Origin of the sequence: Clostridium sp. YIM B02500 (genome assembly GCF_022324665.1) — a bacterium.
Lineage (GTDB): Bacteria > Bacillota > Clostridia > Clostridiales > Clostridiaceae > Clostridium > Clostridium beijerinckii.
On sequence record NZ_JAKGTE010000010.1, the window covers coordinates 57,672 to 115,342 of the forward strand.

63 protein-coding genes, 1 pseudogene and 1 other annotated feature (1 of these 65 only partly in view) are annotated in these 57,671 nt (G+C 29.7%); of the genes and pseudogenes, 47 read left to right on the top strand and 17 right to left on the bottom strand.

Annotated elements, in window-relative coordinates:
* The 6 genes from L1S46_RS10580 to L1S46_RS10605 all read left to right on the top strand — a co-directional run.
* A protein-coding gene (locus L1S46_RS10580) for an acetyl-CoA C-acetyltransferase (protein ID WP_238892769.1) crosses the window boundary here: on the top strand, positions 1-12 show its end. 1,167 nt of this gene lie to the left of the window's left edge; 12 of the gene's 1,179 nt are visible here — the last part of the coding sequence; the start codon falls outside the window, past its left edge; the stop codon is at positions 10-12.
* 186 nt (positions 13-198) lie between these two features.
* Positions 199-1,230, top strand: coding sequence for a 4Fe-4S double cluster binding domain-containing protein (locus tag L1S46_RS10585; RefSeq protein WP_238899946.1), 1,032 nt, complete (start codon positions 199-201; stop codon positions 1,228-1,230).
* A gap of 469 nt (positions 1,231-1,699) precedes the next feature.
* The gene (locus L1S46_RS10590; protein WP_171787844.1) at positions 1,700-2,188 is read left to right on the top strand and encodes a helix-turn-helix domain-containing protein; all 489 of its coding nucleotides are present in this window, start codon (positions 1,700-1,702) and stop codon (positions 2,186-2,188) included.
* Positions 2,189-2,203: 15 nt separating this feature from the next.
* On the top strand, positions 2,204-2,566 hold the full coding sequence (locus L1S46_RS10595) for a DUF4180 domain-containing protein (RefSeq protein ID WP_238948695.1): 363 nt from the start codon (positions 2,204-2,206) through the stop codon (positions 2,564-2,566).
* A 17-nt stretch (positions 2,567-2,583) separates the two neighbouring features.
* On the top strand, positions 2,584-3,435 hold the full coding sequence (locus L1S46_RS10600; protein ID WP_238899948.1) for an alpha/beta hydrolase: 852 nt from the start codon (positions 2,584-2,586) through the stop codon (positions 3,433-3,435).
* A gap of 508 nt (positions 3,436-3,943) precedes the next feature.
* Complete coding sequence (locus tag L1S46_RS10605; protein WP_238899949.1) at positions 3,944-5,938, top strand: methyl-accepting chemotaxis protein; 1,995 nt, start codon at positions 3,944-3,946, stop codon at positions 5,936-5,938.
* Positions 5,939-6,033: 95 nt separating this feature from the next.
* On the opposite strand, the gene L1S46_RS10610 is transcribed toward L1S46_RS10605, so the two are convergent.
* Both L1S46_RS10610 and L1S46_RS10615 read right to left on the bottom strand, forming a co-directional pair.
* Complete coding sequence (locus tag L1S46_RS10610) at positions 6,034-7,278, bottom strand: DUF4179 domain-containing protein (protein WP_077830584.1); 1,245 nt, start codon at positions 7,276-7,278, stop codon at positions 6,034-6,036.
* Positions 7,279-7,344: 66 nt separating this feature from the next.
* Positions 7,345-8,634 (bottom strand): hypothetical protein, encoded by a 1,290-nt coding sequence (locus L1S46_RS10615; protein ID WP_238899950.1) that lies wholly within the window; start codon positions 8,632-8,634, stop codon positions 7,345-7,347.
* 312 nt (positions 8,635-8,946) lie between these two features.
* Here L1S46_RS10615 and L1S46_RS10620 point away from each other — a divergent pair, with 312 nt between their 5' ends.
* Both L1S46_RS10620 and L1S46_RS10625 read left to right on the top strand, forming a co-directional pair.
* Complete coding sequence (locus tag L1S46_RS10620) at positions 8,947-9,528, top strand: RNA polymerase sigma factor (RefSeq protein ID WP_077830586.1); 582 nt, start codon at positions 8,947-8,949, stop codon at positions 9,526-9,528.
* Positions 9,521-10,339, top strand: a complete 819-nt coding sequence (locus L1S46_RS10625; RefSeq protein WP_238899951.1) for a hypothetical protein — start codon at positions 9,521-9,523, stop codon at positions 10,337-10,339. Before L1S46_RS10620 ends, L1S46_RS10625 begins: the two co-directional genes overlap by 8 nt.
* 107 nt (positions 10,340-10,446) lie before the next feature.
* Here the strand turns inward: L1S46_RS10625 and L1S46_RS10630 are convergent, their stop codons facing one another.
* Positions 10,447-10,824: a helix-turn-helix domain-containing protein gene (locus tag L1S46_RS10630; RefSeq protein ID WP_238899952.1), complete on the bottom strand. Its 378-nt coding sequence runs from the start codon at positions 10,822-10,824 to the stop codon at positions 10,447-10,449.
* A gap of 196 nt (positions 10,825-11,020) precedes the next feature.
* Here L1S46_RS10630 and L1S46_RS10635 point away from each other — a divergent pair, with 196 nt between their 5' ends.
* Entirely contained in the window at positions 11,021-11,584 is a 564-nt protein-coding gene (locus tag L1S46_RS10635; RefSeq protein WP_238899953.1) for a flavodoxin family protein, read from the top strand.
* A 98-nt stretch (positions 11,585-11,682) separates the two neighbouring features.
* Here the strand turns inward: L1S46_RS10635 and L1S46_RS10640 are convergent, their stop codons facing one another.
* Positions 11,683-12,204: a TetR/AcrR family transcriptional regulator gene (locus L1S46_RS10640; protein WP_012059788.1), complete on the bottom strand. Its 522-nt coding sequence runs from the start codon at positions 12,202-12,204 to the stop codon at positions 11,683-11,685.
* 116 nt (positions 12,205-12,320) lie between these two features.
* Between L1S46_RS10640 and L1S46_RS10645 the strand changes: the two genes are divergently transcribed.
* The 5 genes and pseudogenes from L1S46_RS10645 to L1S46_RS10665 form a co-directional block, all read left to right on the top strand.
* Complete coding sequence (locus L1S46_RS10645; protein ID WP_238899954.1) at positions 12,321-13,346, top strand: aldehyde reductase; 1,026 nt, start codon at positions 12,321-12,323, stop codon at positions 13,344-13,346.
* A gap of 553 nt (positions 13,347-13,899) precedes the next feature.
* Complete coding sequence (locus tag L1S46_RS10650) at positions 13,900-14,580, top strand: DUF5680 domain-containing protein (protein WP_238899955.1); 681 nt, start codon at positions 13,900-13,902, stop codon at positions 14,578-14,580.
* Positions 14,581-14,600: 20 nt separating this feature from the next.
* Positions 14,601-15,470 carry a methionyl aminopeptidase gene (locus tag L1S46_RS10655; RefSeq protein ID WP_238899956.1) on the top strand — a complete coding sequence of 290 codons (870 nt, stop codon included), beginning with the start codon at positions 14,601-14,603 and terminating at the stop codon, positions 15,468-15,470.
* 534 nt (positions 15,471-16,004) lie between these two features.
* On the top strand, positions 16,005-16,892 hold the full coding sequence (locus L1S46_RS10660) for a Virginiamycin B lyase (protein ID WP_238899957.1): 888 nt from the start codon (positions 16,005-16,007) through the stop codon (positions 16,890-16,892).
* A gap of 12 nt (positions 16,893-16,904) precedes the next feature.
* Positions 16,905-17,152: pseudogene (locus L1S46_RS10665) on the top strand (DUF2200 family protein); the annotation flags it as partial.
* A 92-nt stretch (positions 17,153-17,244) separates the two neighbouring features.
* Here the strand turns inward: L1S46_RS10665 and L1S46_RS10670 are convergent.
* A complete protein-coding gene (locus tag L1S46_RS10670; RefSeq protein WP_238900019.1) occupies positions 17,245-17,634 on the bottom strand; it encodes a DUF1622 domain-containing protein in 390 nt (129 codons plus the stop codon).
* Positions 17,635-17,685: 51 nt separating this feature from the next.
* A complete protein-coding gene (locus L1S46_RS10675; RefSeq protein WP_238899958.1) occupies positions 17,686-18,138 on the bottom strand; it encodes a VOC family protein in 453 nt (150 codons plus the stop codon).
* Between the two features lie 127 nt (positions 18,139-18,265).
* Here L1S46_RS10675 and L1S46_RS10680 point away from each other — a divergent pair, with 127 nt between their 5' ends.
* The 3 genes from L1S46_RS10680 (at position 18,266) to L1S46_RS10690 (ending at position 20,989) form a co-directional block, all read left to right on the top strand.
* On the top strand, positions 18,266-19,204 hold the full coding sequence (locus tag L1S46_RS10680) for a YafY family protein (RefSeq protein WP_238899959.1): 939 nt from the start codon (positions 18,266-18,268) through the stop codon (positions 19,202-19,204).
* 265 nt (positions 19,205-19,469) lie between these two features.
* A complete protein-coding gene (locus L1S46_RS10685; RefSeq protein WP_077830594.1) occupies positions 19,470-19,997 on the top strand; it encodes a GNAT family N-acetyltransferase in 528 nt (175 codons plus the stop codon).
* Positions 19,998-20,638: 641 nt separating this feature from the next.
* Complete coding sequence (locus L1S46_RS10690) at positions 20,639-20,989, top strand: DUF2200 domain-containing protein (protein WP_023974146.1); 351 nt, start codon at positions 20,639-20,641, stop codon at positions 20,987-20,989.
* 175 nt (positions 20,990-21,164) lie between these two features.
* On the opposite strand, the gene L1S46_RS10695 is transcribed toward L1S46_RS10690, so the two are convergent.
* A complete protein-coding gene (locus L1S46_RS10695) occupies positions 21,165-21,851 on the bottom strand; it encodes a DUF421 domain-containing protein (protein WP_023974145.1) in 687 nt (228 codons plus the stop codon).
* 310 nt (positions 21,852-22,161) lie between these two features.
* On the opposite strand from L1S46_RS10695, the gene L1S46_RS10700 reads away from it, so the two are divergent.
* Both L1S46_RS10700 and L1S46_RS10705 read left to right on the top strand, forming a co-directional pair.
* On the top strand, positions 22,162-22,701 hold the full coding sequence (locus L1S46_RS10700; RefSeq protein WP_077830596.1) for a GNAT family protein: 540 nt from the start codon (positions 22,162-22,164) through the stop codon (positions 22,699-22,701).
* A gap of 71 nt (positions 22,702-22,772) precedes the next feature.
* Positions 22,773-23,363, top strand: coding sequence for a TetR family transcriptional regulator (locus tag L1S46_RS10705; protein WP_236887838.1), 591 nt, complete (start codon positions 22,773-22,775; stop codon positions 23,361-23,363).
* A gap of 110 nt (positions 23,364-23,473) precedes the next feature.
* On the opposite strand, the gene L1S46_RS10710 is transcribed toward L1S46_RS10705, so the two are convergent.
* Positions 23,474-24,316, bottom strand: a complete 843-nt coding sequence (locus tag L1S46_RS10710; RefSeq protein ID WP_077830597.1) for a nitroreductase family protein — start codon at positions 24,314-24,316, stop codon at positions 23,474-23,476.
* Between the two features lie 411 nt (positions 24,317-24,727).
* Here L1S46_RS10710 and murI point away from each other — a divergent pair, with 411 nt between their 5' ends.
* Complete coding sequence (gene murI / locus L1S46_RS10715) at positions 24,728-25,531, top strand: glutamate racemase (RefSeq protein WP_238899960.1); 804 nt, start codon at positions 24,728-24,730, stop codon at positions 25,529-25,531.
* A 117-nt stretch (positions 25,532-25,648) separates the two neighbouring features.
* Here the strand turns inward: murI and L1S46_RS10720 are convergent, their stop codons facing one another.
* The gene (locus tag L1S46_RS10720; protein ID WP_077830599.1) at positions 25,649-26,041 is read right to left on the bottom strand and encodes a MerR family transcriptional regulator; all 393 of its coding nucleotides are present in this window, start codon (positions 26,039-26,041) and stop codon (positions 25,649-25,651) included.
* A gap of 237 nt (positions 26,042-26,278) precedes the next feature.
* Between L1S46_RS10720 and L1S46_RS10725 the strand changes: the two genes are divergently transcribed.
* From L1S46_RS10725 to L1S46_RS10735, 3 genes are all read left to right on the top strand, one after another.
* The gene (locus L1S46_RS10725) at positions 26,279-26,851 is read left to right on the top strand and encodes a flavin reductase family protein (RefSeq protein ID WP_012059767.1); all 573 of its coding nucleotides are present in this window, start codon (positions 26,279-26,281) and stop codon (positions 26,849-26,851) included.
* Between the two features lie 438 nt (positions 26,852-27,289).
* On the top strand, positions 27,290-28,138 hold the full coding sequence (locus tag L1S46_RS10730) for a sialate O-acetylesterase (RefSeq protein ID WP_238899961.1): 849 nt from the start codon (positions 27,290-27,292) through the stop codon (positions 28,136-28,138).
* A gap of 63 nt (positions 28,139-28,201) precedes the next feature.
* On the top strand, positions 28,202-28,723 hold the full coding sequence (locus tag L1S46_RS10735) for a helix-turn-helix transcriptional regulator (protein ID WP_238899962.1): 522 nt from the start codon (positions 28,202-28,204) through the stop codon (positions 28,721-28,723).
* Between the two features lie 67 nt (positions 28,724-28,790).
* Here L1S46_RS10735 and L1S46_RS10740 read toward each other — a convergent pair whose 3' ends face one another.
* Positions 28,791-29,375, bottom strand: coding sequence for a TetR/AcrR family transcriptional regulator (locus L1S46_RS10740; protein WP_238899963.1), 585 nt, complete (start codon positions 29,373-29,375; stop codon positions 28,791-28,793).
* 160 nt (positions 29,376-29,535) lie between these two features.
* On the opposite strand from L1S46_RS10740, the gene L1S46_RS10745 reads away from it, so the two are divergent.
* Entirely contained in the window at positions 29,536-30,489 is a 954-nt protein-coding gene (locus L1S46_RS10745) for a 2-dehydropantoate 2-reductase N-terminal domain-containing protein (protein ID WP_077830601.1), read from the top strand.
* 71 nt (positions 30,490-30,560) lie between these two features.
* The gene (locus L1S46_RS10750) at positions 30,561-30,716 is read left to right on the top strand and encodes a hypothetical protein (RefSeq protein ID WP_155715541.1); all 156 of its coding nucleotides are present in this window, start codon (positions 30,561-30,563) and stop codon (positions 30,714-30,716) included.
* Positions 30,717-30,735: 19 nt separating this feature from the next.
* Here the strand turns inward: L1S46_RS10750 and L1S46_RS10755 are convergent, their stop codons facing one another.
* Positions 30,736-31,275 carry a TetR/AcrR family transcriptional regulator gene (locus L1S46_RS10755; RefSeq protein WP_077308208.1) on the bottom strand — a complete coding sequence of 180 codons (540 nt, stop codon included), beginning with the start codon at positions 31,273-31,275 and terminating at the stop codon, positions 30,736-30,738.
* A 119-nt stretch (positions 31,276-31,394) separates the two neighbouring features.
* On the opposite strand from L1S46_RS10755, the gene L1S46_RS10760 reads away from it, so the two are divergent.
* From L1S46_RS10760 to lysS, 3 genes are all read left to right on the top strand, one after another.
* The gene (locus L1S46_RS10760) at positions 31,395-32,141 is read left to right on the top strand and encodes an EFR1 family ferrodoxin (RefSeq protein ID WP_238899964.1); all 747 of its coding nucleotides are present in this window, start codon (positions 31,395-31,397) and stop codon (positions 32,139-32,141) included.
* A gap of 142 nt (positions 32,142-32,283) precedes the next feature.
* Entirely contained in the window at positions 32,284-32,823 is a 540-nt protein-coding gene (locus tag L1S46_RS10765; RefSeq protein WP_238899965.1) for a dihydrofolate reductase family protein, read from the top strand.
* A gap of 73 nt (positions 32,824-32,896) precedes the next feature.
* Positions 32,897-33,150: a binding site (T-box leader), on the top strand.
* A 170-nt stretch (positions 33,151-33,320) separates the two neighbouring features.
* Complete coding sequence (lysS, locus tag L1S46_RS10770; protein WP_238899966.1) at positions 33,321-34,847, top strand: lysine--tRNA ligase; 1,527 nt, start codon at positions 33,321-33,323, stop codon at positions 34,845-34,847.
* Between the two features lie 859 nt (positions 34,848-35,706).
* On the opposite strand, the gene L1S46_RS10775 is transcribed toward lysS, so the two are convergent.
* The gene (locus L1S46_RS10775) at positions 35,707-36,267 is read right to left on the bottom strand and encodes a nitroreductase (protein WP_171787867.1); all 561 of its coding nucleotides are present in this window, start codon (positions 36,265-36,267) and stop codon (positions 35,707-35,709) included.
* A 294-nt stretch (positions 36,268-36,561) separates the two neighbouring features.
* On the opposite strand from L1S46_RS10775, the gene L1S46_RS10780 reads away from it, so the two are divergent.
* From L1S46_RS10780 to L1S46_RS10795, 4 genes are all read left to right on the top strand, one after another.
* Complete coding sequence (locus tag L1S46_RS10780) at positions 36,562-37,455, top strand: LysR family transcriptional regulator (RefSeq protein WP_077308198.1); 894 nt, start codon at positions 36,562-36,564, stop codon at positions 37,453-37,455.
* A 451-nt stretch (positions 37,456-37,906) separates the two neighbouring features.
* Positions 37,907-38,254, top strand: a complete 348-nt coding sequence (locus tag L1S46_RS10785) for a hypothetical protein (protein WP_139357809.1) — start codon at positions 37,907-37,909, stop codon at positions 38,252-38,254.
* A 234-nt stretch (positions 38,255-38,488) separates the two neighbouring features.
* Positions 38,489-38,803, top strand: coding sequence for a hypothetical protein (locus L1S46_RS10790; RefSeq protein WP_077831563.1), 315 nt, complete (start codon positions 38,489-38,491; stop codon positions 38,801-38,803).
* Positions 38,804-39,497: 694 nt separating this feature from the next.
* Entirely contained in the window at positions 39,498-40,271 is a 774-nt protein-coding gene (locus L1S46_RS10795) for an EFR1 family ferrodoxin (protein WP_238899967.1), read from the top strand.
* A 193-nt stretch (positions 40,272-40,464) separates the two neighbouring features.
* Here the strand turns inward: L1S46_RS10795 and L1S46_RS10800 are convergent, their stop codons facing one another.
* Positions 40,465-40,626: a hypothetical protein gene (locus L1S46_RS10800; RefSeq protein WP_173707011.1), complete on the bottom strand. Its 162-nt coding sequence runs from the start codon at positions 40,624-40,626 to the stop codon at positions 40,465-40,467.
* On the opposite strand from L1S46_RS10800, the gene L1S46_RS10805 reads away from it, so the two are divergent.
* The 7 genes from L1S46_RS10805 (at position 40,619) to L1S46_RS10835 (ending at position 45,533) form a co-directional block, all read left to right on the top strand.
* The gene (locus L1S46_RS10805) at positions 40,619-40,840 is read left to right on the top strand and encodes an AraC family transcriptional regulator (RefSeq protein ID WP_238899968.1); all 222 of its coding nucleotides are present in this window, start codon (positions 40,619-40,621) and stop codon (positions 40,838-40,840) included. The two genes, L1S46_RS10800 and L1S46_RS10805, sit on opposite strands and share 8 nt — an antisense overlap.
* The gene (locus tag L1S46_RS10810) at positions 40,824-40,955 is read left to right on the top strand and encodes a hypothetical protein (RefSeq protein WP_238899969.1); all 132 of its coding nucleotides are present in this window, start codon (positions 40,824-40,826) and stop codon (positions 40,953-40,955) included. Before L1S46_RS10805 ends, L1S46_RS10810 begins: the two co-directional genes overlap by 17 nt.
* A 132-nt stretch (positions 40,956-41,087) precedes the next feature.
* Complete coding sequence (locus tag L1S46_RS10815; RefSeq protein ID WP_238899970.1) at positions 41,088-41,576, top strand: hypothetical protein; 489 nt, start codon at positions 41,088-41,090, stop codon at positions 41,574-41,576.
* Positions 41,577-41,655: 79 nt separating this feature from the next.
* Complete coding sequence (locus L1S46_RS10820) at positions 41,656-42,693, top strand: alpha/beta hydrolase (RefSeq protein ID WP_238899971.1); 1,038 nt, start codon at positions 41,656-41,658, stop codon at positions 42,691-42,693.
* A 120-nt stretch (positions 42,694-42,813) separates the two neighbouring features.
* Positions 42,814-43,710 carry an alpha/beta hydrolase gene (locus tag L1S46_RS10825; RefSeq protein ID WP_238899972.1) on the top strand — a complete coding sequence of 299 codons (897 nt, stop codon included), beginning with the start codon at positions 42,814-42,816 and terminating at the stop codon, positions 43,708-43,710.
* A 194-nt stretch (positions 43,711-43,904) separates the two neighbouring features.
* A complete protein-coding gene (locus tag L1S46_RS10830; RefSeq protein ID WP_238899973.1) occupies positions 43,905-44,993 on the top strand; it encodes a cell wall-binding protein in 1,089 nt (362 codons plus the stop codon).
* A 153-nt stretch (positions 44,994-45,146) separates the two neighbouring features.
* On the top strand, positions 45,147-45,533 hold the full coding sequence (locus L1S46_RS10835) for a hypothetical protein (protein ID WP_238899974.1): 387 nt from the start codon (positions 45,147-45,149) through the stop codon (positions 45,531-45,533).
* 375 nt (positions 45,534-45,908) lie between these two features.
* Here the strand turns inward: L1S46_RS10835 and L1S46_RS10840 are convergent, their stop codons facing one another.
* The 3 genes from L1S46_RS10840 to L1S46_RS10850 form a co-directional block, all read right to left on the bottom strand.
* Positions 45,909-46,469 (bottom strand): flavodoxin family protein, encoded by a 561-nt coding sequence (locus L1S46_RS10840; RefSeq protein ID WP_275298989.1) that lies wholly within the window; start codon positions 46,467-46,469, stop codon positions 45,909-45,911.
* A gap of 357 nt (positions 46,470-46,826) precedes the next feature.
* Positions 46,827-47,771, bottom strand: coding sequence for an AraC family transcriptional regulator (locus tag L1S46_RS10845; protein ID WP_238899976.1), 945 nt, complete (start codon positions 47,769-47,771; stop codon positions 46,827-46,829).
* 329 nt (positions 47,772-48,100) lie between these two features.
* Entirely contained in the window at positions 48,101-48,610 is a 510-nt protein-coding gene (locus L1S46_RS10850) for an HXXEE domain-containing protein (protein WP_275298990.1), read from the bottom strand.
* A 138-nt stretch (positions 48,611-48,748) separates the two neighbouring features.
* Between L1S46_RS10850 and L1S46_RS10855 the strand changes: the two genes are divergently transcribed.
* The 4 genes from L1S46_RS10855 to L1S46_RS10870 all read left to right on the top strand — a co-directional run bounded on the left by L1S46_RS10855 (position 48,749) and on the right by L1S46_RS10870 (position 53,295).
* Entirely contained in the window at positions 48,749-49,333 is a 585-nt protein-coding gene (locus L1S46_RS10855; protein ID WP_238899978.1) for a TetR family transcriptional regulator, read from the top strand.
* 277 nt (positions 49,334-49,610) lie between these two features.
* Positions 49,611-50,567 carry an FAD:protein FMN transferase gene (locus L1S46_RS10860; protein ID WP_238899979.1) on the top strand — a complete coding sequence of 319 codons (957 nt, stop codon included), beginning with the start codon at positions 49,611-49,613 and terminating at the stop codon, positions 50,565-50,567.
* A 409-nt stretch (positions 50,568-50,976) separates the two neighbouring features.
* The gene (locus L1S46_RS10865; protein WP_238899980.1) at positions 50,977-52,179 is read left to right on the top strand and encodes an FMN-binding protein; all 1,203 of its coding nucleotides are present in this window, start codon (positions 50,977-50,979) and stop codon (positions 52,177-52,179) included.
* Positions 52,180-52,200: 21 nt separating this feature from the next.
* Complete coding sequence (locus tag L1S46_RS10870) at positions 52,201-53,295, top strand: FMN-binding protein (RefSeq protein ID WP_238899981.1); 1,095 nt, start codon at positions 52,201-52,203, stop codon at positions 53,293-53,295.
* A 228-nt stretch (positions 53,296-53,523) separates the two neighbouring features.
* Here L1S46_RS10870 and L1S46_RS10875 read toward each other — a convergent pair whose 3' ends face one another.
* The gene (locus tag L1S46_RS10875; protein WP_077855135.1) at positions 53,524-54,165 is read right to left on the bottom strand and encodes a TetR/AcrR family transcriptional regulator; all 642 of its coding nucleotides are present in this window, start codon (positions 54,163-54,165) and stop codon (positions 53,524-53,526) included.
* Between the two features lie 184 nt (positions 54,166-54,349).
* On the opposite strand from L1S46_RS10875, the gene L1S46_RS10880 reads away from it, so the two are divergent.
* The 4 genes from L1S46_RS10880 to L1S46_RS10895 all read left to right on the top strand — a co-directional run bounded on the left by L1S46_RS10880 (position 54,350) and on the right by L1S46_RS10895 (position 57,552).
* Entirely contained in the window at positions 54,350-55,216 is an 867-nt protein-coding gene (locus tag L1S46_RS10880) for an EFR1 family ferrodoxin (RefSeq protein WP_238899982.1), read from the top strand.
* Positions 55,217-55,507: 291 nt separating this feature from the next.
* Positions 55,508-56,071, top strand: coding sequence for a hypothetical protein (locus L1S46_RS10885; RefSeq protein WP_238899983.1), 564 nt, complete (start codon positions 55,508-55,510; stop codon positions 56,069-56,071).
* A 172-nt stretch (positions 56,072-56,243) separates the two neighbouring features.
* The gene (locus L1S46_RS10890; protein ID WP_238899984.1) at positions 56,244-56,945 is read left to right on the top strand and encodes an MBL fold metallo-hydrolase; all 702 of its coding nucleotides are present in this window, start codon (positions 56,244-56,246) and stop codon (positions 56,943-56,945) included.
* 184 nt (positions 56,946-57,129) lie between these two features.
* The gene (locus tag L1S46_RS10895; RefSeq protein ID WP_238899985.1) at positions 57,130-57,552 is read left to right on the top strand and encodes a VOC family protein; all 423 of its coding nucleotides are present in this window, start codon (positions 57,130-57,132) and stop codon (positions 57,550-57,552) included.
* Positions 57,553-57,671: the final 119 nt, after the last annotated feature.

The following is a 57,671-nucleotide window of genomic DNA, read 5'->3' on the forward strand; positions in this document are numbered from 1 at the left end:
GAAAGAGAATAATTATAATCATTAATTAGGTTATGTGAAAGAAATAACAAGCAAGCATACTATATATGTTGCAATAATAAACTTACATTTATTATTCTAGTAAACAAAGAGCTCAATAAAGAGTTAAATATAGAAATTCAATTGCAACATATATAATTTATTATTCTTTTATCTAACCTAAGAAAGGGTGTAGAGAAAATGACTTTATTAGCAGATAAAATAAAAAGCGCAGCATTAAATTTAGGATATGAAAAGTGCGGAATCATTAAAATATCTGATATAGATGGCTATAAAGAAAGACTTGATGAACGTGTTGAACGTGTTCCAGAGTCTAAAGGTTTTTATCAAGGTCAATATCGTTTTACACAATTGCAAGATACTTATCCTTGGGCAAAATCAATTGTAATATGTGTGAGAAGATATGGCAAATATCATATTCCAGAACATTTAAAAGGCATGATTGCAAAATACTATTTGGTTGATGCAAGAAAAGATAAGAATTCTAAAGATTTTCAAGATAGCGTAAAATTTGAAGAATATATGCAAGAGTTAGGGCTTAGAGCAGAAACTGAAAGAGGTTTTGGTCTTGTACCATTACGTTTTGCAGCTATGAAAGCTGGACTTGGAATAGTTCGAAAGAATAATTTCTTTTATACTGAAAATGGCTCATCAGTGTATTTGGATGCATGGCTTATTGATAAGGAATTAGAAGCAGTAGAAATACCAGATGTAAGACCTTGTTCTGATAAATGCAATCTATGCATGAAGGCGTGCCCTTCAGCTTCATTATCAAAACCATATACAATGAATCCTATAGCATGTGTATCTTGTATAACTACATTTATGGGAAGAGATATGACTAATGAAAAATATAGAGAAGAAATAGGAAATTGGGTTTATGGTTGTGATGCCTGCCAAGATGCATGTCCTATGAATAAAAATCGTTGGCAGGAAACAGAAGAATTTCCTAATTTGCAGGAGCTAAGCGAACAGATATCTCTAGAAAAAATAATCAAAATGGATTATAAATTTTTAGAAGAAGTTATGCAGCCTAAGTTTTGGTATATAGATAAATCAAGTGTTTGGAAATGGAAAGTTAATGCTATTAATGTAATGGTAAATGACTATAAAGAGCAATATAAAGAACATATACTGTATGCTTGTAATGATAGTAATTCAAAGGTAAGAGAAATGGCAGAGTGGGCAATTGAAAAATTGAACTTAAAATAATTTTTTAAAACCAAAGAAGTTATTAAATGATGGCGGCTTATGCTGTTGCTACTGAACGAGTGTATACAAGTTGAGTTTACTTTATAAATTGTAATATATTTAAGTAATGGAGGAGAACCAAGTCCGGATTATGGATGAGGTTCTCCTTCTTATTATTTTGTTTATGCAAGAAAGTTTATGATAAATGTTGTGAATATAAAGATTTATATATTGCAAAACTAATTCTTCATCATAATTCTAAGAATATTACAAGAATTTTAGCCGTAATTGTGAAATGTGCATCGTGAATTGTGGTATATATAAATTTTACTAAATTGTAGTTGAGAAAAGGCAATAATGTAGTGAGATTTTTATATTATGGTTCAATAAAGTGCAACAAAGTATAATAAAATACAATAAAATGCTTGACGTAAGTAAAAAGAATTATTATAATTTGACCATAGATCAATTTTGAAAGGGTAGATTTTTTATGGAGAATCAATTTTATACAATAGATAAAGTAGCAGAAATATTAGGTATGCATCACAAAACTATTAGAAAGTTTATAACAGAAGGAAAACTTGCTGCAAGTAAAGTGGGAAAGCAATGGAGAATTTCTGGTCATGATTTAAGTCTTTTTATGGAAAAGAATAATGTTAATATAAATAATAAAAAAGCTAGTGATGAATCAAGTATTGATTTTCTTACTAATGGAGAAGTTAAAGAACACGAAAAACAAAAAATAAATGTATCTACTGTTGTTGATATAAATGATGTGGATAAAGAACAATACTTTAGAATATCAAATACGCTTATAGCAGTAATGAATTGTAAAGACCCCAAAATGGGGAAATCAACAATTAATATGAAATATGATGAAAAAGAAAACAGGCTAAGGGTTTTATTATGGGGGAATGTAAGCTTCATTGAAGAAATGCTAAAATCTATTTCTATGCTTGTGGAACAAACTAATATATAGAGGAGAGTGAATGTTTTGAATTATAAAGTGGTAAATAAAAATAATGTTAAATATATAGAATTTGCTTCTGAAGTATGGAAACTTTCTTCAGAGCAAGATGTGGTGGATTGTATATCTATTTGTATGGAAAATGACGTTTATACAATTATGTTTCATTCAAATGTATTATCTGAAGATTTTTTCAATCTTAAGACTGGGATTGCGGGTATGGCGTTGCAAAAATTTATAAATTATCACGTGAAAGTCGCAGCCATTATAGAAAATGAAGAAAAACTTAATGATAGATTTAAAGAAATGATCATGGAATCTAACAAAGGAAACAATTTTAGAACTTTTAAGGACACTGCAGAAGCTGAAAGTTGGATTTCGAAATTATGATACTAAGGAGAAAATAGATGGAGATGGGCAAAGTATTTAAAACAAATGAAGGAAAAAATGATGTTATAAAATTTTATGATAAATTCCTTCAAAAATTGGCACTATCATATGAAAAGTTTTATGTAAATACGAGATATGGAAAGACGTTTATTATAGCTAGCGGTGAAAAAAGTAATCCACCTCTTATATTACTGCATGGCAGTGGCATGAATTCTGTAATGTGGTTAAGAGATATAAAGGAGTATTCTAAAACTTACAGAGTGTATGCTATAGATATGTTGGGTGAGCCTGGGAAAAGTGATGAAAATCGTCCTTCATTAATTGGGTCTTCTTATGCAGAATGGCTTAAGGAGGTTTTTGAAAATTTATCAGTTGAAAGAGCAAATATTATTGGGATTTCATTAGGGGCATGGCTGGCAATAAAGTTTTCAGTAAGTTATCCAGAAATGGCATCTAAACTTGTATTGCTTTGCCCATCTGGCGTAGGCCCACAAAAGAAATCTTTCATTTTTAAAGCTATTGCTTATGGGATTTTGGGAGAAAAAGGCATAGATAAATTATATTATAAAGTTAATGGAAATCAGCCGATACCAGAAGAAATGTTAAAATATCAAAAGCTTATAGGAAAGAGCTTCAATTATAGAAAAGAGACAATTCCTGTATTTTCTGATAATGAATTAAAGCTATTAACCATGCCAACAGTGTTATTTGTGGGAGCAAAGGATATAATGTTACATTCAGATAAGACTGCAAGGCGTTTAGGTAATTTACTTCCACATGCGCAAATAAATATTTCACCTAAGGCTGGACATTCAAATGTTAATGATGTAAATAAGATAATAGAATGGTTTAATTTTAGTGATCAATAAATATTTTATTACATTAAAAATGAAGCAGGTGTATTTATATATATAATAATAATGAATATAAGAATACAAGTATTATATATAAAAAACTTAAATTAGATTGAAAAAGTAAATATAAGCAAAAAGGCTCAGGGATTTAAACCTAGAGTCTTTTTATTTTAACCCTATAGATAGGCAAACTGCAACTTAGAATTAAATGAAAACAGTAATGATGAATTTTATTAAAAAATAATAAGAAATCTTAGGTTTGCTACGGAATATTTAAAGAAATATGACTTGTGGGAGCAAATTTGACCATGTATAGAGATGTTTTTCCAATAATATAAAGAATGGTTTTAAAATAACAAAATATTTCATGAAAACCAATGATGATAATAATACGAATTTTGATGAAAAGATGGTATAATAATATTATTAGGTCAAAAATTGTATAAAATATGAATTTAGGATCGATATTAAAGAGGATTAATCATCTTAAGTTCAAGTATTAATTATATTAAAGGGGGATATTATGAGAAGTATAAAAACAAAATTAACAGTATTCTTTGGGCTGATAATAGGAATTGCATGTATTGGATTAGGCATAGTTTCTGTTATAAGCTCATTAAATGGATTAAAGTCAAATTTAAATAAGACTTTACCTAGAATTGCAGAGCAAACTGCAAGTAATATTCAAGGAAGAATTGAGGGAGAATTAAATTCACTAGAGGCTATTGCTGCAAGACCAGATATAAATAATCCTAATAGTTTATTACAAGACAAACTTTCGATTCTTTCAGGCGAAGTTAAGAGGACTGGCTGCAATAGACTAAGTTATATAGATAAAGATGGAAATCTTATAAATACATTGGGATTAACATCTAATGTAAAAGATAGAGACTATTTTAAGAAAGCTATGAGTGGTACAAAGAGCGTATCAGATCCGTTAATAAATAAAACTGATGGAACTCTTCTAGTTATATATGCGGTTCCCATTAAATACAATAATGAGATTGTAGGAGTATTAGCGGAATCACAAGATGGTAATGACTTAAGTGATTTAACAGATCAAGTTAAGTTTGGGCAAACAGGCGCTTCATTTATGATAAATAACAGTGGAGTAGTAATAGCCCATAAAAATAGGGACTTAGTTACTCAAATGTATAATGGAATTGAGGCAGCAGAAAAGGATGCTAATTTACAGGGGTTAGCAAATATTGAAAGGAAAATGATCTCTGGAGAAACAGGATTGGGCGAATATCAATATGAAGGTGTAGATAAGTTTGTAAGCTATGCTCCAGTAAAAGAAACTAATTGGTCTGTAGGGGTAACAATAACAAAAAATGAAATACTATCAGAATTAAGCACTTTGGAAATTTCAGTTGCGATATCATCCATAGTATTCATATTAATTGGACTTGGTATAATATACATAATTTCAAATAGTATATCTAAAGGAATAAAGTCTACATCAAAGCACTTGGAATTACTAGCAGAAGGTAATCTATGTGAAGAAGTTTCTACTAGGTATTTAAATTCAAAAGATGAAATCGGTGTTATGACTAATGCAATGAAATCAATGCAAGAATCTTTAGGAACAATGATTAAAAAAATGAAAGAAAATTCTTCAAATATTAATTCACAATCAGAAAATCTAGCATCGATATCAGAAGAGATAGCAAGCGTATCACAAAATGTTGCAGAAGCAATATCTGAAGTTGCGAAAGGGACAAGTAATCAATCTGAAGAGTTAATAAATATAACAGATATTCTTGATGAATTTAGTAATAAGTTATCCAGAATGGTTAAAGAGATACAAGTTGTAGATTCGAATTCTAGAGAAATAAGTTTAATGGCAAATGATAGCAGTAGTGAAATGAAAGGATTGAATCAATCAGTAATAAATGTGAGCAATTCATTTAAAGAGTTTTATAGTAAAGTTATATCACTTGGAAAAGACATAAACGAAATAAATGAGATTACAAGTCTTATAAATAGTATTGCAGAGCAAACAGATTTATTGGCACTAAATGCGGCTATTGAAGCAGCTAGGGCAGGAGAAGCAGGAAGAGGATTTTCAGTAGTTGCTGATGAAATAAGAAAGCTTGCTGAACAATCAAAAGAATCATCTGAAAATATTAGTAAATTAATAAGTTTAATATCTAACAATGCTGATATTATAGTTCAGGAATCGACTACTATGGATGATGAAATGAGAAATCAAGGTAAAATTATAGATAATTCAATAGCATCTTTCAAGAAAATAATACAAGCAGTGGATGAAGTGATTCCTAAAATTGAAACAGTTAAAAGTTCTGCTGATAACATAGAAAATGATAAGAATGCCATTTTGAATAGAATAAATGGATTATCTTCAATTTCAGTAGAAGTCTCGGCATCAGCAGAAGAAATTTCAGCATCATCAGAGGAAGTGAATGCTTCAACAGAAGAAGTAGCATCTTCTGCACAAATGCTTAGTGATATGACTAACGAAATGATAGAGGAAGCAAATAAGTTTAAAGTTTAAAATAAAGCATCACTATAAATTTAATATCTATAGTGATGCTTTATCTGTTTTAATAATTGTAATGTCTCTAAGTTTAGACTATAACTTTGATATATTTACTTAGATAATTGGATCTCATCTCCAACGGTAAATGCATTAATTAAACTTATAGTTGGGTCGTAGTTTATTTGAGTATTTACGTCCTTTTTTACATTATTAAATTCTACAATATAACCTAAAGAATCATTTGGGTCTTTATAGAAAGTAGTGCGTTCGTTACCGTCGTAATAATCATGATCATAATAATCTTTTTTACTATTCTCATCTTTATAATCCATAAACAAACTACCTGCTAGTAATAAGCCTTCTTTTTGATTTGCTCCTTTTAGGTAAACTTTTACGCTATTATCGTCTCTTTGAATATTATAGATTTCGCCTTTACTTCCATCAGAAAAATCAAAAGTCTTGGCATAACTTACATTATTGATAGTTTGCATGTCTTTATCATTATGTTCTTCTTTATATAAGTTTTTTTGATCCTTTGAGTTAATAGTAAAACTTATAGGGATTAAGCTTATGGATGTTTGATCTTTTATTTTTTCATAAGTTGCTCCTTCTGCTTCATAAGTAGTTACTATTGACCTGTCATCTTTATCACTGCTAGATGAATAGCTGTTAGAATGTCTCAACGAATACATTTTATCTCCAGCTTTTAAGATAAAGGAATGTTCGGTTAATACATCATTATTTCGCATTAAAGAAGTTTCTTCCGGTTCAGTGAAAGAAAGATGAGTGCCCAAAATATCGGATTCTAACTTATTAAATGTAGAATCAAATTGAGGAATATTAATTGAATAATCCTTTTCCATTGAATTTTTTAATGAGTCTGAAAAATCAACGTTTGCATCTAATCCAACATTAACCTTGTATTTTTGCATTACTACATCAATTCTTAAAGGGCCTTTTTCAGGTAATACAGATTTATTCAATCTATATTCAATGGTTATAACTAATGTCTTGTCATCTGTATGCCTAAATGACGTACTTCCACCATTAAATTTATTGTCACCATAATTTAATAAAACATTTGCTTCTTCTCTGTCATCTTTATCAAAAGGCGTTGGGGTTTGGATCGTGATTGTAGCTTTGAGGTCATTTTTTGTTCCAATAACACTATTTAGAGTTATTTTAACTCCATTTTGCTCAACAGAATTGTTATTTCCAATTAATCCAGAGTTAACTGCATAGGATGATTGAGCTTGTACATTATCAACAGCAAAGGCAGGCATTTGAATAAGTCCGATAATTAAAGCAGCTCCTAGCATGGAACTTAATAACCTATTTGTTTTTTTGTTTATCATAAAATCTCCTCACTTTAATAATTTTTTATATGGATATAATTTTCCATAAATTTAATATAGAGTTCATTAATTTGATAGTTTTATTTCATCACTCATTTTGTAAGTAGTAATTTCTTTTATCATAGGACTAATATTTAAAGTAGCAGCTTTATTTTTATCAACATTATCAAATTCTACAATGTAGCCAAGGGAATCTTTTGGATCCTTATAAAAGCTTGCAAACTTATTGTAATTATAAATAGTAGGATCATTTTGTCCTTTAAGATGATTGTAGTTCAAAGAAATATTGCTTGCTATAATTAAACTTTCTAATTCAGACTGTCCTTTGCAATATACCTTTACACTATTATCATTTCTTTCAACATTATATATTGTACCCTTCAATCCTCTAGAAGAGCTGAACTCTTTTTCATAAGTTAAGTTGTTTGCAGAGTCGGTGGTAGTGTTTTTATTACTATTATTAGATATCATAAGAGAATCATCCATTGAGACTTTATAAAGTATTGGAATTACACTTATATCCTTTCCATTTTTAACAGTATCATAATCTGGCAATTTAGATGCATAATACCCAATAAATGTTCCGTCGTCTCTAAGGCTACTTATTCTAGAATTTAATTTATAAAAATTGTTATCAACTTTTAATAATATTTGTGAATCCCAAAAATCATTATTGCCATCAATTTCATCTTCATTGTGTTTAGGACGAGTATAGCTTATGGTTGTCCCCATAGAATCTGAATCTAATTGTTTCAAAGTATAATTAATCTCAGGTATTGTTCCTGAAATATTTTTAGTAAATACTTTATTAATAGAATTAGTGAAATCTACAGGTACATCCATGCCAATATTAACTTTATAATTTGAAAGGACTACATCAACTCTTAAGTTTCCACTTTCAGGATATTCACCTTCGTAATTATTTTTTTCTAAGGTTAAAAACATAGTTTTATCATCTGCATATTGCCTAGAAGAGGTAGAGCTAAAGCCATAATCTTTGTTCCCATATGATACTTGAAAAAGCGAATTATTATGTTCAATTGCTTTAGGATCAGTGATTCCTTCAATTTTAAGAGTTACCCTTAAATTATGTTTTGTAGCTAGTGCACTACTAACAGTCACCTTAATCCCATTTTCTTCTGAACTTTTATTTATAGCTATAGAATAATCTTTAATTGGTGTAGCCGTATTATCTGTATAAGTAGCACTGGCACTAGTTGTTGTAGCAGTAGTGGCGGCTGTTGCTGCTATAGTATCATCAGCAAAAGCTGACGTATAAGTTATACCGGAAGCTAACATAAATGTCATGATTCCAAATATAGGACCAAGGGTTTTGATCAATTTTTTATTTATCATAAATATCTATCTCCTTTACTATAGTTTGTATGTAAAACTTTGTAAGAAATTTTATCTCCAATGGTATTGTATACCATTTCTTCAAAATTTTCATCTTAAATTTATCATAATTCTCATAGTGAGCAACTAGAAAATAATAGATCAGTATGCTACTCTATTTATTATTTATAGACAGATGTTAATTCAGATAAAATTACGGATATTACTGGTATAAATTGAAGGAATAAAAATTTTTTCTAAAAATGAACCAATTAATAACTTAATGTCTCTAATATATAGATGCATCGATAAGAATCGAAGGGAGAGAGCAAAGTGTCTGAAGAAGAACTTGTCATAAAAATCCAGTCTGGTGATATGAACGCATTAGGTGAATTGTTTGAAATATATAAAAATGAATCATTCAAATACTCATATCTTATTACAGGTAGCAAGTATACAAGTGAAGATATTGTACAAGAAGCATTCATAAGCTGTTATAAAAATATAAAAAGTCTTAAAAATCCTGAATTTTTTAAATCATGGTTTTTTAAAATGCTTACGAGAATTGCGTGGAGATATGCAAAAAAAGATAAAAAATCACTGCCAGTTGATAACATTTTTGAAAAATTAGATGAAAAAAATATTGATACTTCTATAGAGCAATATTTAAGAAAAGAGCAAAATAATAATCTTTATGCAGAAATTGAAAAGCTTGATTTAAAACAGAAAACAGTAATAGTTCTATATTATTTTAATGGTCTTACAGTTAGCGAAATTGCAAAAGTAATGGGATGCTTTGAAGGAACGGTCAAATCGAGACTTCATAGTGCAAGAAAAAAATTAAAAAGCAGTTTAATTAAATGTGACGATGAATATAATCATAGAAATTTGAAGAGGGTGGGACTTGATGGATAAAAATTTTGATGAAAATATAGATCAAAAAATTAAAGAGGCCTTAATTCATAAAGCAGATGATGCTTCATTACCTGAAAATATGTTTTTCAAAATTAGAAATGAAATATTAAGAGAAAAAGATAATAAAGGAGTTTTTACTATGAAACATAAATTATTAAATCCAAAGACATTCATAATTGCAGGAATGGTCATTATTGCAACAACCGTAACATGTGTTGCAGCAACTAATCTTTCTGGAATATTTGGTTCAACATCTCATTTAACTGAAATTAAAACTTTTCCAAGTAAAGATAAAGTAAAAGAGACTGTTGGCTTTACACCTAAATATGTTGAATTCTTTAATAATGGATTTAAATTTGATACATTTAATTATTCAAACAATGAAGTACGTAATGAAAAAGGAGACGCTACTGAAAAATACAAGAGCGCAGATTTTGATTATAAAAAAGATGGTTCTAAAAAAGGCCAGATTTTAGCTATGTCTGCTGAAAAAACAGATGAGAAATCTTTTTATGGAAACATGCCCAAAAATGCTTCTGAAGTAGAATATAATGGAGTTAAAATCATATACACTAACAGTCAATACAAATCAGTTCCAGAAGGATATAAACCAACAGACGAAGAAAAAGACTTAGAAGATAAAGGGCTTCTTGAAATTGGATATGGAAGTGAAAAAGATGAAATAAAGGTTAGTCAAAATCAATCAGTTATGTGGTATGAAGATGAACTATCTTATTGCATTATTAATATGGATTATACTGAACTAAGCAAGGATGACATGATCAATATGGCAAAGGAAGTTATAGGATAAAAATAAGCTCTGAGGAATTACACGACGGGCTTTGTTTAGTGAATGTGTAAAGATGGGCTACATTGTGGATATAAATTCCAAAATGTAGCCTGGTTTATTTCAATATATTATTTTGAAATTTCTTTATTCTTTATATAATCCTCCCACCAAATAGTTAATTCATAAAGTAATGGTAACAGATTTCTTCCTTTATAAGTTAAGGTGTATTCTACTCTTACAGGCATTTCATTATATTGATTTCTAATAACTAACTCATCATTCTCGAGTTCACGTAATGAATTTGCTAGCATTGTATTTGTTATTCCGGATACGTCTCTTTTTAATTGATTAAAGCGACATACGTCCTTTCTTAGTAACTGCCCTAATATATTCAGTTTCCATTTGCCTCCGATTACTTCCAATGCATATTTTATACAGCATTTTTCATTAAAATCTGATTCCTTTATTGTATTTAAATATTTCTCTAATTCTTGTTTGCTTGCCATATCGATTCCTCCCTAGGTAAGAAAAATAATACCTAATCATTAAATTCTGCGTTCTTGTTAATATATATTTATTTAAGTACAATAATTATACCAAGTACTTTTATTTGAGTAAATATCAAATGAAGGAGAATAAATATGGTAAGTAGACAGTTAATCTAATTTAAGAAATATTTGTATTTAAAAGGAGAGATATTAAATGTCAAAAGTAGTTATTTTTAATGCTAGTCCAAGAAAGAATGGGTATAATTCAAAATTATTAGAACAAGTGGCAAAAGGTGCTGAGTCTAAAGGTGCTGAGATTATAGAATTTAATTTAAACGATGCTGGGATCCGTGGATGCCAAAGCTGCTTCTATTGCCGTACCCATGATGGTTGTGCTATTAATGATTATCTTAAACCAATGTATGAGGCTATTAATGAAGCAGATGCTATTGTATTTGGATCTCCAATCTACTACTATCAAATTACAGGTCAAGCAAAAGTTTGGTTAGACCGTACATTTCCATTGATTGACCATGATGGAAACACCATTACACCTAGACATCCAGGTAAAAAGGTAGTAACAATATTTACTCAAGCTAATTCAAATCCTGAAGTAGGTGCAGAAGGTATTAAATATGTTACTAATGTCTTCAACGCATATGGTTGGAAATTAGAGGACAATATTCATGTTTGTGGAGCTGAGTTTGTTCCAGATTCAAAAGCGTTAGAGGAGTTATCTTTAAGAGCATTTAAGGATGGGGAAAATCTAGTTGGATAAAATCCTAGAAAGATATAAAACTTATAAAAATTAAAGTGTAATGAAGATAGAACATTTAAAGCTAATTGTTCTATCTTTTTAATATTTAAACATAAATATTAAAAAGTCTTTTTTAATGTATCAAATTGCTTAAAGAATTCCATTATTTCTTGGAGGGGTTTTTGCTGTCCACTTAGAAACCATTTTCGCCAAACAGCATAAACGCCTGCTGACATGAAAGTTGTCCAGTATTCACCACTATCAGGAGCATAAAATTTGTTTATTTCTTCTATGAAAATCTGCTGAATGATTGGTTCATATCCACGGTCAACAGATGAGAGTAAATCATCACTAAAGGTGCTGAAGAACTTTAATTGGATATCAAATTTATCAGAGAAGGATGGATTCTGATGAATCGTATAAAATACAGCCGCAATCTTTGGCTGGTAGTACTCATACAAAATCTGCTCGAGATCGTTAAAATTTCGGTAAAAAGCCATGCGGCTTACCCCTGCCCGTTTACAAACTTGTGAAACTGTCAATTCTGACAACTTTTCTGTTGCAAGCAACTGCAGCATAGCTGTTGTTATAAAATCCTTTGTATCTTTTTTGATGGCTTGCGAGTGATTTGTTGCTGCCATTACAATACCTCCCTTATTGTCACATATGATCGCTTCTGTGTTGATTTCATCTTGATAATAGTATATGCTAATTGCACAGAGGTTACAAGTGAAACCTTAGTGAGGGGGAATTTATTATGGAAAAAGAATTAGTTTTAGTAACAGGTGGAAGCGGCTTTATTGCCGTACACATAATATTAAAGCTTTTGAAACGGGGATATAGAGTTCGTACAACACTTCGTACATTGTCACGCCAAGATGAGGTTAAGTCAATGCTTGCAAAAGGCGGAGCAGTTGATTTTGAAAATCTTGAGTTTATACAGACAGATTTGACAAGTGATATAAACTGGATAGAGGCTGCAACTGATGCAAATTATGTTATTCATGTGGCATCACCAACACCAGCCACACGTCCTGATGATGGTGATGAAATGGTGAAAATGGCAGTTGATGGTACATTGCGAGTGATGAAGGCAGCGAAAGCGGCAGGTGTTAAACGTGTAGTCCTAACTTCTGCCTCAGGGGCAGTGCTTTCAGGCCATAAATCTCATCCGGAAATTTTTACAGAGAAAGATTGGACTGACTTGTCAGGCAATATTGATGCATACCAACGTTCAAAAACTATGGCAGAGCTTGCAGCTTGGGAATTTGCAAAGAAAGAGAATATTGAACTCTCAGCTGTTAATCCTGTGGCGGTCATGGGACCTGTACTTGGACAGGATTTTTCTCACTCTAATCAAATTATTCGCGCGATGCTAAATGGGGATATGCCATTCCTCTTAAATATTGGATTTGATTACGTTGATGTGAGAGATGTTGCAGAATTACATTTGCTTGCGATGACATGTCCAGAAGCAGCTGGGGAGCGATTTATTGCTACTACAGGTGAAAATCTGACATATAAAGAAGAAGCGAAAATTTTGCAGAGATACTTAGGAAGTACAGCAAAAAAAGTATCTACTAAGGCACTGCCGGATTTTATGATTAAATTTATGGCAATTTTTAAAAAGGATTTACGTATGCCAGCAACGTTTTTAGGACAAAACACAGCTTGTAGCAACGCAAAAGCTAAAAAGTTACTTGGCTGGCAGCCAAGATCAGCAGAAGAAGCAATCGTGGCAACTGCAAAAAGTATGATTGAACTTGGATTAATTGATAAATAGACATTAAAATTATACTAAGGTTCTCTAGATAGCAGACAATCATTAAGTTTTTGAGTTGTCTTCTCTTAAGCAAAAATAGCACTTGACAGCGACACGGTGAATAGTATCGTAAATAAAGGCGAAAAAACAGCCCAGAAGCAATATATTACAATGCTTCTGGGCTGCTTTATATTAAGGAATATTGGTGATAAGCAGAAATGACCGACACTTGAGTTACAAGAAAGAGGCATCAAGCTTTTCAGGCAGGTTTTATTACAAGTATAATATTCATGGTGATAGGAATTATTCCAGCTTTGTTTCTAACCAACAAGGTGATGGAGGACAACAAAATATCAGCAATGACCGACAATGAATCAGAATAAAAAAGATGAGTAGTTCTATTATTTGCTGATGTTACGGAGAACTTCATCATAAGCAAATAATAAGGCAGAGAATGTTTGGTATTAGAATTACTTTTTTATTAAATGCAACTTTTAGTTGTCAACTGTGTTATATTTAGGTGGTAGAAATATGATAATATTGTAAGTATACTAATACCAGGAGGGGTTAAACTATGAGTTTTCAGGAACAATTGCAAACACTTAGAAAAGCAAAAGGTCTATCGCAAGAAAAATTAGCTGAATTCTTAGGCATATCAAGACAATCAGTTGCAAAATGGGAAGTAGGACAGTCATATCCAGATATAGCTAGATTAATTGCATTAAGTGAGTTCTTTAAAGTAAGCATTGATAAATTAGTCAATGATTATGAAGAAAATTGTAGGTTATCAATAGAAGAAAATAAAGTTAATAATATAAATAGAAATATAATTGATTTTCTATGTAGGGCTAAAAAAGCTACGTATGCTGGAAATGGTGGAGAGTGTAAATCTTCAAGACCAAATTCGCATGATTTAGAATATGTAGAAGGAAACTTAAAATATATTGATACCTATTTAGGTGGAGAAAGATTTTCTGGGGAAGAAGGTTTGTGGCAAGATGATATTCCATTTTGGTCAATGAATTATACTGGAAGAGTTTTGGATGAAAGATTTTCAGATAGTTTTTTAAAGGAAGCTTTGAGTTTAGTAACTGAAGAGAATCCATATAGAGGTCCTATTATTTATCAAAATGGACAGTATAAATATCATTGCATTATAAATGGTGAATTTAAGTGGTTTCAAGGGCATGAGGAAATATATTTTGGTAATATTAAAGTTTATGAATGTTATTTTCATGGAGGATCAATTAAATAGTTAAAACAAGGAGTAATATTATGATATTAAACAGAAATGATTTATGTTGGTGTAAAAGTGGAGTGAAGTATAAAAATTGTCATTTAGAATTTGATAAGAAATTAAGTGACTTAAAAAGAAAAGGACATATAGTACCAACAAGAGATCTTATAAAAACAAAAGAGCAAATTGAAGGAATAAGAAAGAGTGCAGAGGTTAATAATGGTCTTTTAGATTTGATTAGTGAAAACATCAAAGAAGGCATGACAACAGAGCAGATAGATAAATTAGCATATGATTATACTATATCAAAGGGTGGAATTCCAGCAGACCTTAATTATGATGGATTTCCTAAAAGTATTTGTATATCAATAAATAATGAAGTATGTCATGGAATACCAAGTGACGATGTTGTCCTTAAAAATGGGGATATTGTAAATGTGGATGCTACTACTATATTAAATGGATATTATTCAGATGCATCAAGAATGTTTATGATTGGTGAAGTAAGTGAAGAAGCCAGAAAATTGGTTCAAGTAACTAAAGAATGCGTAAATAAAGGACTGGAAGCAGTTAAACCTTGGGCATTTTTAGGAGATATTGGAGCAGCAATTCAGGAACATGCAGAAAATAATGGCTATTCAGTAGTTAGAGAATTTGGAGGACATGGAGTTGGTTTAGATATTCATGAAGATCCATTTGTTTTTCATTTTGGAAAAAGAGGAACAGATATGGTTTTGGCGCCTGGAATGGTGTTCACAATTGAACCAATGATAAATGCTGGAAGTTATGAAATATTTATAGATGAGGATAATGGATGGACTGCATTGACAGCTGATGGTTCTCTTTCAGCACAATGGGAACACACAGTTCTTGTAACAGAAGATGGGGTAGAAGTTATTTCAAAATAATTATGTAATTTCACCTATTTGTTATATAAATAAGCAAAGAATTAAATAATTCTTATTTGACAAATAAAATCTATTATTTATATAATTTCTTTATGATTTAAGAATGGGAGGTATTATATTAGCTATGATTTATTAATTCACTTTCAAGCCCAATTTTACAATAAGCGCAAGTTTGTGTTTTTTTGTTATACGCTGGAGTGGATGATTAGCTAATAATATACCTTTTAGTATGGGAATATCACAATATTTTTGTTAGCAAAAATGTTTTTTCTATTTTGAGAAGTGTAAAGAAAATTAATGGACTAAAGTTGAATTGTTAGCTTTTCCATAGTTTTAGGTGCATTTCATAGCAGTTAAGGGTAATTTTTAGATATGAAAATAATTGACATCCTCTCCAGTAAACTAGAGGGGATTTTTTATGCTTTTAGTAACTTAATAAATATTTTAATACGTTGTATGTATTATTTGGGAAAATATATATATTGATATTTTTCAATTGGAGAAAATTTATATAAAATAAGGAGTTAAAATTTAATGAATATAAAGATTAATGAATATTACATTCCGACATCTCTATCAGGTCCATATGGAATTACTGCAGGTATTGATGAAGCACTATGGTTTACAGAAAATAAAGCGAATAAGATAGGAAGAATTACTGTAAAAGGTGAAATAGAAGAATACCTTGTTCCATCACAGGATGCTGGACTTTCAATAATAGTTTCTGGGACGAATGGAGATTTATGGTTTTCGGAATATAATGCTAATAAAATAGGGAAAATCACAATAAAAGGTGAAATAGTAGAATACAGTATCCCAACTGCTGATTCAGGACCTTTTGGGATAACTGAAGGACCTGATGGAGCAATATGGTTTACAGAACTTACAGGAAATAAGATAGGTAGAATTTCAAATTTAGGAGAGGTTATAGAATACAAATTACCTAATGATAGTTCATACCCGTCTTCTATAGTATGTGGCAGTGATGGTGTACTTTGGTTTACAGAGAATCAAGGCAATAAAATAGGCAAAATTACTATGCTCGGAGAGATTACTGAATATACTATACCTACAATAGGGTCAGGACCAGTTGGAATTACAAGTGGGCCTGATGGAGCATTGTGGTTTGTAGAAATAAACGGAAATAGAATAGGAAGAATTACAACGGAAGGAATTATTAATGAGTATGATTTGAAAACTGTAAAGGCCAGACCGCATGCAATTATTACTGGTAGTGATGGAGCACTTTGGTTTACTCAATGGGGAAGCAATCAAATAGGCAGAATTACAACAAGTGGAGATGTTAGTGAATATGAAATTCCTACAGCAAATTCAGAACCACATGGAATAGCAGTAGGACCAGATAAAGCAATTTGGTTTGCTGAGGAATGCAATAAAATAGGACAATTAATACTTTTGTAAAATTCCAGAAATAAGACTGACTCTGAGACTTTCTTTGGGTCAGCCCACAAATGAATCATATGCGAACTTTGATTAAAGGAGTTGTCTGTGGTGTTCAAGTGGAAGAGATTGAAGAACCAACTATTCAGGAAATTCGCTATTTAGATAAGCTAATAGATGAATTAGAAAAAGCAGCTGATAAACCATTTAAAGTAGATACTTTCCCAGTAAATATGAGCGGATTTTCAGGGCTCCCTTGTAGGGTGATTGCTGAAGTATAGTGGTGTGAGAGGATGGAAACAAAATAATTGTTTTCATCCTACTCCATTTATTATAATGTATTTTGCTATAGCTTATTTTTAGGTTATAGTGATTAACTTGATTGATTATTTTCAGTAGCTTTCATTTCTTTATTTAGGAAATAAGATATTACTGTTCTAATTATAACTATAGCAGCTAGTCTCAAAATATCATGCATGGTAGGATTTAATATAGAATTTATAATATCTGCACTTATTAAAATTTCCAAACCTAATAGTATATAAGAGCCTAAATAATTTTTTGTAGATGTAATCTTTTGGACTATATTTGATCTATTATTAGAAGATATCTCCAATTTGATAAAACTTATTAAGCAAAGAAAAACTCCCCAGACTATGATTGTTATGGATAAGCCCTGTAAAACTATTATAAGGATTTCAAGAATATTTTTAATATCCAATGCTGCACCTCCTTTATTAGAATACAGTTTACCCGTAAACATCATATTATAAACTAATTCCAAATCTCATTTTACTCATACATTGAATAATTGTTACTTTAATCTCTCATCAAAACACAATTGAATTTTAATACCAAATGGGTCTTCAATAATACCATATGCTTTACTAAATATATTACTGGCTAATGGTACAATTATTCTAACTCTTTCATCTGTAATTAAGCTATTGTAGAATTGTTGGATTTCCTCCAAATCAGCACTTTGAATACATAGAGAAGTATTATTACCAGCTTGGTACTGTTCATTAGCATCCATTGGATTTTCATTAAGCATAATTTTAGTCTTACCTATTTTTAAAACAGAGTGAGAGATGTGATTTTTATTTTCGTTATTAATTTCTATTGATTTATCACCCATCTTTACCAGGTCTGAATATGTTACAATCATTAACTGTTCTGCATTAAAGTGTTTCTTGTAAAAATTAATAGCATCTTGTGCTTTTCCATTCATTGAAAGGAAAATAGCAATTTCTAGCGTTGTACTCATAATATTAATCTCCTTCGTATAATAAATTAGATATCAATGACTATATTATTGATATAATTAGAGTATAATACTCAAAGGTGTCAAAATATGAAACCTTTATTAAGGAAAATTTTACAATGGGGGATATATGAAAAAATCAGAAAGATTAAACCATATGATGATGTATTTGAATGACCTCGATTACTTTAATTTAAGTGATTTAATGAATAAATATAACATTTCAAAAAGTACAGCTTTACGTGATATTGCTTCATTAGAAGAATTGGGAATGCCTATTTATGCAGAGCAAGGTAGGTACGGAAGATATGTTATATTGAAAAATAGATTATTGTCACCTATTATATTTACAATAGATGAAGTATATGCTTTATATTTTGCAATGCTCACACTGAAAGCCTACGAGTCTACGCCTTTTCATTTAAGTATAGAAAAATTAAATGAAAAATTTGAAAAATGCTTATCAGGAGAACAAATAAAAGAAATTAATAAGATGAAAAAGGTCTTGAAATTTGAAGCATCCAAGCATAATAGTGTTAGTCAATTTTTAGATAAGATTTTAGAAAGTATTATTAATGAAATTAGCTGTAAGATTAAGTATTTGAAAAATAATAAAAATGTAAATTATCATATACAGTTTTTTGAAATTTCTTCTAAGTTTGGACAGTGGTATGCCAGTGGAATAGAACTTAAGAGTAATAAATACAAAGTTTTTAGATGTGATAAAATAACATCATTAGAATTTAGCAATGATAAGTTAGAATTTCCAATTGAAAAATTAATAAACTCTCCCTTAGAATTCTACCAATCTGATAAAAGCATTCAGTTTGAAGTAGAGATTTTAGATAGTGCAAAAGATATTTTTTATAAGGAAAACTATCCTTCTATGAAAATAGAGTTAGGGACAAAGACAATCATAAAGGGATTTTTTAATGTGGGTGAAGAAGAATTCATATCTGATTATTTTCTTAGATATGGTACCTCTATTAAATCAGTGCAACCACAATCATTAAAATCTATTATTTATGAAAAAATTAAAAAGATTCTAAATTATTATGAAGAAATTTAAAACTTATATATACTAAAATATTAATTTGATTAAAGTCCTAATATATAAGTTTTCTATTGAGGATATTAAAAAAGTTATGAGCGATAAATTCAGATTTCTCGTTAAGGTAATTTACAATCTGTAGATTTGACGTAGTAAATTATAAAAATGTTCTTTGAAAATTGAGTAATATAGCTTTTACAAGATATGTTATAATTGATTTGTAATGGTAAATTATTGTAATAAAACAAAATTTATATTTCGAATTGATTTGGAGGTGATACATATGGATATTACTATTGAATTTGGGGAAGTAAATGATATTGATGAATTAGAAAATCTTTATAATGATTTAAATGATTATTTGGCAGATGGAGTAAATTATCCGGGATGGATAAAGGGTATATATCCTGTAAGGCAAAATGCAATTGATGGCATTAAAAACGGAAATCTTTATGTAGCAAAGCATAATGGAACAATCATTGGTTCTATTATTTTAAGCCATGAGCCTGAACCGGCATATTATAATGTTAAATGGGGATTTGAGTATGACTATTCAGATGTTTTTGTTATACATACATTTGCTGTTCATCCAAGATTTATGAAATGTGGTGTAGGTAAAGCGCTAATGGACTTTGCTGATAAATATAGTGTTAAGTCAAAAGTTAAATCAATTAGATTGGATGTTTTTGAAGGTAATATGCCTGCCATTAGGCTTTATGAAAAATGTGGATTTAAATATATTGATACTGTTGATTTGGGCCTTGGAAACTACGGATTGGATTCGTTTAAACTGTATGAAAAATTAATATGAAATAATATGTATAGTCCTATATAGTATTTGTTGAATATTTTCCATATAGTTATGAATCAGTAAAATTAAATAGCAAATTTTAAAATCGTATTATTCAAGAAAATGAATTTACGATTTTTTTTAATTCGTAATACTAAAAGGAAGTAATAAAAGTTTCATTAATTTCTAATTATGGGAGGATCATATTATAAGTAGAAAGCGATTTTATTGAATATTTGAAAGTAATTGGTATATAATTAGATTAATGTGAATAAATGCAAATAAACTCGCTATGGATTTTGAGGGGATAATTATGTATTATAATACTAAATTCAAAATTATTAATATAACAATATCAATAATAACTATTTTAACAGCAATATTTTCTATTTTGAAACCTAATCTAAGAATGATTATTATGCCAATTGTGCTTATGTTATTAGGAATACAACAATTAATAATGGGTATTAATTATTTCAAGTTAAATAAGAAAAAAGAATATACCTTATTAATAGGAGTTAGTATATTTTTGTTCTTATGTTCAATAGTTTCAATTAAACTTATAAATTCCTAATATTATTAGGAGGGGTTTTTTAGTGAAAATTTCAGAGAAATGCTTTAAATATTATAAATAAAGAAAATTACATAAGTGAGGATGTATTATGACAAAACATAAGATTTATACAATGAGTGTAGCAAGTGTCTACCCCCTTTATGTTATGAAGGCGGAGAAAAAGGGACGTACAAAAACAGAGGTTGATGAAATAATCCTATGGTTGACAGGATATAGCAAAGAAGAGCTAGAAGCTGAGCTGGAAAAACAGGCTGATTTTGAGACTTTCTTTGCAGAAGCTCCTAAAATGAATCCTTTACGAACTTTGATTAAAGGAGTTGTCTGTGGTGTTCGAGTGGAAGACATTGAAGAACCAACTATGAAGGAAATTCGCTATTTGGATAAGCTAATAGATGAGCTAGCAAAAGGAAAAGCGATGGATAAAATTTTAAGAAAATAATTATTAAAAGCGAAGAAACACTGATTTTATATGAGAAATATAAATAATTGGTGTTTTTTGTTGACCTGATTAATTTTGAAACATCATGTAATGTATTTTTAGTTAGTATAAAGATTAGCGAGGTTATGTGAAATAAGTTATATAAAAATGTTAGGAAGAAGATTTTGCATATAAATTATTTCTTTTGTAAGAATAATGTACCATCACTTTGAAGTTCTCCATATATTATATCAGCTAAATTAGATATATTTTGAATTTTAAGTTGAGAATATAACCAATCTTCGCTTAAATTTAATTCTTTCAAATTATGTTTAACTATTTTTCCGTCAGAAATTATTTCAGATGGTAAATATTTTGGTGTAGGAATATTAATGTTCATATCAGATTTAGTAATTTGCTGATCTTGTGGCTTTTTCATTACACTTAAGTTTCCATTGGGCTCTAATATAGCATATTCTACTTCTTTAATAGAGAATATATTTTGTTTCCTAAGTAGCATTAATAAGTCATCTAAATTAACACGATTAGATGTTAAAGAAGCTTTTAAAATTACCCCTCTTTTTATAACTATTGTAGGTTGACCATCAATTATTTGTCTTAATTTACTGAATTTTAAGCCAATGTATTCAACTAAAAGAGTTAATACACACCAAAAAATTAACCCTATAAAATCATCCCAAAAAGGTTCTTCGGTTTCACGAATCATATTAGCTGCTATTGAGCCAATTGTGATTCCAGTAAAGTAATTAAAAAAAGTTAGATGACTCATTTGTTTTTTTCCTAATATTCTGGTTAAAACTAGTAATGTTATAAAAAGTATAAATGTTCTTAGTAAGACGTCAGGTGTGTTTGTTGGGATCATTGGTATTACCTCCTAAAGTTATAGTGAAAATAATATTTATGCAAACAAAATATTGCAGTATAAAAAGTAATAAATATAAATGGATTATTGACTATTAATAACGTTTATATTCAAATAAATAGTCAATTATAATGATTAATGCATAAATTGTCCACATATTAAAAAAATGTATATAGAAAATTGAATAATAGGATATTCAAAAGATATGTTATAATTATCCATAAATAAATTAAAATCATAAGTGGGTTTAATTTTTTATAGACTAGAATACTATATTGCTTGGGCAAGATATTTATTATTGGAGGTACCTATGGAAAAGATTATTACAGATCGATTAGTACTTAGAAGTTTCTCATTGGCTGACGCTAAAGGTTTACTGGGATATTTATCGAATCCTAGAGTTAACTGTTTTCGAGGTGAGAAAATAACAACACATGAGGAGGCTATATCAGAGGCTAAAAAGAAAAGTGAAGATGACTCTCATATTGCTGTTTTATTGAATGATGACGAGAATTTAATTGGAGAATTATTTTATTTGTATGAAGAACCAGACACCTATTCCATAGGATGGAATTTTAATGAACAATATGAGGGAAGAGGATATGCTGGCGAGAGTGCGAAAGCTTTATTTCAATACCTTTTCAACGAAAAAAGAGCTAGAAGATTATATGCATATGTTGAAGATGATAACTATCGATCACAAAAACTGTGTGAAAAATTAGGGATGCGTAAAGAGGGATGTTTTTTAGAATTTATTTCGTTTATAAAAGATGAAAATGGAATTCCTAAATATGAAAATACGTTTCAGTACGCATTACTGAAAAAAGAATGGGAGAAACAACAAATTTAATTCTGTTACAATTAATGTAATTTGAAACATAAAACTAAAAATGATATAATTAAAAATAAAATAAGAAAGCGGTGATAAATTTGGATAAAATATCGCTAGATAAAGAAACGATCCTTAATGCGACAGAAGAAATAATTCGCCGTTTCGGACCAGATAAAGCGAATATAACTGACGTGGCAAAATTATTAAAAGTAAGTCATGCTGCAATTTATAGATATTATAATGGAAAAACAGATCTATGGAACGCTGTTACCGAGCGTTGGCTTACACGTTTGCATGCTCCGTCAAATAACATATTAAAAGAAGATAGTCCTGCAGATGTTAAACTTAGTAATTTACTCGAAAGTTTTGTTGAAGCTAAACATCACAGTGCTATTAATGATCCGGAAATGTTTGCAAACTACATAAAACTAGCTCAGAGATCAATGGAAGTAATAAAAAAGGGTATAGAAGAGGGAATTAATTCTATTGAGAAGGTTATAGTGCAAGGAATTACAGAAGGTATATTCTTTACAGAATCTCCTTATCAAGAGGCAAGATCTGTATATCTTGCAACCAGCGTTTTTATTCATCCAAACACATTTGAAGATCCTGACAGAAAACAAAACATAGAATCTGTTATAAATCTTCTAATAAAAGGACTTAAGAATTCCAATAAGTAAATATTTTATATAAGAAATGGCCGACTATTATCGGCCATTTCTTATATGGTTATCTAAATCACAGTCACATTAAAATATAAATTAATGCAAATCATACAATTGCTTTCCTATTATTTTCCCCAAGTAACCTGCAATGGACTTCTATCTACCAAACGTTTATAAGTGTATTTTGGAAAGCCGACCATAAGTCCTCCTGTAACCTTCATATTTTCTGGCAAATTCAAAATATCAAGTAATGGCCTATAACCAGAAGCAGCACAAGCGTCAAAAAATCCAGTAATGCAACTTCCAAGTCCCATTGAAGTCGCATAAAGTTCAGCATATGCTAGAGAAAAAAGCGTACTGTCATGTCCCATTGATGAAGAATTTTTATGAACTATTGGTATCACTAGACAAGGAGCATTACGCAATACAACATCATCACCAGTATCACGATAGTGTCTTACATGACTGGTAAATGGTGCTTCTAATGGTGATCCAGCATAAGGTGGGTTTTTCAATGCCTCTTCTAACCAATCAATTGCAACTGATGTGATTTTGCGTAATGTATCAGGATTATCAATTACATGATAGGAAACTCCTTGTGAATTACCACTTGTTGGCGCAAATCTGGCAATATTTAAAAGCTGTTCTATCTTTTCTCTAGGAACTGGTTTATTTTGAAATTCCCTAATAGAACGTCTGCTGCGGAGAAAGCGAGATGCAGTATCTTCGTCAAGAACTGGTGTTTTTTCTAGTTCTACTTGATTTGCTAAAGGCGTTTTTACATTGTCAAGTGCTGCGCAGTGACAAACAGCAACACAGTGACCACATGCGATACAAAACTGTCCTACTACCTTTGGTCCATTTTCATCCATACCTATAACACCAGTTGGACAGACTTTGGAGCAGCTTCCACACTTAGTACATTTAGATTGATCAACCTGTATCAAATTTCTATTATCCTTTTCCATATTATAATTCCTCCCCTTGAGATGATTATATAATTTAATCACGAGTTACAAATATTTGATGATGTAACCTGTAATTGGATTTTATCATATAATAAAGCTAATTACAAGTTTATAAATATGTAACTTATAATTAGTTATGCCAGCTCCACATATAATTTGAATATATAAAACACCATCAGCCCTGTCTTTACTAATAAGGTAATTTTCATAATAGTAGATTTCTTATTTTTTGCGATAATCAAAAATTTAAAAATAATTTTTTAAAGTAGTTTTACTTTAAAAATTGAACAATGTGATGTTTACCAAATGTGTTATAATTGTTTTGCTGAAGTAAATTTATGTAAAACAATGATACAATAAAGCTTCATTGGAGTAGCGTATAAATTTTATTTATTGGAGGAATAGAAAAAGATGAAAATAGGTTTTTTTGATTCAGGTATTGGCGGTATCACTGTATTATATGATACGTTAAAAGTGTTACCTAATGAAGATTATATATATTATGCAGATACATCAAATGTTCCATATGGACCAAAACCAAAAGATGAAGTTAAAAAGTATATTTTAAATGCTATAGATTTTATTGTTGAACAAGGAGTTAAGGCAGTAGTTATTGCTTGCAATACTGCTACAAGTGTAGCAATAGAGGCGTTGAGAAGTAAATATAGAATTCCGATTATTGGTATGGAGCCTGCAGTAAAGCCTGCCATTGAAAAAAACAAAGATATGAATAAACGAGTATTGGTAACTGCCACTGCTTTGACGTTAAAGGAAGAAAAATTACATAATCTTATTTATAAATTAGATAACGAACATGTTGTTGACTTACTTCCTCTTCCAGGATTAGTTCAATTCTCAGAAAGACTTGAGTTTGATGAACAAATAGTATTACCGTATCTTAAAGAGGAGTTATTTAAATTTGATTTAAATAATTATGAGGCTATTGTTTTAGGGTGTACCCATTTTTCTTACTATAAGGATATGGTTAGAAAATTAGTGCCTTCAAATGTTAGTATAATCGATGGAAACATTGGCACTGCAAAAAATCTTAAAAGAATTTTGAAAGAAATGAATTTATTAAATGAAGGGCATGGCAACATCACTTTCTATAATTCAGGAATTAGAGTAGAGGATAAAGCAGTATTAGATAAATATAACAGACTATTTGAAAGAATGGATAATATCAACGAATATAATATTTCTGAAAAGATTTAAGAGCCATTCATCAGAAATGATTACAGGAAATAGTAAAAACTAAAATGGAATCCTAATTGCTGATCATTATGATCATGATATTGAAGGCAGATTAAATACTTCAAGAATTTATCCTTTTTACTTATTTCTTAAATCTTCTTCATATTTAAGTTTAATATTTTGAATACTAGTAAGTTGTTTTTCAAGATCATATTTTTTTTGTAGAAGTAATTCTTCGTGTTCTAAAATCATTAAATATCTATCTTTAAGTTTTACTGCATTCTCTGAAGAAAGTTCAAAATAATTACGAATTATTTCAATTCCAAAGCCTGTATTCCTCAGGCATTGAATAGTTGTTAATCTGCTAACATTATTATCAGAGAACATGCGAATATTATTTTTATCTCGTTTTATATCTGAAAGTAAGCCAATATCTTCATAGTATCTAATAGTAGGTTTAGATAAGTTTGTAATTTGAGAGACTTGATTAATTGTATATTTTGGTATATCTCCAGACTCAAAAATTTCCATAAAACCTCCTTAAATTATTACTTGACTTAAAGTTACTTTAACGTACTACAATAAGCATATCACATAAATATATGAGTTTCAATGTAGAGGTGGTATGCATGCATAGAGTATAAAAAAGAATTTACGGATCTATTAGAGTGTTTATTGTCAATCGCGTATATTACTTCACAATACACATTATTTAAGGTGATGGTAAAAGTATAATTTAAATAAAAATTTATGGAAGGTGGAAGAAATATGAAGAAAAGTATAGGAGCGAAATTGGCATTCTCTCCATTACCAACTCTTGTAATAGGAACTTATAATGTAGATATGGAACCAAATGTAATGACTGCTTCGTTTGGGGGAATAGTTTCAGCAGCTCCTCCAGCTTTAGGCGTTTCTATAAGAAAAGCTACCCTTACTTATGAGAATATTATTAGAAGCAAGGTGTTTACAATTAGTATTCCTAGTGAGAATTATATAAAGGAAATGGATTACTTTGGACTAGTCACTGGAAAGAATAATTCTAAATTTTTAGATACAGGTTTAACAGCAACCAAAGGGACTTTTGTAGACGCACCATATGTTGAAGAATTTCCAATAAATATAGAATGTAAACTAATAAAAACAATTGAATTAGGTTCACATATTCAATTCATAGGAGAGATAGTAGAGGTTAAGATTAGTGAAGAAGTAGTTGATGAAAAAGGGAATAGCGATATTGCAAAACTAAAACCTATTTCATTTGTAGGCAATGACCGTGGTTATTATGGATTAGGTGATAAGCTTGGAAATGCATTTTCTATAGGTAAGGATTTTAAAAAATAATAACATCTAGTAAAATTATTTTTCCAATGAAGTTGCTGAGTAAAAGCAAGCAATAAATAATAAACACATTATTCTAAAATGAATGGTGTGTTTTTTTATGCTCAAAGTTTTTACGAAAGGAGGGCGGGATGACTTGGAAAGACCAAGTAAAAACGTTATGGTTATGAGTAAGAATTTAACTCATGAGTAGCGCTAGCCTAGATTAGAAACTGAATTAAAAGGGAAAGTGGACAAGTTGAAACCGCCAACCCATATAAATGCTAAGAAGAAAATTATAGTTGACAATTAGTCTAATTAGACTATAATATGTAAGTGATGTTAGTCTAATTAGACTAATGATAAATACAAATGTATTATTGGTAATAGTAAATACTTAATATTTATTGAGAACTAAAAGCATTTCTTAGTAAAGATTAAACAAAAGAGAGGATGAAAAAAATGATTAAATCGTTTTTAATGGTAGGACAGTCAAATATGGCTGGGCGTGGGTTCATTCATGAGGTAGCGCCAATTTATAATGAAAGAATACAAATGTTGCGTAATGGTAGATGGCAGATGATGACAGAGCCCATTAATTATGACCGTCCTGTTTCAGGAATAAGTCTTGCCGGTTCATTTGCAGATGCATGGAGTCGTCAAAATCAAGAAGATACTATTGGTTTAATTCCTTGTGCTGAAGGTGGAAGCACACTAGATGAGTGGGCTGTAGACGGAGTGCTTTTTAGACATGCTATAACTGAAGCTAAATTTGCTATTGAAAGTAGCAAGCTCACAGGAATTTTATGGCATCAAGGAGAAAGTGATAGTGTTAATGGGAATTATAAAGTATATTATAAAAAATTACTTTTAATCATTGAGGCTTTTAGAAAAGAGTTAAATGCTCCAGATATTCCAATTATCATTGGTGGATTAGGAGATTTTTTAGGCAAAGAAGGATTTGGAAAAAGTTGCACTGAATATAAATTCATTAATGAAGAGTTACAAAAGTTTGCTTTTGAACAAGACAATTGTTTCTTTGTTACAGCATCAGGTTTAACTTCTAATCCTGATGGTATTCATATTGATGCAATTTCTCAAAGAAAATTTGGTTTACGTTATTTTGAGGCCTTTTCGAATAGACAACATGTATTGAAGCCATTAATTAATGAAAATGAGCTGCTGAATTTAAATAATGCTAGAACACATACTAAAAATGAAAAGATATATATAAAAAGTATGGAGTTTGCATTAGGAAAAATATCATATGAGGAATTTGTATCTCAATTCATGCAAACCAACAATGATTAAATCTTATAATTATGAAATAACAGTTAATATAATTTTGATGAAGGGCATAAAGGAGGTGTTTTTTTGATACCATTACTAATTTTAGGTTTATTAAAACAAAACCCTGGTTCTTATGGATACGAATTATTAGCCTTAATGGAAGAGAGACACTATAAATATATAGCAAATTTCACTAAAGGTTCATTCTACTACAATCTTCAACAATTAGAAGAAAAAAAATATATTAAAAAAGTTAACAAATTAGACAATACTAGGGAGACTAATAATTACATTATAACTGAACTAGGAGATAAGGAATTTGAAAAATTAATGTATAAGTATGGATCTAAGACAGATTATATAAACTTATCTTTTTATGCAGCAATGCTATTTGCTGATGAATATAAAAGCGAGGATCTAACAAAACTAATAGAAATACAAATTGAACAAACTAAAAAGAAAATTTCTTTATTAGAACAATCTCTTGAGCATGATGAAACTATTCCTACATATTTTAGAAAAATGTTGGAGAATTCCCATTCACATCATTTAGTAAATGTAAAGTGGTTTGAAGGACTATTAAAAGATATAAGAAATGAAAGTTAATATAAAATCATAATTTATTTATTCTTTAGAATACTAGAATATATATTCTAATATTCTAAAGAATATGCTAGAATAATGCGGCTTTTAAAGTTACAGCCTTTATCCCATTCATAATAAAGCCAATCGTTTTTTCAATATTGTATTCTTTATCATTCTTACTAAAATAGCAATATTGAGCACAACTATATACTGATGAGGAAATTAGTTTGACTAATATATTTGTATCTTTAGAATCTAACTCATTTCTAGCTACCATATTATTTAATATCTTTTCAATAAGATTATCTATTTTATATTTCAATAAATTATCTACAGTAGAAGCTATAGATGTAGAATCAATTTTACGCTTTTGATAAAATGAGATATTGTATTCATAAAGGAAGAAAATAAGTTCCTTTATAATTTTTTCATTTAAATCTGTAGCATTTAAAATTTCTATTGGTAACATTTCTTCAAAACAATCTATAACAAGTTCTTCCAATAAAATATACTTATCTAAATAGTGAGCGTAAAAAGTTGCTCTATTTATAGTTGCCTTTGTTGTAATATCTTTAATTGTTATGTATTTAAAGTCTTTTTCCTCAAGTAATTGAACAAACGACTCTTTAATCAAATTTTTAGTTCTTACTGCTCTTGGATCTTTTTCATTCATAATTTATCATTAATCTCCTTTGACAAAACAACAGATTTAATAAAATGTTGTTTATACAACATAGCTAAAAATCTATTGGTTGTAGCTTTATGAGTAATCAAATATTATATTAACATACACTTATATTTTAAACAACACATGTTTAATAGGAGGAAATATAATGAAAATTTTAATGATAGGTAGAGGCGTAATTTCAACACAATATGGATGGGCTTTAGAAAAAGCAGGTAATGATGTGACATTTTATGTGCGCCAAGGAAGAATAAATCAGTATGGCGATATAGTAAATTTAAAGATATTAGATGGCAGAAAGAATAAAAAAGGTGATTTAGTAAATAAAGCTTGGAAAATTAAAATGATAGAAGAATTGTCATCTGACCATGATTTTGATTTGATTATGATAAGCGTAAATCATAATCAATTAAGTGCTATAATAAATTGGTTAGAACCACTTGTTAAGAATTCAACTGTTCTAATATTTAATAATATTATTAGTGAGCCTTTAAACTCAATTGAATCAATTCCAAAAGAGCAAGTTGTTTGGGGATTCCCCGGAGCCGGTGGATCTTTTATAAATAAAAACACATTAGATGGTGGGTTCATGAAAAACATATTTATGGGCTTCATTGATAATACTACTAACAAAGATAGATATGATATGGTGGCTCGCTTATTTAAAAACGCAGGTTTTGGTATTTCTGAACAGAAAGATATGCGTAATTGGCTATGGTTTCACGTAATTACTAACGCAAGCATGATGGCAGCAGCCTCAAAAGTAGGTTCGCTTAATAATCTATTTGATTCTGCAAATGCCCTTAAAGATTTTGCTTTAATATTAAGGGAACTTACACCATTGATGGCAGCTAAGGGCTCTAAGGTTAGTACAATAATAAATATCGCAGTGAATTTACCTGCAGGTATTGTGGCTTTTGTAATGAAATTAGCATTAGCTGAAGGTAAGCTACCAAGAGAAATAATGAGAAGTGCTAGTGGGAGTGAAAATCTAAAAGCTGAAAGTAATGTAATATTTGTGCGCGATACTCTTGCTGAAGCACGTAGACTTGGGATATCACTTCCTAGGCTTGAATCTTTAGAGTCACCTATTTATAAATAATTTTAGTGCTTTTTAAACAAAAATAACTAGACAGTTTTTTGGTTCATGTAAATTTTAAATTGAGGTATAAAATGTTTGAAGGATATGACGAAACTAAAATACCTGAATACTATAAATCTGGTAATCCTAATCAAGAATTAGATATGGCCGATTTTCCGTATTATATACTTGAAGATAAATACGTATTAATAGAAAACACTGGAACTATTAAAGAAAAGAGCCTCTAATTGATATGATTCATCTATATTACTTATTTATAAATTCAGAAATTGTCTTTGCCATATAGTCATCACTTTGCCTCATCCCACCTTTAGCCCATTCGATTAATACATTATATAATCCACCGGCCATATAATCAATCCAAAATTTATGTTGATCTGGAAGAAGTGAATCTTTGCAGAGAATCCTTTGGGATAGTTCATAAAAAGATTCAATACATTTTTCAAGAAGTATGTTAATTAAATTGGAATTAATTAAATTAGAAATTAACTTCTCATGTTTTCTAAAATAGGAAAAGTATAAGCGTAAATTCTCATAATTGTCTAGTTTTTCTTTCTGCATTACTTCCTTAGAATATTCTTTTAAGAGTTCATCAATGTATGTGGTAATAATATCTTCCTTTATATTATAATTTCTATAAAAAGCCATTCGAGAAACTCCAGCTTTTTTTGTTATTTCTGTAATAGAGATTTCTTTAAAATTCTTTTTTTCCATTAAAATCATAAGTGCAGTGAAAATACTTTCTTTTGTTATTATATTTTGTATATTAGCGGCTTTATTTACCATAACAATATCCTTTCTTTTGTAACGTTTGCTCTAACTTCTATTGAAATATTCTTTTGCCCCAATTATACTATACTCAAATAAGCGTTACAATTGTAACGGTGAAATTTGAGGAGGATATTATGAAAATTTTATATTTCACAGCAACAGGAAATAGTCTATATATAGCAAAAAGTCTTGGAAGCGATTATTATTCAATTCCTAAATTAATAAAAGAAGGTAAATATGATTTTGAAGAAGAAAAAATTGGGATTGTATTTCCAATTTATAATAGCGGAGTTCCTAAAATAGTTGAAGAATTTTTAAATAAAGCAAAATTTAAGAGTAAATATATTTTTGGAATAGCAACTTATGGAATGTATGCTGGTGCAGCAACGAGACACCTTTTAGAAATTGGTAATAGAAATAGAATTGAATTTTCTTATATTAACGAGATAGTTATGATTGATAACTACCTTCCAGGATTTGATATAAATAAGGAGCTAGAAAAAGAACCTAAGAAAAAGATAGAAGAGAACTTAGAAAAAATAATTAAAGATATTAATGAAGAAAAGAAATATATTAAAAAACATTCTTTTATTTCTAGTGGTCTTAGAATATTAAGTGAAAAATTATTTTATGATGATCAATTTGAAAAGAATTTTACTGTAGAAAATACTTGTACTGGCTGCAAAACTTGTGAAAAAGTGTGCCCTGTAAATAATATAAAAGTAGATAAGAAACCCTTATTTATGAATAATTGTCAGAGATGTTTAGCATGTACTAATAATTGTCCACATAATGCAATAAGAGTTAAAAAGGAAAAAAGTAAGACTAGATTTATTAATCAAAATGTTACATTGAAGGAAATAATAAATGCAAACAATTAATCTGTCTTCTTTCATTATTTTATTTTTAATATATTATATGTCATGAAAATTATTATGACTTATAATTAATTATATATCAAACAATAATAACAATAAAACAGGTGAAAATTAAAATGTCTTAGACAATTAGGGAGGCTTTAATGTGAAAAGAAAGATAATTTTAAATCTGGCAATAAGTCTTGATGGATATATAGCCTCAGAAGATGGTGGATATGATTGGATAGTTGGACATGGAGATAATACATTAAATACTGAAAATAAATTTGATTTTGATAAATTCCTAGAAGGTATAGATATAGTAGTTATGGGTAAAAATTGCTATGACCAAGATATGCATAATGATTATAGAAATAAAAAAGTATATGTAGCAACATCTCAAAAACTTCAAAATCAAGATAATCTTCATTTTATTAGCGGAGATATTGTTAAAATAATACAAGGAGAAAAAGAAAAGGACGGCAAAGATATCTACTTATTTGGTGGTGGAGGTCTTGTAGATAATTTTATTAAAGCCGATATTATTGATGAATTTATAGTAGGAATAATTCCAATTGTATTAGGAAAAGGAAGACCTTTATTTTTAGAAAATAATCCAACAATAAAGCTTCATCTAGATGGGGTTTTTGTGGAGAACGGTATTACTATATTAAAATATGCAAAAAGAAAAACAGAAGATTGTTAATTGAAGATAAAACACTATGAAGAGAGTTCTTAGATGTTATATTTACAAAAACAGGTTTTTGTTGTAGAATGTATTAAAAGCAATGAAAAGAAGAGTAAATAAAATAATTCATTTTCAGAGAGCTCTAGATGGTGGGATTGAGCAATGGATTTTTATTGAAGAAGGTCTTGGAGCTGCACGCTGAGTCTGTTTTGCAGAGGTAGGATGTGACGGAATACCCCGTTATAGGTATAGAGTATCTCATTTTTGATGTACTTGAAGAGGTGTATACGGCAACGCATACATAAACTGAGGTGGTACCACGAATTTATAACTTTCGTCCTCAAGATTAGAAATCTTGGAGGTGAAGGTTTTTTTTATTTGTATTAAGGCAATATCAAAAGAATAATAAGTAAATCCGCTTTCTTGCCTGATAAAATATTTAAGGCAAAATTGAAAGTGATATTTTCTTTTATATGCCTAAATTAATCAATAAATAAGTAAAGGTGGTAACAAAAATGTATGAGAAATATGAAAATTTAAATGAATTAGAAAATATAATGACAAATGCAAATGAATTTATAGTGGAGAGAATAAAAAAGTTAAATAAACTTAGTGAGCTAGGAATAAATCCATATCCTTATAATTATGATTTCAACAAAAAAACTTATACAAAAGAGATATGTGATAATTTTGATACTATTGATGAAAGTAAAGTATTTTCTTTAGCAGGAAGAATAATGTTTCTTAGAAGAATGGGAAATGCAACTTTTGCTAATATAGTAGATGAAAGAGGAAATATACAAATATTTTTCAGTAAAAAGTTAATTGGAAGTGAAAATTATAATGTTTTAAAATTAATCGATGTCGGCGATATTGTTGGGGTAGAGGGAACTGTATTTAAGACTCAGACGGGAGAAATAACTATTAGAGCAAACAAATTTGAATTGTTATCTAAATCAATAAGAACGCTTCCTGAAAAATATCATGGAATTCAAGATTCAGATTTAAGACAAAGACATAGATCTTTAGATATGATAATGAATTCAGACGTTAAAGAAAGATTTATTAAACGTTCTAAAGCAATTACTGCAATTAGAGAATATTTGAATAATATGAATTTTATTGAATGTGATACTCCTGTACTTGATACTAAGTATGGCGGAGGAGAAGCAAAACCATTTAAAACTTTTGTTAATGATTTAGATTGTGAAGTATATATGAATGTCTCTCCAGAATTATATTTGAAAAGACTTATTGTTGGAGGAATAGAAAGAGTTTATACATTTGCAAGATCTTTTAGAAATGAAGGAATTGATAGAACACATTATCCAGAATTTACTCTAATGGAATGTTATATGTCGTATGCAGACTATGAAGATATGATGAGAATTATGGAAGGAATATATGAACATGTATTTATGTCTGTTAATGGCTCTACTAAAATAGAATATGGTGAAGAAGAAATTGATTTTAAGGCTCCATGGAAGAGAGAAACTATGTGTAATCTTGTAAAACAAGATACAGGTATTGATGTAGAGAATTTAACTAAAGAAGAAATTATAAGTAAAATTAAAGAGAATTCTCTTTTGCTTGAAGAACAAAATGAAGGTTTAAATATAAATGAAGTTTCTAAAGGAGAATTAATAACAAATCTTTTTGAAGCATATAGCGAGAAGAAATTAATACAACCTACTTTTGTTATAGACTTTCCAAAAGAATCATCACCACTTTGTAAAGTTCATAGGGAAAATCCAGATTTAATTGAAAGATTTGAACCATATGCCTATGGAGTAGAGCTTGGAAATGCTTATTCAGAATTAAATGATCCATTAAGGCAGCGTATATTATTACATGATCAAGCTGAAAAATTAAGAGGCGGACTAGAAACAGCAAGCCCAATGGATGAAGAATTTGCTATAGCTATTGATACAGCAATGCCACCAACTGGAGGCCTAGGCATCGGTATTGATAGAATGATAATGTTTCTAACTGGATCAAATACAATAAAGGATGTTATTGCGTTTCCTTTAGTTAAAAGATAAAAATAAAAATACTACAGATATCCAAACTTATGAGTATAGCTCGCCGAAATAAGAATTATGCTGTTGTTCCAGTTTCTAAGGAATTATGATGGATGATTCTAAGATTACAAGTTGCACCCAAGATGCTAGCCTCAAAGGCGAGCTTTGAACCAGCATACTTGGAACAACTTTTACTCTAATAATCAGAACCATCAAATTCCTAATGAAACATTTCATATTATGACCCTTGTGGTTACAAAAGCATAATCCTTATTTCTAGTTTAGAGATATTTTATAGTATGGCTTTAGCTTATAATTAGTTTGTTTTATAGAGAAACAAGAATAAAAATAAATATATATTATACTAATGGACTGGCATAATTAAAAGGGATACTTAGAGCAATAAGAGCTTTTGGTATTCCTTTTTTATTTTTTGATTAGGGGTGAAATAAAAATTGAATTAAAAAGAGAAAAGACTTTTGTAAAAAGCAGATGGCTCTGTAATTTTTATTATAAAGTTGGATTGATAGCAATGGTTATTTTTTCAATAAACGTAGGTGGCATCCTATCTTTGCATTACATTTCATTGGTATAGGCTTAAGATAGGGGAAACAGTTTGTGAATTTAATTAGCATTGATATTATGAAAAAAGTAAATTATTGTATCAACGTATTAAGATATTCGTAGTTATTTGGAGATATTGTCCGTAGTTAGTGGGCTCATCTATTTTTATTTTCAAAAATGACTTTGCATGAATTGAGAGTACAAAAAAGAAACCGCCATTTCTGGCGGAAGAGTATCTATTGATTCTGGTTTCTACATTTAGCTGGGAGTTTACATTACCATAGCAGGATACTATCAAGGAAACCAGATTAGAGTTTTATTTTACTATATTAAAAGTTCCTTCTTTTCTAGGTGATGCTTTAGGTTCTTCTTTACTGTTATAACCCAAAACAGCAGTACCAAACACTGCATAATCTTCAGGAACACCTAGTTCTGTAAGTACGCTTTTAACTTTAGGATCTTCTCCAGTAATAGCTAATATATGAATCCAGCAAGATCCAATATTAAGTGAATGAGCAGCTAAAAGCATGTTTTGAAGTGCAGCAGCACAATCAGATTCCTTTGTAGGTAAAGTTTTATCATAAGCCGTAATGACTATTGTAGGTGCATTATAAAATGGATTAAAATTGGGATTTTCACCCATTTTTCTATATTGTTCTATAGACGACTTTAACATAGCCTCTTTTATTGCAGAAATTAGCTTTTCAATCTTTTCTTTATTTTGAACTGCTGTGAAATGCCAGCCTTGTTTGCCCATAGCTGTTGGAGCAAATTGGGCAGCCTCTAAAACAGTATTTAAGTCCGCATCAGAAATTTGATTTTCTTTATAAGTTCTTATACTTCTTCTTGTTAAGATATTTTGAATTATTTCATTCATAGTTTTTCTCCTTTCAATTTAAAAGACATTTTAATTTAATCTTTATATTTACTAAATGGTAATAAATATATAAGAGTTTTGCTTAATAAAAAAACATCATCACCTTTGACTAATACATAAATTAAATTTATAATTAATCTATCAAAATTTAAATGTAATTTATAAAGTAATATAATGATATCAATATGTATATCATATGTCTAATTAATATTTTTCATTGAATCAATAACTAAAAGTTATAGGTTGTTATTAATGTTTTATAACTTAAAATATTATAAATTAAGGAGTGCATTTATGAACTGGCAGCAATTAGAATATTTTAAAACAGTAGCAGAAACACAGAATTTTACATCGGCAGCTAATTTACTTTCTGTAACACAGCCAGCCTTGAGTAAAGCTATTTCAAAATTAGAAGAAGAGTTGAATGTACCATTATTTGAAAAAAACGGCCGCAATATAAAATTAACTCGTTTTGGCAGTATGTTTTTAATACATGCTAACGCTGCAATAAATGAGATTAGTAAAGGAATTCAGGAATTACAGGATATAATTAATCCTATGGCAGGTACAGTTTCCATATCTTCACTTTACACTATTGGAACACATTTTATTCCTTCGATTATAAGTGAGTTTTTGAAGGAGAGTCCAAATACAAAATTTGAATTTGGGATTCAATCAACTTTTAATATTTTAAAAGGCCTTAAGGATGGTAAGTTTGATTTTGGTTTTTATGATGAATTTGAAGATATTAAAAGGTATGAAGAAATAGAGTCAGTTCCTATAAAAAATGAAGAGCTTGTTCTCATAGTACCTAAAAATCATCATCTTGCTGATAAAACAGAGGTATTTCTAAAAGACTTAAAAGAAGAATCGTTTGTGTTTTTTTCAGAAGGAATCAAAGGTAAAATGTGTTCTATTTTTGAAAGTATTGGTTTTGTTCCAAAAACATCCATGGAGTATAATGAAAGCAGTATGGTGGTAACAGGTTTTGTTAGTGCAGGTCTTGGTATTTCTATAGTTCCTAACACCCCAAATTTAATAACAGAAGAAGTATTAGTATTAAAAATAAAAGAACCCAATTGCTATAGAACTGTGCATATGGGATGGTTGAAGAATGGATATATGACTCCTTCAGCTAAAATATTTAAAGATTTTGTTATTGAGGCCTCCTCAAAAATCAATATTTAATAAGATTTGCATTAAAGTATAGTTTTTGAGTAATTGTTTATGCAGATTGATGAAAAAATCCACCGTATTGGTATGCACAAGATAATGACAAAAGAATAATTAATGATTTAGTTGAACCTAGTGGTTTGCAATTCTATGGTGAAATGCAACAAGAAGAATGGGATGAATGGTTTAAACTATTTAAGACGAAGGCTTCAACAACATTAGGTTTTGAAGTAGGGGAACCAGGAGATGGATTTGAGTTTTATAATCTATAGATATTAAATTACATTTATCAAATATCTGTTGTTACTATAATTTACTAAGTACTGTTATTTTATTAGTAAAATAACAAGGGAAACAGATAAATTAAGTAGAAATATATTAACAGGGTTGAGCTAACTAATCTGATTTCTAATAAGAAAGGAATTAAAATAAAAAAATGATAGGACTTTTTTTATACCTAATATTCATGATAATCCCAGTAGTTGCTGTTGTTATTATTAAAAAGAAGAATAGAGGATACTGGTCAGATAAGGCCATTGATCAAATAGGTGGAATGTTTAACTTGGCTTTAATAAGTGTATATATTGTATTATCAATAGTAAGTCTCTTTTTATGTGTATTATCGGCAATGTCCGAGCTGCCAAACTCTCACACATTTAATGCACGAGATTATATCTTACTTATAATGCCAGTACTTTCTGTAGTAAGTATTTCTCTTTCTTCAATATTAAGAATTAAGGGTAAAAGCATAATATCATTTTTGATTCAATTTTTAGCTCTTATAATTTTTATATTAAATCTAGTAATTACTTAAACTATATATGTATAGAAGTTATATATCAAGTTGATAAGTTGTATAGAAGTAGTCGTATATATTATCTTAAATAAACTTGAGGTGTTTTTTATTCAGAATACTGAACGTTAAAGTTTAATGAATGTGAGGTTATTTTATTTATTACAAAGAAAACTTTACATTATTTATATAACAGGGATTATTTTAGTATTGAGTAGGCAAGTTGCAGCATAAAAAAATGAAGGAGAATTTATTATGGAAATACACAATCATAATTTGAATATTCATTACTCATCACCAGATTATATATGGGATAAATTAGCTGAATTATATTCTGAAATGCCAGGATGGAGCGGTTTTATTGATGGAATTCCTTATTGGTATGCACAAGATAATGACAAAAGAAGGATTAATGCTTCAGTTGAACCTAGTGGTCTACACTTCTATGCTGAAATGCAACAAGAAGAATGGGATAAATGGTTTGAATTATTTAAGACGAAGTGTTCGGCAATATTAGGTTTTGAAATAGGGGAACCAGAAGATGGATTTGAGTTTCATATCTATAGCTAATCAGTTTTTGAAAAGAGTGTAAAAAAGGAAGTATTGGAGATATTAATGATAGTGATTGGACAGTAAATGCAGGTGCTTTTACGATGTTGAGTCCAATAGAAAAAGTATAAAATACGGGATAAATAGTATCAAAGAGATTATAGTACAAGATAAATGAATCCAAAACCCAAATATGATGAGTTAAAATTTTTAGTCCTTGACTTTCTGAGAAGAATTGTTGAGGACTTTATTTATTTGCAGTCTAATACTTTGACTATACTTTATAAAAGCATGGTTAAACTTAAAAAAGAAAAACATTCCTAGTATAAAATTTATAACAAGTTACATATTTAGTATGTTGTAATTTATAGTGGAGTGTGGTATATTGACATCATAAGTTACAGAAATATATTGATGTAACTTGTAATGCTTGATCAGAACTTTAACAGAGTTTGAGCAAGTAATTACGATTAGCCATAACTATATTGGATATATTTTTGGTGGTTGCACATGATCTTTGGTTTAAAATGAAGCAACTATTAAAAGGTATCTATCCAAGATAAATAAAAAATATGATATTACAATGGGATAAATTAAGTGAGGAGAATATGAAAGATCCTTCAAGGAATAGCTAATAATAGTGATTTTTGATAATAACTATACAAAATAATTATATGGATCATATTGATTATAACAAATAAGGAGGTAATTGAAATTGAAAAGTGTTATTTATTATTTTACAGGAACAGGAAACAACTTACAGGTAGCTAAAAAAATAGCTGAGACATTGCCTGATTGTAAGTTGGTACCCATGGGTAAAGGGAAACATGACAGCAATGAAGTGTACGATTATATCGGTTTTGTATATCCTACATATGCCTTGAATTTGCCACGAAGAGTAACACAATTTATAAGCGAAATGTCGCTTGAAAAAAGTAAAAATGCATATTTTTTTGCTGTGACTGGATGCGGCAATATAAGTGGTGTTGCGTTAACTGTCCCTGCCAAAATTTTAGCCAAAAAAGGTGTGACACTTAATTTTGCAGAGAAAATTATTATGGTTGAAAATTATGTCGCGATGTATAAAATGAACGAGAGAAATCCAGAGAAATATCAAATTGCTACTGATAATATACCTGCATTAGTACAAAAGATAGTAGCTAAAACACAGCAGCCAGTGGGTAAGGTGAACGAGCCCCTTAATATATCGACTGCTATTGGTCAAAAATTAATATATGCTAGAAAAGACAAAGGTTTTAATGTTTCCGATGCTTGCACAGGCTGTAGAACATGTGAGGTAGTTTGTCCTGTTTCCAACATAGTAATGAAAAACAAAAAGCCGAGTTTTAAGCATAATTGCGAACAATGTATGGCGTGCGTTCAATGGTGTCCAAAGCAGGCTATTAACTATAAGAATAAGACACAAAGCAGGGGACGTTATACTAATCCTAGTATTAGTCTGAAAGAATTAATAGACGGCAATAAATAGACAAGTAAGAATTAAAACTGAGATATATTTTTAAAAATTAAGATTAAAATATGATTGAATATTTGCTTATAAAAATCTAATAAGAAATATATTGATATCGATTTTGGATATATAATAATTTGCGGTAACTTAATGAGTTACCGCGAATTTTAAAATACACTAATATTTCTATTCCAAACCAGTACAGTTGGACTTAGACAGTAAAATCAGTGGAAAAAGCAAGCTCTTTTTGTGCTTCAAGTTCTTTAAGACGATCAGATAGTGCTTGATGAATTGAATCATAGGTATCACTACCGAGAGTAATTCTTTTTGGAGCCTCTTGCTGGTTTACACTGTCAATCATAGCTTTGACCATTTTGGCTGGATCGCCAATAGAAACAATTGATTCATCTTCAAGGATACGCTTTTTTAATATAAATAATAAGAAACTTTATTTAGGAGCATTTGTAGGAAAAGCCGATGAAGAACTTCTGGATTTATTTATAAGACTTTTGAAACTCAATGATAGACCAGATTATGTTAAGAGAATCTTTGGATATAACGAGTGCAGCAATGGCAGTTGGTTATGAAAGCTCATCTCAATTTTCTAGAGAATATAAGCGGCTTTTTGGAAAGCCACCACTTAGAGATATAAGAGATTTTAGAAAAGGTTTTAGAACTGACATATTAGAAAATGGTATATGAATGCAAGATAATTAGTAAAAATAGTGTTTTTTGAAAATTGAACAAAAGTATACTTGTAATATATGTTATAATTAGGAATATATTTGCTGGAATTGGTTACGAGAATATTTTTTGAACTAATGGGGGATTTGTATGCAAATTAATTCTACAGCAATTAATTTTATGTCAATACTTATTAAGTTTATTTGTATCGCAGTGGTAGTAGCGATAGTAATAGCAATGATTAAAGGTGTAAAAGAGCTTAGGAAATCTATAAGTAGAAATAAACAAATGGATAAAAAGCTAGGTCATATTTTAAATGAAGTAGATAAAGAAAAGAATGGGAATATAATTATTAAGATTATAACAATAATTATTAATATGATATTTTGTTTGATATTTCCATTAAGTTTGCTTGGAGCAATGGTTTCACCTATGGCATTTGATTCACCAGGTTCGACAGAAAGTATCTATACATGGATATTTTTCCTATCCACTTTCTCACTTCCAGCAGTCATATTAATATCAGTAATGATATCATTTTTTCTTTTATTCAAATCAAAATTATATGATAAAGCAATTATAGTTAGTTTAGTACCAATAATTTATTTTGCTGCTATTTTTCTTCTTTTTAGCACATAAAATTTTTTTATTAAATTCTTTTTGTATTGTGAATTTTTACAAATTGACGCAATATAAGAAATTGTTATGGAGAAAATATATGAAAAAGAAAAATATTCAAAGAGTAAGTGCTTTAATTATATTAGCTCTTATTATATTTTTATTTAGACCTGCATATACACCAAGCATAACTGGGAGTGAAAGTATTAGTAAATTAGTTAGTATTAGAGTTGGAGGTCAAAATCAAACACTATTAATAAGAGGAAAAGATAAAGACAAGCCTATTATTTTATTTTTACATGGTGGTCCAGGATTAGCGCAAATATGTTATGCGAGGAAGTATCAGGCAAAGCTAGAAGATGACTTTGTGGTTGTGAATTGGGATCAGAGAGGATCTGGAAAGTCATATTCTTTTTTTATGGATAAAGACAGTCTCACAAAAAATCAAATAGTGGAAGATGCGGAAGAAATAATTGAATATTTATGTAAGACTTATGGAAAAGAAAAGATAATTCTGGTAGGACATTCTTGGGGGACTGAACTTGGAATGGATATAATAAAGAAGGATTCTTCTAGAATCTCATCATATATTGGAGTTGGACAAGTAGTCGATCATGCAAAAGGAGAGCGTATATCATATGAATATGCTATGGATTTAGCAAAACAGAATCAAGATAATAATGCATTAAATGATTTAGAAAATATGGGGAGTCCGCCATATAAAGATGTTATAAATTCCACATTGAAACAGGAAAATATTATAAAGAAATACTCACCATTTAAACATGATGTTAATGTGACGAATGACATAATAAAAGGATCATTACTTTCAGCTGAATCAAATGGATTAGATGCGATAAAATATGCATTTGGAAATAAGCTTTCAGCAGAAAAATTATGGGGAACAAATAATGAATTTAATTTATTTGACGAAGCACGGAAAGTGGATATTCCAGTATATTTTTGTGCTGGAAGATATGATTACACTACCCCATCAGTTTTAGTAAGAAAATATTATGAAACTCTAGAAGCTCCGCATAAAGAATTTATTTGGTTTGAGAATTCAGCACATTTTCCACAGTATACTGAAAACGATAAATTCTGTGATTTATTATTGAATATTTCTAATAAAGTATGAAAAGCAATTAACAAATGTTACAGTACAGTTTTTACTAAAGGAGAACAATATGGATGGAGTTGAAAAAGTATAAATAAAAGAAAATTAAGAATAAAAAGAGTTATCATCTTTATTATAATAATGCTCTTAACTGGAGCAGTCTGGCAAAGAATAATGGTTGAAAAGGAAACAAATATACTATTACCTCAGGGAGAAGGATTTGATATTAACAATCATAACATGTATATACAGTCTACAGGAAGTGGTAGAAATACTGTTGTTTTTGTAGCAGGATCTGGAACACCAAGTTCATTTACGGATTTTTATGGAATACAAATGAAATTGCAGCCGTATGTGAGAACGGTAAGTTTTGATAATGCAGGATTTGGATGGAGTGAAAAAACAGATATACCTAGAACGATCGATGTATTAGTTAATGAACTACATGAACTGCTTGAAAAATCAGGACAATTATCTCCGTATATATTAGTGGGACATTCGTTAGCATCTTTGGAAGTGATTCGTTTTGCACAAAAATACCCTGCTGAAGTTAAAGAAATTGTTTTGCTAGATGGAGGAAGTCCAGAATTTTATGCAAATGACTCTGAGATGAAATCATATATGTTAAATCGATTCAGCGCTGGATTAAGGGTAACAGGAATTGCAAGAACAATTGGAAGTTTAGGAATTAAACTCCCTTTGCTTGGTGAGAATTTACGTTATAATGCGTTGCCAGATGATATAAAGAAGATAGATATAGCTATGTATTATAAATATCTTGGGAATACAAGCAATTTAGAGTATATTAAAAATATAAATGAAAATGCTAGGGAAGTAATGAAGAATGGACATCTTAATAATATTCCGTTAATTATGATATCCTCTGATAGTGGAGAAGATTGGGAAAAAACTCAGCAGGAACTATTAAAGTGGTCAAATTATAGTTCTCAGGAAACACTGCATAATTCTAGTCATTATATTCATTGGACTAATACTGATTATATAGTCGAAAAAATAAAGGGACTTATAGATGAATAAATAGAACAATAAATGCTTTGGGGATTATGAGTTACTCAATAATTACTTTTATCATAATACCTGCATTAATTCCATTGAAGAAATTAAAATAAATAAATTTCAGTGCTATAATCATGCTAATAACAAAAAGTTACTTAAAAAGTGCTGCAATTGTAAATTTTAAATTACCAATCATAAAGGGAGTGGGGTAAAAAATGAATCGAAAAAGTATAGAAAAATTAATTGTCAAGGGATTGATATTAGTTGGAGTTTTAGCAATGTTTCCAATCGGGGCAGATGCTGAATGGAAAAAAGATAATAACGGATGGTGGTATACAGAAGGAAGCTCATGGTCAAGTGGCTGGAAGTTTATTGATAATAACTGGTACTATTTTGATAGCAATGGATATATGAAAACAGGATGGGTAAAAGATAAAAACAATTGGTATTATTTGTATGATAGCGGAGAAATGGCTAAAAGTACTAGTGTTGGCGGTTATGAATTAAGTGCTGATGGAGCATGGATTCAAGTAAAAGAAAACAGTTCATCAAGCAATATTGTAAATTCAACAGATGTTAACAATAACAACATTACTGAAAATATTGACCAAGCTGTAAGTAAAGCCATAAAAAGTAGAGGAAAGAATTATTTGAGTGGAGAGGTGGCTACAGAAGGTCACATAGTTTTAGATGTTGAAGAAAAAGATAATATCGTGAAAGCTTACACTATTGCAAGTTTTGGTTATTTTGGTTTTGAAAATGGAATTTTTACAGAAATAAGTGGAAGCGGAGCTATTCCTACAGTAATGACATTTTCTAAAGATTCAAATAGTGGTTATTCATTAATCGAATATAAGGAACCTGAAGACGGAGAAGAATGTGAAAATTCTATAAAACAGATGTTTCCAGAGAAGTTATGGGATAAGGCTTTAAAAGGTGAGGAGAGCTATTCACAGCTTGCAGAATCAAAAGAGAATGAGGCTAAAGAATACCTAAAACAAATTGGTAGAACTGCTGAGGTGAGCTCAAAATATGTTGAGAAAAAACGTCCTAATATTAATGTTTCAGCAGAAAATAAACTATTTGCATATTGGGGGAAGAATGATTCATTTCTAAATCACTGTCCTTACTGGATAGGGACAAAAGAGCGTGTGGAAAATGGAATAAGGCTAATTTATGAAACATCTCAAAGTAAAAGCGCTGATGGATATGATGTAATCACTTTTAAGGAAACGAAATCAGATGGAACAGTTGTTGAAGAACGCAGTTACAAAATAGTAGGGGATGAACCAGAGCTTCAGTAGAAATTGAAGGATTCTCTAGCAAATGGTAAACTTATACCACTATAGAATAATCTTTTAAATAAAAATTATAAAATGTGATTTTACAGAAATATTCTATAACTTATTCGTTATAGTAAATTAATGGTCTTAATATAGAGTATTGGAGTGTATTATATGAGTAAAACATTACTCTTTAACAAAGTTATTTATTCAATATTTTTTATATGTACAATAATTACATGTATCATTGTTTATAATGATGTAGATAATAGTATGGCTTCAAAATTTGTGATTGGTTATGCCGTGCTTGCTCTATTTATGTTATTGTATGTGCCTATAATCACTTTATTTAATGCAAGAAAATTGAAATGGGATTATCTTAGAAAAGTATTAAGTAAATTTGCTATTAAGTTTGCAACATTTTTTGCGCTTAATTGCGTTTTTGATTACATTTTTAAAAGTCCCAATGTAGACATACTTAAGGCTGCTTCTCATGCCTTGAGTTTATCCTTTGGTTTGGCTTTTTTTGATGTTACATTTTTAGATAGAAGAAAAAAATAATATGCATTTTTCTGTTTCGATTGCTAAACATACCCCTGATTGCATTAAATATAAGTGTCATAGGAAACTTATAAAATATAATCCATAATGTATTTATTGCATATATATTGCAAAAATAATTCTTAATCATAATTCTAAAAATATTGAAAGAATTTTAGCAGTAATTGTGAAGTGTGCATTGCGAATCGCAACATATGCATAAATTTAATAAGCTATTATCGGACTCATTAATCTTTTGAAAACTGTTTATGGGAAAGTTGTTTGCTTCTCCGCGATGCTTTGGGAGAAACAAACAAGGTGCTTGGCTGTTTTAAGAGTGGCTAGAAGTTTTGCCGTGCCTGGATGGTATAGTGATTTTCTTCTGTTTTACAACAATCAGTTTAGTTTTTGCCCTATTTCCTCAGCTTGTTTTAACATTTCTTTTTGACTAAGAATATCATCTTTACTTTGCAAATTTCCTGCGATGATATTACCTGCATTCACCATTTGACTATGGCCGCCAAAAATTTGATTAAGGTATTCTGTAACATTTTTAAATGCTTCAGCAGGTGCACCGCTACATGTAACAGTTATATATTTTTTCCCTGGTAAAAGTCTTGTGGTATGATTGGATTCCACAAAAAAAGTAAATAGTCTATCTAGGAAATTTTTTGTATAACCGCTCACGTGTACCATATAGACTGGTGTTCCAACTATAATGCAATCAGCATCAGCTATCTTAGGTAAAAGTTCAGTCATCTTGTCGTTAATAGAACAATATTCCACTTTATTTGCTTGACATAAACCACAAGCCCTGCAGCCTTTATTATCAAGTTCTGATAAATTATAAGTTTCAACTTCATGTCCATTTTTCTTAATGCCCGAACAAATGGCATCAACTATTTTTGAAGTATTTCCGTCCTTTCTTGCACTGCCCACAAAAGCCATAACTTTCATTTTTATTACCTCCTAATATCAATTCAAAATTAAAATAGTATTCGAACCAGCATAACATTCCAAGATGATAGGCTAGTACCGGTTCAAAGACTAAATTAATTATAAATGTTACATAACAAGAATATTTGCCTTTTTCAATTATCTTTTTGTCTTATTCTCCAGATCTTTATTATTTCTCAGCCACATTAGAAAACTGAGGGGGTTAAACAGGCAGAATATTCTTCATTAATATAAGGAAAGCCCGCAAGCTCATAGGCAGCAGGCATGATAAAGCAGTGATTGGAGTCTCTTTTTTGTGGATCAAAAATCATATCAATTACTATAAACTCAAAGCTATATTTTAGATTAATATGTTTTTTAGGGTTGTCTATATAATTTGCCTATATCTTTTTTAGGGGGAGCTCCATAAAAAGCGCTGTAATCCCGGCTAAATTGAGAATTACTAACATAACCCACCATTCTGCTGGCAGTGGTCGCATCCATGTGCTGGGACAGCATCAGATTTCTCGCTTCATGTAGACGCAGAGCTTTTTGATATTGCATAGGGGACATGGAAGTGACCGCTTTAAAATGATTATAGAAAGAGGATTCACTCATATGTGTTAGTTTTGCTAAGTCCGAAACCTTAACTGCCTGAGAAAAATTTTTACGAAGCCAAGCTATTGCCTCTGACACTTGATGTACTCCTGAGTCTGCAAATCCCATGGCTGCAACATGAACTCCAGCGGAACTGCGAAGTAGGCGAATTAGAATTTCGTCCATAATCAGTGGTGCAATGAATTCTACATCTCCTGGTTTTTGCAAGCACTCCAAAAGCCTTATCATTGCATCAATAATGCTCATATCTGCATTCATAACATGTCCAGCACACCACTGTTTTATTTCAGGCAGACCATGAGAATATACTTTCGGAACAATCTCAGCAATCCTCTCAGGATTAAGATCCAGCCTTATAATAAGGAGAGGCTCAGATTTGGTTGCCTTCATAGTTTGCAGAGAAATTGGCAGGGTGATTGGATTCATTAACATTTGTGATTTATCAAGCTTGTATGTCTCGTGACCTATTGAGAGAGACCTCGCTCCTTGGGCAACAATACTTAAAGAGGGTAAATAGAAAGTCTTTGGACAATCAATCTCTGTTCCTGAATAGCGAACGATAGACAGACCAGAGATTGGCAGATCTAAAACACCATCCTGTGGAGCAAAGGTATATAGCAGGTGTGCTAATCGAGTCATTTTTGTTTTGAGTAATCTTTCAATGTCATCCGATTCTGGAATTACATACTCACGATATACATTCATGATTTGAAAACGCTCCTTATTATATAAATTTTATTATTATATTAATAATTTAGATTATAAAAATTTAGTTATCTATTTTAATATAATAGCAGTTTATCATTGAAATTTATATAGAATGTTTGGGACATCTTCGAAATGAAAAGTATCGAATTAATTAGTAAGATTCATTTATACTGAAAGTATACGTATCAGCTAAAACGTATGCTTTCAGTTTACATTTAGTAAAATATTGATTTGTGCTTAATTTAACGCTTGGGAATTAGTTTGACAAAGATTGTAAAACTGTGTACATATTACTGTAAACAGGAATGAATACTGTAAAAGTATGATCATTCCAGAAATTTAGGCAGCTTATCGATGTTTTTATGCAATATCTTCATATTTACGAAAGCAAATATAATTCCTATTGTTACCCAGATAGAAATTTCAATGGCAGAGTATCCCAAGATATTCTGGGCAAGTTTTAAAATATAGCAACATGGAATAACTGTTAGCCATGCTGTTATTTCACCAGGGACATAATGACGGTAGGATAATGGTAATAATATAATATGAAATGAGATAAGATGAACGATATTTGCTACAAGTAAACCGTACCACAAACCATAAGATCCACTAATATTGCCAATAATAGTAGCTATAATCCACAAAATCAATTCCTCATATACACCAATTGCACATCCAGCTGTACTTTTTGTACCTCCAAAGGGTGTTATAGGAAGTCGGACATATTGTTTTAAATTCTTTTTGCACCAATGCTTTGCCATAATAATCTCCTCCATATCGTGTACAATAAATAATAAGGGAAAAAGCCATACAAACCATTTTAATTCATTCATTTTTCATTCCCCCTTTGTTATTTATTTTACTCATTTACTTTAATGCTTCAAACATCAATATCTAAGTGTTTATGCACTTAAACTACAAAAATTATACAAAGTGTTGTTTATCTATATAAACTTCTTTAAAATAATGGTATGGAGGGGCTAGATATGAATGAAAATGATTTGCGTGTTATAAAAACAAAAAGAAATATAGAAGAATCTTTTATTTATTTACTTGGGCAAAAAGACTTTTATAAAATAACGGTACAAGATATATTGGACAGGGCTTTAATTAATCGCTCTACATTTTACAAGCATTATACAGATAAATACAAATTAGCTGAAACTCTTTGCAATGAAGTATTCGACTTGCTAAAAACTGGTGTAAAAGATAGATTTGGCTGTGCTAATGTAGAAGATGCAATTATGGTTATAAAACCTTTATATCACATATTATCTGTTAAACGAGAAGAAATTTTAGCTCTTTTTACCATTCATACAGATACGATTCATCTGTATGATGATATGTCTGATTTTTTAAAGAGAAGTTTTTATAACCAGTATGAAACAAAAAATAAAAAGTCACCTGAAATTTTAGATTATGTATCATATTTATATGCAGCACTTGTTATGACTGCAATTAAGTGGTGCCTGCAAAACGACGGGTATGAAGAATTGACTAGTCATACTCAGCTTGTTTTAAAACTAGCAGAAGTGTTTGACTATCCATGTAAATGAATAGGGATATCTAAAAAAACATATAATTTATAAAAGTAGATAAGTTAAATAAATTTAAACAAAGATGGTAGCAACTAAATGTGAGTAGTGGCTACTTTTTTTTTCGTCACAAGCACTTCTAACTGTCTAGTCATATCATATCCATATTAAAATTTTTAATAAACCGTTGTGATAAATAGCAAAACAGTATATAATAAGGAACAGTTGATAAAATTTATCAATTGATATAAAATATCAACTTGTGCAAAGTATTATAGAGTTACAAAAGGAGATTTTTATGGATAGATTTTATGAAATGGAAAGCTTTTGCATGGGAACAATAATAAGTCAGAAGGTTTACGGAGAAAATGCAAAAATAGCAGCAATTGAAGTTAAGGATGAAATGAAAAGATTAGAGAGACTTATGAGTTTTTTTTTAGAATCTAGCGAAGTGAGTAAGTTAAATAGAGCTGCTGGTCAATATGAAGTTAAGCTTAGTGATGAAGTTTTATTTGTATTAAATAAAGCGAAACATTATTCAGAGATTTGTAAAGGGAGCTTTGATATTACTATAGCTCCACTTGCTAGATTGTGGGGAATCTTTACTAGTAGTGAAAAAATTCCTTTACAAGAAGAAATTAATGAAGCTTTAAAACTTAGTGGGCATAATTACCTAAGTATAAATAATGAGTTGAAGACATCAAAACTTGAAAAATCAGGGCAATGCGTGGATTTGGGGGCTATTGCAAAAGGTTATGCTGCTGACAGAGCAATTGAAATATATAAACAATATGGAGTAGAATCGGCTTTTGTAAATCTTGGAGGCAACGTAGCAGTTCTTGGTAACAAGCCAAATGGAGATCCTTTTAGAGTTGGCATTCAAAACCCATTGCTTCAAAGAGGGCAATGTTTAGGAGCAGTGAATGCAGCAAATAAAACAGTTGTTACGTCTGGAGACTACGTAAGATATTTTGAAAAAGATAATAAAAAATATCACCATATTTTAGATCCTAGAACAGGTTATCCTGCAGAGTCTTCTTTAATGAGTACAACTATAGTATCAAAGGAGTCTATAGCTGCAGATGCACTGTCCACAGCTATATTCATATTAGGACTTGAGGATGGAATTAAGTTAATTGATAGCCAAGAAGATATGGAGGCTATATTTATAACTAAAGATAAAGAAATACATGTTACAAAAGGTTTAAAGGAAGATTTTACTTTCTTTAAAACTGAGGGATTTACATTAGTGTAATCATAGAAGTTTCAGACATATTATTATTTTTCATGTGTTTAAAAAGAAATTTGGGATTGAAATAAGTTCGAATAAAAACTTTGGAGTGCAGTTAATTTTAAAATTTAACTGCTGATAATCTTTTATAAAAATATTTAATGCAACTTATATAATTGTATTTTTATATTAGAAAGTCAGCTAAGAGACTCAAAAAGTTTTCAAGAAAAAGATATTGAAAATCATTATCGACTATGGTATTGTTTTGTAGTAAAGTTTTTATATCTTAATCTTATAAATAATTTACATAAAATTTTTATATTAAGACGAAAAGATAAAAAGGTTTTAATGGCATTATTTTAATACATTACTTTTAAGTAAATCAATGAAATTGATAGCTTAAACACATATTTTATTATTTAGGAGGTCATTTATGCTTAGTAAGAAAAGCAAATTATTAATATCATTATTGGTTGTGGGGAGCAGCGTGTTTACAGGCTGTGCAAATTTTAATTCGGCGGAAAAATCATCAACTGCAAAACCAACTTTTGCAGCTTGGGAGAAAAAAGAAAATGTTTGGCCAGAGTGGGCAGAGCCAAGTGCAGTAGATATAGATGAGGATGTGAAGTATGCAACTTTCCAATTAAGATTCTCCCTTGATCTTGAAAGCGCTCACGATAATATTAAACAGCTACGTTATTTAATTGAAAATACAAAACCATCAGAAGAGACTCCTTCATATTACTATTGGATGTATAACCTTGGGGATAGTCTTTTAAAAGTAGGTGAATATAAGTTAGCATATAACTATTTAACAAAAGTAATAGACTTACCAGATGATACAGTTGTTAGTGAAACTAGAAAAGATGGTAAGATAGTAAAAAATACAAAGAAAGACTTAAATTTAGATAGTAATGCAAAAATTATGATTTTAAAGATATTAGCAGTTGAAGGATATGATGAAGAATTTAAGGCTAAAAATAAAGATATTGAATATGATAGCCCAACTGATGCCTCAACAATAGCATTTGCACTTGGAACTTTAGGTAATAAAGAAGAAGCATATAAGACCTTTGAATTTGCATCAAATCCAGATAACTTTAAGGAAATGAGCAAATTAAAGACTGCAACTTCAAATGTAGGTTCGGCAGCTTATGCTTTTTCAAATGGGGATTATGATAAAGTCTTGCAACTAACAGATAAAATAAGTAAGGAAGGTGTTGATAGCAAAAATCCAGCATATTTTGAAGGTTTTGAAGATAATAACGAGTATGCAATGAGGCAATGGAAAGCATCTTTTGCTCAAATTCAAGCTTATAGAGAATTAGCAGAGAAAGCTAAAAGTGGACAAGTGGCTGATTTAAAAGATCTTAAGGACGGAGAATATGAAGGAAGTTCAATTAGTTTTATGCAAAGTCCTGTAAATGTTAAAGTTACAGTTAAGGATGGGAAAGTATCAAGTGTAAAAGCTAATCAAGCAACTCCTCAAGATGACAGATCTAATGGAGCTTTTGATATTATTGCAGATAGAATTGTGGAAAAACAATCCACAGACGTTGATACTATTTCTGGTGCTACTTTATCAAGTGAAGCTGTTAGAATTGGTGCTCTAGAAGCATTATTAAAAGCTAAATAATTAGAAGGTTGGAGAAATAACTTGAAAGTAAATGTAAAAAAAATCGGAATAAGAAAGATAATTCAATTAATAGCAGCACTCCCATTAACTATAATGCTTATAAATAATTTTAGCTATAGTGCCACTATACTAGTTATAATAGCGGCAATTTGTGGCTCCTTTTATTGCGGATATTTGTGTCCTTTTGGTTTACTACAAGAGTTATCTTCTGCAGTAGGAAAGAAGCTCAAAATAAAAAAGAAAACAATCCCAGATAAACTTGATAAGATATTGAGATTGCTTAGATATGTACTATTTGTTTTGGTAACTTTTTTCTCTATAGGTTTTATAAGTTCTTTATTAAAATTTGATGCGAGATCTAATTTGTTTTTAATTCTAACAGGTAAACCAGCTAAAATTATTATGTTTGTAAGTATTTTAGGATTTGCCGCTTTGTCTTTATTTTATAATAAAATTTTCTGTAAATATTTTTGTATTCAAGGGGCAAAATATGGACTAGCTAGTTATTTGAGGTTGTTTACAATAAAAAGAGATGCAAACTCCTGCATTAATTGTAAGCGCTGCGATAAAGCATGTGATATGAATATTAAAATATCTACCTGCAATAAAACAGTTAACTCACTTAATTGTATAAATTGCTTTGAATGTATTAAAAATTGTCCTAAAAAAAATACCCTTACATATGGCATGGTTGAAGGTAAAACACGTAATATAAAAATTGCCTGCTCTTTAGGTGTATTATTGGTATTTTTGGGTGCAAATCAGTACAAGCAGCAGACTAACATAAAATCAGAAGAAGTAGTAGTAAAAGAAGAAACAACTGCACCAAAAAAAGGAGAAGCTGATAATTCTGTATATTATGTTGGTAACAGCGCTGGGTATAAGGGTAATATAAAAGTTAAGGTAGGAGTTAGTGATGGCGAGATTACTAAAGTATCTGTACTAGAGCAGCAGGATGACTGGGATTATTACAGTAAAGCCAAAAAGGGTGTAATAAATGAAATCCTAGAAAAGCAATCTACTGATGTTGATGTTGTTTCAGGTGCCACATATTCATCTAAAGGTATAATAGGTGCAGTAAAAGATGCTCTTGAAAATAAAGTAGTAGCGGAATAATTTCTTATAAGTTAATAAAAAGATCATATTCTTATGTTTAGAAGATCAATAATTATATAGAATGTGGTAATGAATAGGATATCTAAATTAACGCTGGCAATAAGCAGTAAAAGCTTTTGTCAGCGTTATAATTTTATTTTACTATAATAATTTTTATTTATTTGATAGAAATGAAATGGAATACTCTTAGAAAATTAAGGAGAAAGTATAAAAATGATAACTCTTAGGCTACTGATGTTTAAAAGAATCTAATAGCATCTCAATTGTGAATTTAATAAATGCTTCATTGTCTAAACCAAAATGATTTGTGTAGGTATTACCTGATAAAGAAATCATCTGGAAGAAGCCTGTAACAACAAAAATTGAGGAAAGGGCAAGTGTAGATATTTCTAAATCAGAACGAATACTTCTATCAGTTTTTCCTTCATGAAACATCTTAATTAGTTCTTCAAACAAGCATTTATCTAAATCAGTAAATTTGTCACGATAAGGAATATTCATCCCTTCAGAATTTGATTTTATAACTCCACACGTATTTGTTAATTGCACCATTTCAGGAAAATTACCAAAATAATTATAATAAGCATAGTAAGATAAACGTATTTTTTCAAAGCCTGTAGTCCCTTTTTGGCTTTCACTTTTTATCATCTTAAAAAGATTCTTATAGCCTCGTAATGAAACTGCAAAGAATAAGTCTTCTTTGCATGTAAAATATCTGTAAATTGTCCTCTTAGTAAACTCACATTTTTTAGCTAGATTATCCATTGACACTTTTTCAAATCCATATTTACAAAATAGCTCTTCAGCTGCAGATACTATGATATTTTCACGTTCTAATCGTTCTTTCTCTTGTCTTGTTAATTCCTTCAAGAAACATCTCTCCCATCTATTGACAAAGAAATAGGTAAAAAAGTATACTGATGGTATATTAGTATACTGATAGTATACCAATTTGTATGGATTTTATCAAGCAATCAGAAGCAAATGGAAGGGCAAAATAAAGAAAAGATATCAGATTTTAAAATTTAAAAAATGGTAAGGAGGTTATTAGAATATGAAATCAGTTATAATTTATTATTTTTCAGGAACAGGTAATACGGAACTTGTTGCTAACATGGTTAAAGAAGGATTTACGAATTATAAATACAAAGTTAGTGTAGTGAAAATTGAAGATATTCTAAAGAAGAATCTTGAAATAGACGTTGAAAAATATGATTTGGTTGGAATTGGATGTCAGGTTATTGGATTTGGTATACCTAATATAGTATATAAGTTTATTAATAGTATGCCTAAAGTATTGCAAAAAAAGGTGTTTATTTTTAGAACGGCAGGTGGTGTGGCACCAATTAATTATAATTCCTCAAGACCAATAATAATAAAACTTTCGAAAAAAGGATATGAGGTTTTCTATGAGAGGATATTCTCTATAAGCAGCAATTGGATAGATAAATTTGATGAGATAATTATTAAAAAACTCTATGAGGCAACAACTAAAAAGGTAGCTATCATGTGTAAAGAAGTTATTAACGGTGAAAGTCGAATACTTAAAACAGGAATTGGCCTTAAGGTGATTATGATAGGAGTTATGTCAATAACTCGATGGATATTTCCTTTGATTGGAAAAGATTTAAGTGCTAATGAATCATGCACTCATTGTGGACTTTGCATAAGGAATTGCCCAACTAGAAATATATATGAGAGTAATGGTAAAATTAAATTTAATTTTTCTTGCTGCAGTTGTATGCGATGTGTTTACTCTTGTCCTAAAACGGCTATTAACTATAGAGTTTTTACTTTTTTCCGTATATCAGATGGATATAACATAAAAAAAATTATTGGACAACCGCTTGATGATAGTCAAATAAATAGCAAAAAGGTTCCTCGATTTTATTGTAATTATATTAGCAATGATAAAATGTAACTTAATTATGAGTGGACGTTAAATTTTATAATTATATGGTTAAACTTATTACAAGGATTGCAAAGTTTTTAGATGGAATTCAACTTACAATTTACAATTATCCATATAATCTATTCAATATTTTTTGTGTAGGAAGAAAGAGTATATAATTAATGAATTTAATGATTTTTGAAAATTGAGTAATGTTATATTTGAAGGTATAATATAACTTGTTTTTAATTTACATAAAAAGGTAAGTGGAGGAAAGAAATATATCAGTAAAAATATGCATTTAGATTATGGGTGGATAATATGGATAATTGTGTAAATGTAAATAGAAAATCTATAATTAAAATAATTTGGACAGTATCTTTGGTATTTCTAATAATTCAGGTTTGGATAGAAAAATTTTTAGGGTTAAAGTTACTTTTATTTAGTATTGATGCAAACTTTATAAAATTATTAATAATTTTATTCTTATTGTTGTCACCAATAATATCTTTTAATTATAAGAAACATAAGGTGATAAAAATAATATATCTTGTTTTAGCTGTAATTTGTTCAATATATATTTCAATTATATATTTGTTTGCTTTTTCTTCAGATGTCTGCTTTTATTCCCGATCACCATATGATAGCAAGAGGGAATTAGTAATAGAAGAAACATCATTCTTAATGGGGGGGGCGGGATACTTTTATGAACGCAAATATATAATATTTATGAAACAAATACATGGGACAATCACTTATGAGGTCCCACCCTCTTTTTCTAGAGGAGAAGCCACCATAAAATGGTTGGATGAAAATACAGTACAAGTGGATTATATTAATAATTCAAGTGGGCATCATGATATAGAGATAGTTAAAATTCCATGAGGCGGAGTTAATGGCTAGGCATTATTACGATTTATTATCTTCTATGTAAATTCTAAGAAAAGTAATGTTAAAAAATGTTATAATAGAAATGAAATTACAGCATGTTTATAAGATCTGCTGCTGGTCGTATATCATGAGTAAAGTATAAATATGATGGAACTGAGAGGGAGTTATGAATAAATTAGAGTTTTTAGGAAGAGGGTCAGGTTATCACATTAAAGAAGGAAATACTGCTGCCTATATAAGAAAAAATGAAACATTTTTACTAATAGATTGTGGTGAAACTGTATTTAAAAGGATTTTGGAAAAAGAATTACTTAAAGGAATTAAAGAGATACATGTATTAATCACTCATATGCATTCAGATCATATTGGTTCATTAGGTGGATCTATAGGATTCTGCTATTGGAAATATAAAATAGTTACTAATGTTTATTTTAATGAAAAAGAAAAAATAAGTATGTTTTTAGAACTTCTCGGATTAAAAGAAGGTGAGAGTTTTATTGTAGATAATGCTGATAATAAGAGAATTGACTCGTTGGGACTGAAATTTTCAGCATCGATAACTAAGCATGTCAAGACATTGAATACTTATTCTTACAAAGTGGAGTTTGATAAAGGAAATGATATTTTTTATAGTGGAGATACATATGAGACAAACTTTGATTTAATTCCTTATCTAGAGTCGGGAAATTTAGTTTATCATGATGCATGTCTTAATGATAATGAAGAGAATGTACACACTTCATTAAGAGTGTTGAGTGAAAATATTCCTATCAAATATAGAAATCAAGTTTATTGTATTCATATTGATGGAGAAAATTTTATTGAGGAAGCACAGAAACAAGGTTTTAATGTAGTTGATCTAATATAATCTAGGAAGAGTTATAGGAATTATAAAATATATTTGTGTGAATATATTAATTTTTCAGGTGAAGCGTGAAGTTCATGGAAATAGTAATTAGAGTGGTTATCCATAAATGAAACTCGTGATAATTATGTTGAAAGATAAATGTGATTTATGTATTGATTTTAATGAAGTAATGGAGGGATAAATAATGATTCAATCAGTTGTACATATTGCTTTAGTAGTGAAAGATTATGATGAAGCAATAGAGTTTTACACAAAAAAACTTCATTTTGAATTAGTAGAAGATACATACCAACCAGAACAACAGAAAAGATGGGTAGTAGTATCTCCGCCAGGTTCAAGTGGAACAACAATATTGCTTGCAAGGGCATCTAAGCCTGAACAAGAGGATTTTATAGGAAACCAAGCAGGGGGAAGAGTTTTTCTTTTCTTAGGAACTGATGATTTTTGGCGTGATTATAATGAAATGAGAGAAATAGGAATAGAATTTGTGAGAGATCCTAAAGAACAGGATTATGGAATTGTTGCAGTATTTAAAGATTTATATGGTAACTTGTGGGATTTGGTTGAGTTTAACGAAAATCATCAAATGTTCGAAAGAGTTAAATAAATCACAATTTATCTACTTTAAAAATAAGAAGATTATAAAACAACAGAGTATCGGCTGAGCATACTAATTTTTCAGATGAAGCGTGGAGTTCATGGTAATAGTAATTAGAGTGGTTATCC

Coding starts and splice junctions, on each gene's coding strand:
- L1S46_RS10585 (WP_238899946.1), top strand. CDS start 199: ATGACTTTATTAGCAGATAAAATAAAAAGCGCAGCATTAAATTTAGGA.
- L1S46_RS10590 (WP_171787844.1), top strand. CDS start 1,700: ATGGAGAATCAATTTTATACAATAGATAAAGTAGCAGAAATATTAGGT.
- L1S46_RS10600 (WP_238899948.1), top strand. CDS start 2,584: ATGGAGATGGGCAAAGTATTTAAAACAAATGAAGGAAAAAATGATGTT.
- L1S46_RS10605 (WP_238899949.1), top strand. CDS start 3,944: ATGAGAAGTATAAAAACAAAATTAACAGTATTCTTTGGGCTGATAATA.
- L1S46_RS10610 (WP_077830584.1), bottom strand. CDS start 7,278: ATGATAAACAAAAAAACAAATAGGTTATTAAGTTCCATGCTAGGAGCT.
- L1S46_RS10615 (WP_238899950.1), bottom strand. CDS start 8,634: ATGATAAATAAAAAATTGATCAAAACCCTTGGTCCTATATTTGGAATC.
- L1S46_RS10625 (WP_238899951.1), top strand. CDS start 9,521: ATGGATAAAAATTTTGATGAAAATATAGATCAAAAAATTAAAGAGGCC.
- L1S46_RS10630 (WP_238899952.1), bottom strand. CDS start 10,824: ATGGCAAGCAAACAAGAATTAGAGAAATATTTAAATACAATAAAGGAA.
- L1S46_RS10635 (WP_238899953.1), top strand. CDS start 11,021: ATGTCAAAAGTAGTTATTTTTAATGCTAGTCCAAGAAAGAATGGGTAT.
- L1S46_RS10640 (WP_012059788.1), bottom strand. CDS start 12,204: ATGGCAGCAACAAATCACTCGCAAGCCATCAAAAAAGATACAAAGGAT.
- L1S46_RS10645 (WP_238899954.1), top strand. CDS start 12,321: ATGGAAAAAGAATTAGTTTTAGTAACAGGTGGAAGCGGCTTTATTGCC.
- L1S46_RS10650 (WP_238899955.1), top strand. CDS start 13,900: ATGAGTTTTCAGGAACAATTGCAAACACTTAGAAAAGCAAAAGGTCTA.
- L1S46_RS10655 (WP_238899956.1), top strand. CDS start 14,601: ATGATATTAAACAGAAATGATTTATGTTGGTGTAAAAGTGGAGTGAAG.
- L1S46_RS10660 (WP_238899957.1), top strand. CDS start 16,005: ATGAATATAAAGATTAATGAATATTACATTCCGACATCTCTATCAGGT.
- L1S46_RS10670 (WP_238900019.1), bottom strand. CDS start 17,634: ATGTTTACGGGTAAACTGTATTCTAATAAAGGAGGTGCAGCATTGGAT.
- L1S46_RS10675 (WP_238899958.1), bottom strand. CDS start 18,138: ATGAGTACAACGCTAGAAATTGCTATTTTCCTTTCAATGAATGGAAAA.
- L1S46_RS10680 (WP_238899959.1), top strand. CDS start 18,266: ATGAAAAAATCAGAAAGATTAAACCATATGATGATGTATTTGAATGAC.
- L1S46_RS10685 (WP_077830594.1), top strand. CDS start 19,470: ATGGATATTACTATTGAATTTGGGGAAGTAAATGATATTGATGAATTA.
- L1S46_RS10690 (WP_023974146.1), top strand. CDS start 20,639: ATGACAAAACATAAGATTTATACAATGAGTGTAGCAAGTGTCTACCCC.
- L1S46_RS10695 (WP_023974145.1), bottom strand. CDS start 21,851: ATGATCCCAACAAACACACCTGACGTCTTACTAAGAACATTTATACTT.
- L1S46_RS10700 (WP_077830596.1), top strand. CDS start 22,162: ATGGAAAAGATTATTACAGATCGATTAGTACTTAGAAGTTTCTCATTG.
- L1S46_RS10710 (WP_077830597.1), bottom strand. CDS start 24,316: ATGGAAAAGGATAATAGAAATTTGATACAGGTTGATCAATCTAAATGT.
- murI (WP_238899960.1), top strand. CDS start 24,728: ATGAAAATAGGTTTTTTTGATTCAGGTATTGGCGGTATCACTGTATTA.
- L1S46_RS10720 (WP_077830599.1), bottom strand. CDS start 26,041: ATGGAAATTTTTGAGTCTGGAGATATACCAAAATATACAATTAATCAA.
- L1S46_RS10725 (WP_012059767.1), top strand. CDS start 26,279: ATGAAGAAAAGTATAGGAGCGAAATTGGCATTCTCTCCATTACCAACT.
- L1S46_RS10730 (WP_238899961.1), top strand. CDS start 27,290: ATGATTAAATCGTTTTTAATGGTAGGACAGTCAAATATGGCTGGGCGT.
- L1S46_RS10740 (WP_238899963.1), bottom strand. CDS start 29,375: ATGAATGAAAAAGATCCAAGAGCAGTAAGAACTAAAAATTTGATTAAA.
- L1S46_RS10745 (WP_077830601.1), top strand. CDS start 29,536: ATGAAAATTTTAATGATAGGTAGAGGCGTAATTTCAACACAATATGGA.
- L1S46_RS10750 (WP_155715541.1), top strand. CDS start 30,561: ATGTTTGAAGGATATGACGAAACTAAAATACCTGAATACTATAAATCT.
- L1S46_RS10755 (WP_077308208.1), bottom strand. CDS start 31,275: ATGGTAAATAAAGCCGCTAATATACAAAATATAATAACAAAAGAAAGT.
- L1S46_RS10760 (WP_238899964.1), top strand. CDS start 31,395: ATGAAAATTTTATATTTCACAGCAACAGGAAATAGTCTATATATAGCA.
- lysS (WP_238899966.1), top strand. CDS start 33,321: ATGTATGAGAAATATGAAAATTTAAATGAATTAGAAAATATAATGACA.
- L1S46_RS10775 (WP_171787867.1), bottom strand. CDS start 36,267: ATGAATGAAATAATTCAAAATATCTTAACAAGAAGAAGTATAAGAACT.
- L1S46_RS10780 (WP_077308198.1), top strand. CDS start 36,562: ATGAACTGGCAGCAATTAGAATATTTTAAAACAGTAGCAGAAACACAG.
- L1S46_RS10785 (WP_139357809.1), top strand. CDS start 37,907: ATGATAATCCCAGTAGTTGCTGTTGTTATTATTAAAAAGAAGAATAGA.
- L1S46_RS10790 (WP_077831563.1), top strand. CDS start 38,489: ATGGAAATACACAATCATAATTTGAATATTCATTACTCATCACCAGAT.
- L1S46_RS10800 (WP_173707011.1), bottom strand. CDS start 40,626: ATGGTCAAAGCTATGATTGACAGTGTAAACCAGCAAGAGGCTCCAAAA.
- L1S46_RS10810 (WP_238899969.1), top strand. CDS start 40,824: ATGGCAGTTGGTTATGAAAGCTCATCTCAATTTTCTAGAGAATATAAG.
- L1S46_RS10815 (WP_238899970.1), top strand. CDS start 41,088: ATGCAAATTAATTCTACAGCAATTAATTTTATGTCAATACTTATTAAG.
- L1S46_RS10820 (WP_238899971.1), top strand. CDS start 41,656: ATGAAAAAGAAAAATATTCAAAGAGTAAGTGCTTTAATTATATTAGCT.
- L1S46_RS10825 (WP_238899972.1), top strand. CDS start 42,814: ATGCTCTTAACTGGAGCAGTCTGGCAAAGAATAATGGTTGAAAAGGAA.
- L1S46_RS10830 (WP_238899973.1), top strand. CDS start 43,905: ATGAATCGAAAAAGTATAGAAAAATTAATTGTCAAGGGATTGATATTA.
- L1S46_RS10835 (WP_238899974.1), top strand. CDS start 45,147: ATGAGTAAAACATTACTCTTTAACAAAGTTATTTATTCAATATTTTTT.
- L1S46_RS10840 (WP_275298989.1), bottom strand. CDS start 46,469: ATGAAAGTTATGGCTTTTGTGGGCAGTGCAAGAAAGGACGGAAATACT.
- L1S46_RS10845 (WP_238899976.1), bottom strand. CDS start 47,771: ATGAATGTATATCGTGAGTATGTAATTCCAGAATCGGATGACATTGAA.
- L1S46_RS10850 (WP_275298990.1), bottom strand. CDS start 48,610: ATGAATGAATTAAAATGGTTTGTATGGCTTTTTCCCTTATTATTTATT.
- L1S46_RS10855 (WP_238899978.1), top strand. CDS start 48,749: ATGGAGGGGCTAGATATGAATGAAAATGATTTGCGTGTTATAAAAACA.
- L1S46_RS10860 (WP_238899979.1), top strand. CDS start 49,611: ATGGATAGATTTTATGAAATGGAAAGCTTTTGCATGGGAACAATAATA.
- L1S46_RS10865 (WP_238899980.1), top strand. CDS start 50,977: ATGCTTAGTAAGAAAAGCAAATTATTAATATCATTATTGGTTGTGGGG.
- L1S46_RS10880 (WP_238899982.1), top strand. CDS start 54,350: ATGAAATCAGTTATAATTTATTATTTTTCAGGAACAGGTAATACGGAA.
- L1S46_RS10885 (WP_238899983.1), top strand. CDS start 55,508: ATGGATAATTGTGTAAATGTAAATAGAAAATCTATAATTAAAATAATT.
- L1S46_RS10890 (WP_238899984.1), top strand. CDS start 56,244: ATGAATAAATTAGAGTTTTTAGGAAGAGGGTCAGGTTATCACATTAAA.
- L1S46_RS10895 (WP_238899985.1), top strand. CDS start 57,130: ATGATTCAATCAGTTGTACATATTGCTTTAGTAGTGAAAGATTATGAT.